Here is a 56591-nt window from a genome sequence, read left to right as displayed (position 1 = left end):
TCACGGCGTCAGAGAATGCGGCCGAAACGGCACTCTGGCCCAGGCTCGCCAAGCTGCTCCCAAAGTACCCTCAAATCAAAGTCGAGGTCACCACGCAGCCCCGCTTTACCGACATCGTTGCGGAGCGGTACGACATGGGCGTCCGGCTCGGCGCCGAAGTAGCGCGCGACATGACCGCCGTGCGTATCAGCCCTGACGTGCGCTTTGCGATCGTCGGCTCACCGGCCTATCTGGCGAAGCACCCTGCCCCCACGAAGCCGCAGGACCTGGCCGATCACGCATGCATCAATCTGCGCTTGATGAGCCACGGAGACCTTTACGCCTGGGAACTCAAGAAGGGCCGGCAGAAAGTCAACGTGCGCGTCGAGGGGCAACTCGTCTTCAACGGGACAAGACCGATCCTCCATGCGGCACTGGCTGGCTTCGGCCTCGGGTACGTGCCGCACGAGGTGGCGCGGCCTTACATCGCCAAGAGGCTGCTCAAACAGGTCCTCGATGACTGGTGTCCGACGTTCCCTGGGTACCACCTCTACTACCCGAATCGCCGGCAGTTGACTCGCGCCATGACGGTGCTGATCGAAGCGCTGCGCCATCCGGCCAAAGAGAAATGAACTGGCGGGTCCACACATGGCCATAGAGACTTTCAACGACGTCCTCGCCTTCGTGCATGTCGTGCGCGAAGGCAGCTTCACGCGGGCGGCCGCGCTCATCGGGGTGTCGCCTTCCGCGTTGAGCCATTCCATCCGGGGACTGGAAGCGCGGCTGGGTGTCCGGCTGCTGACGCGCACCACCCGCAGCGTTTCCCCGACCGAGGCGGGCGAGCGTTTGTTCAACAGCGTGGCGCCGCGGTTTGAAGACATCGATGCCGAGCTGGCCGCCGTGAAGGAACTGCGCGACAAACCTGTCGGGACGATCCGCATCACGTCGGCCGAGCACGCGGCCAACAGCATCCTGTGGCCCAAGCTGTCGAAGGTGCTGCATGAGTATCCCGACATCAACGTCGAGGTCACCGTCGACTACACGATGTCGGACATTGTGGCCCAGCGGTATGACGCAGGCGTCCGCCTGGGCGACCAGGTGGCCAAGGACATGATCGCCGTGCGCATCAGCCCGGACCTGCGCATCGCCGTCGTCGGTTCGCCGACGTACTTTGCCAAGCAGACAAAGCCCAAGACGCCCCGTGATCTGGTTCAGCATGACTGCATCAACCTCCGCCTCCCGACCCACGGGAGGCTTCTGCCGTGGGACTTTGCCAAGGACGGGCAAGAAACCAAGCTCCAGGTCACCGGACAATGGGTGTTCAACAGCAGTTCACCCATCGTGCGGGCAGCCCTGGCCAGTTATGGCCTGGCCTTCGTTCCCGAGGACATGGTGCTGGAACACATCGCCGCCAAACGACTGGTCCGGGTGCTCGACGACTGGTGCGCCCCCTATCCGGGCTACCACCTCTACTATCCGAGCCGACGCCAGTCGTCCCGTGCCCTGGCCGTCATCGTCGAGGCCCTGCGACATCGAGAGTAGTCCACAAGACTTGCCGCGATAAGGTCACGCCCGGACCTCATCGGCGGGGTCCGCGCTCGCGCATTTACTTCCATGCGGCCTTGATCCTTCCTTGGCCCTCGTGCCACCGCGGCGCGCCCATGTCCGATTCACTTATGAGTTGAGCTCAGCAGTGCATGCGGAATTATGGGCTTACTCAAAAGGGCCGCATTCCCTACGATTTCATCTCCCAAAAAGGAAGGGCAAAGGCCAGTCGTCATCCGGCTCTCATTTGCTCTCATCAACAACATGCCACTTGGCCGTGGCTTATGTGCGTGTTCGCAAGGGCACGCAATGGATGGAGCAAGTGACCCATGACCAATAGAACCCCCGACAAGTATCTCGAGACCGGTGTGCTGGCCGCCGTGTTGGCCCTGACCCTGGGACTGGCAACTGCGCCCAGCCACGCCGCTCAGGACACCGCGGCACCGCAATCCATCACCAGCACATCAGCAGGTCGGCCCACACCTGAATCATCCGGCGGCGCTGCTCGAAATGCGTCGTGCGGTCGTAGCTGCCGCCCAGTTCCTCATCGGACACGTGAGCCAAGTGCCGCTCGATCACCTCGCGATCCCACCCCAGCAGTTCCCGGATCAAGGTCCGGGCCGTGGCGCGGAAACCGTGACCGGTGATCTGCTCCTTCGTGTCATAGCCCAACGTGCGTAGCGCGCTGTTGACGGTGTTGTCGCTCATGTAGCGCGTCTTCTCGGAACGCTTCGCCATGCTGCGGAAGATCGGCCCGCTGGGGCCAGTCAGGGGATGGATGTCACGCAGGATTTCAACCGCCTGCGTCGGCAGCGGCACGAGGTGCGCCGGGGTGCGTATGTCGCGCTTCTTCCACTCCCGCAACTTCATCTTCTCGGGCGGACAACGCCACAGCGCCTGATCCAGATCCACGTCCTCCCAATGCGCCAGCCGCAACTGACCAGGCCGCTGGAACAGCAAGGGGGAGAGTTGCAGGGCCGCGCGCGTGATGACGTTGCCGTTGTAGGCACGCATGTCGCGAAGCAACTGGCCAAGTTTCTGCGGATCCGTGATGGCAGCATAGTGGCGGGCACGCGGCGGCGGCAGACCGCCCGTACGGTTGTTCACGAAGTTCCTGCTCGGGTCCAGCGCGCCCACGTCGACGGCGTACTGGAACACATGCTGCACCGCTTCGCGCACGCGCTGCGCCGTCTCCAGATTGCCGCGCTCCTTGATGCGGTGCAGACACCGGACCACCTCGGTCGGCACGATGGTTTCCATGGCCAGCGCACCGATCCACGGGAAGATGTGCAGTTCCAGGTGGCGCATCACCTTCTCGGCATAGCTGGCCGACCATGCGCGGTCCTTCTTCGCCTGGGCATGCCAGGCGCGGGCCGTCCGTTCAAAGGTATTGAGGCGGGCAACGCGATCGCGCTCCTCCTCCACTCGCCGCGCCTCGCGGGGATCGACGCCATCGGAGCGCTTTTCTGCCTCGGCACGCGCCTTCTTGCGCGCAGCCGCAAGCGTCACCACCGGATAGTGCCCGATGCTGAGCTTGGCCTCCTTGCCGTGCTGCTTGTAGCGATAGACCCACACCTTGCCGGTCGGTCGCACGCGAAGGTAGAGACCTTCGCCGTCCGCCAGCAAATATTCCTTGTCACGCGGCGCGGCCGCCTTGATCTGAAGCTCGTTGAGTTGTCCCATGGTGTACCCAAAATCGACTGCGATTGAAAAGCAGTCTGGGGTACATCGTTGGGTACACGCAAGAACAGGACTTTGTGGGATTCAACGATACCGCTTGAGCCGCCTTTTTGAGGCTAAGTCCTTGATACACAAGGACTTTTTAGCTGACTTGGGATCGCCTGAGAAAGAAAGATGGTGGCCTGGGGCGGAATCGAACCACCGACACAAGGATTTTCAATCCTCTGCTCTACCGACTGAGCTACCGGGCCTAAGCCTCAAATTATAACCAGAAAATTGGAGGCCTAAAAAACTCATGAAAAAATTAATTGCGTTTGCCGCGCCCAAGGTCTACGCCCAGTTGCCGGAGCTTGCGGTACAGGTGCGTGCGTTCGAGACCGGTTTTCTCCGCGACGCGGGTCATGGAGCCCCCTTCGCGGGCGAGGTGAAATTCAAAATAGGCTTTTTCGAATCCATCACGTGCCTCGCGCAGCGGGCGGTCTAGATCAAAACCCTGGTGCGCGTGGGGCCCCGTGTCCACGCCGGCCATCACGGCAGACACGGCAGGCAGCTGTGAGAACGTGGGATCGGCAGGCGCCGCAGCGGGCTGCGCCACAGTGGCGACGGGCGCGGCCTGGTGGGCTGCGTTGCGGGCCAGCCCCTGCTCGACCGCTTTGAGCAGCTTTTGCAGCGTGATGGGTTTTTCGAGGAATGAGAAAGCGCCAATGCGCGTGGCCTCGACAGCCGTGTCGATGGTGGCATGGCCACTCATCATGATCACGGGCATGGTGAGCACACCGGCTGTTGCCCACTCCTTGAGCAACGAGACGCCATCGGTGTCTGGCATCCAGATATCGAGCAGCACCAGGTCGTAACTATTGCCGACCCGCGCTGCGCGCGCCTGCGTCGCATTTTCTGCGAGGTCTACGCTGTGACCTTCATCGTTCAGGATTTCCGACAGCAGATCACGAATGCCGAGCTCATCGTCGACCACCAGAATATTTGCCATGTGTATTGAAGCGCCTTGGGTACTGCGGGGCGGTGTTGTTATGACGCCACCGCTGGTTCAGGGGCGAATGATAACGACACTTGTGCCCCCTGTACCACGCCGTCTTCCATGCGATTGGACAGATCGATACGGGCTCCGTGCTCATCGGCGATCTTTTTGACCACCGCCAACCCCAGGCCTGTACCGCGCGGCTTGGTGGTGACATAGGGTTCAAAGGCACGCTGAAGGATGTGCGCCGGGAACCCGCTGCCGCTGTCTGACACCGTGAGCCGTACGCGGCGTGAGGTGTCGCTCCAGCGGGTGCTGATACGCACCGGGGGGATCGGTTCGGACGCTTTGGCGCGCGCTTGTTCGGTCGAGTCTTGCGCGTTTTGCACCAGATTGTGGACCACCTGGCGCAGTTGCTGCGCGTCGCCCGCGATCAAGGGACAGCGCGGGTCCAGCTGGGCTTCTACAGGGACGGAGGCGTTTTCATCCTCGTATAAATGAAGCACATCCGCCACCAGCGCATTGAGGTCAAGGGCTTGGAGCTCGGCTGCGGGGAGCCGGGCGTAGTCGCGAAACTCGTTGACCAGCCGTTTCATCGCATCCACCTGGTCGACGATGGTTTTGACGGACTTCACGAGGATGGCGTTTTCAGGGGCTTGCAGTTTTCCGGCCAGCTTCATTTCCAGTCGCTCCGCGGACAGCTGGATGGGGGTGAGCGGGTTCTTGATTTCGTGCGCGAGCCGCCTGGCGACCTCGCCCCACGCCTGCGCACGTTGTGCAGAAACGATCTCTGAAATGTCGTCAAAAACCAACAGTCTTGTCGCATCAGGGAGCTCCGCGCCCCGCGCGACGAGGCTGGTGGCGTGCTGACCGGCCCCGCCAGACGATGCATGCAGCTCGAACGGTTGTTGCCAATGGTCTAACCCATGCCGTTCGTTGTCGCCCAGGAAGGCGTCGAAGTGGCTCTGCACCGAGGCAGCGAACTCGGCCAGCCCCGGCACTTCAGACAATGCCCGGCCTTCATAGGCAGCCATCGGGGCGCGCAGGATGCGGGTCGCCCCCGGGTTGGAAGAGCAGATAAGGCCGTTGGCATCGAGCACGATCACACCAGCCGTGAGGTTGTCCAGAATCGTCTGAAGGTTGGCGCGGCTGGCGTCCACCTCTCCCATGCTTTTTTCTACCGCTTGCCTGGCATCAGAGAGTTGCTGGGTCATGAGTGCAAACGACCGCGTCAATCCACCCAGTTCGTCCTTACCCTGCAATGCGGCTTTGGGGCTGAGGTTTCCGGCGGCGACCTCGCGCACCCCTTCGGCCAGCACCAACAACGGCCGAGCCAGCTGGTTGCCCAGCAGAACCGCGAGAAGCACGGCCCCAAAAACGGCGAGAAACAGACTGAGCGTGAGGGTGCCCACATACATGCGCCGCAGACCTCCGCGCGCCAGGGCCCGCTCCTGGTATTCACGGTTGGCCTCTTGTACCGCAATGGCGTTGGCAACCAGCGCGGGCGGCAAGGGCAAAGTGGCCTGCAAATACCGCGGCTCCACCAGCAAGCCCACACTGGGACTGCTGACCAACGCCAACACCTTGACGCGGGCGTTTTGCGCGGCGTTGGGGGCAGAGATGTCGTCCAGCCCTTCGATCTGGGAGGTGGCACGCTGCTGACGCACGGAGCGCAACAACGCAACACCAGGCCGCTCGGGGCTCAGGTCGAAACGCGACTGCCCCGCGCTCGCAACCGCTTGCCCAGCCGCATTCCAAAGCACGATATCCACAGCGCCCAACTGGTCCTGAATGCGCTCAAGCACCAGCCCGGCTGCGGCATCGGGAACCTGCGCCACCTGGGTGCTGGCGTTGCGGGTTTTGGCCGCCATGTCGGTGGCAAGGGACTCCAGCGATACGCGCGCCAGGTTCACGCCGGCGGACAACGCCCCTTCAACCTTGACGTCAAACCAGCTCTCGATGGAACGAGTGACGAATTGGTAGGACACCACATAGATCAGCACACCAGGTATCAGCCCGACCAGCGCAAAAATGGCGGCAAGCTTGACCAGCAATCGGCTGCCAAACCGTCCATTGCGCAAGCGAACCGTCAACCGCACGGCCACCCACACCAGTACGGCCAGCAGCAACACCGCCACCAACACGTTGACGCCAAAGAGCCATGCGTAGTTGCGCTCGTACATGGCGCGGTTGTTGGTCGCGAGCGTGAGCAGGAACATCAGCACCATGCCAATGGCCGACACAATGGCCACCCCGACGCCCACCGCCCACCGCACGGCGCGCGACTGGCGTGCCGTGGCGTGGGTCGACATTGAAGTGTCAGAATTCGTGGGTGAATTGCTCACTTGGCAGATTCTGCGCCCAGACGCTGGCTGCTTGAAACCAGGAGGTTCCAGCCCGTGCGACCCGCCACGCCGATCTGGAAGGGGCGGGGCAATTGGGACATGTCCAGCCTGAATCGGAAATGGACGGTGTGCATCGCATTGGAATCGATCTCGCTGCCTTCTGCGATCTTCCAGTGCGAAATGCGTTGAATGGAAGCCAATGCATCCGCATAGTTGTCAAAATTTTGCCCAAGGACCACGCCGAGGCCGCTGTTGGTGAACGGCACCGGGGAGATATTGAGGCGCCAGCGCCGTGTGAGGGGTTGGTAGCTCAGGCGGAAATAGCGCGAGGTCTCGGCCACCTGCCGGTCTGACCAATACCAGCGATCACGCAGCACCACAGCGTCGGCAACAAAGAACATGGGAATACCTTTGTACAAGGCATCCTCGGCCAACTCGGGCAAGTCGAACTGCAACGCAGCGCTGAGATAAATCCCCTCGTCCGACCGCTCCAGGCGCAACTCGCCCACTTCGGCGGTTGCAGGCTGTGTAGCCCACGCAGCGGGCGCAAGCCAACAGGTGACCGCCACCAGAACACAGGTGGCGAGCACTAACCACCGCGCCTTGAAAGATTCAATGCGTCGATTTTTGCAACAGTGCGTAAAAGAAGCCGTCGTGATCACCGCTCAGATTGTCCGGGACAGCTTCGTTCATGTCGCCTTTACCGGGAATTAAATGACCGGGGGAAGGCAGCAATTGCGCATCAGTGTTGTTTGCAAGGAACGCTTGCACCTGCCCATCGCCCTCCGCCCGGAACACGGAACACGTGCAATACAACAACCGCCCGCCTGGCCGCACCAGCGGCCACAGGGCCCGCAGCAACTGCGCCTGCAGAACGGCCAATTGGGCAATATCGGTCTCGCGCCGCAACCAGCGGACATCCGGGTGACGTCGGACGATCCCCGATGCGGTGCAGGGCGCATCTAGCAAAATGGCGTCAAACAAGGCGCCACCACCATGCTGTTGCCACCAGTCCTGGGGGCGAGCGGCGTCCGCCACTAGCACGGTCGCATGCAAGCCCAGTCGCTCAAGCGTCTCCGTGATGCGTGCGGCGCGTGTGGCATCAATCTCCAGTGCCGTGACTTCCAGCGGCGTATTGGCGCCCGCCATTTCTAGCAGATGCGCTGTTTTGCCACCAGGCGCCGCACAGGCATCGAGCACACGCAATGGCCTGGACAAGTCCAGCCCATACAGCAGCAATGGCGCAGCCTGCTGTGCAGCGCTGTCTTGCACCGACACCCAGCCGTCGGCAAAGCCGGGCAGCAGCGGCACCGGCACGGGCTGCTCCAAAGCCAACGCCATCCCTCCGAGCCCCATCGCACTCAAATTGATAGCACCTAGCGCTGACTGGTACTGCGCTACCGTGCATTTTTGCTGATTAACCCGCAGCGTCATGGGCGCATGGGCGTTGTTGGCCAGGAGAATTTGCTCCCAATTTTTGGGGTGGTCTTTGCGGAGCCGATCAATCCACCAGCGGGGGTGATTCCACCGGGCAACCGGGTCTCGGTCCGTAACCGCCACCAGCGCATCCCGCTCGCGCAGGAAACGGCGCAGGCAGCCGTTGATGAAAGAGGCCTGCGCCCGGGTTGCGGCATGGTTCTTGGCCGCCTCCACGGCCTGATTCACCAAGGTGAATGGCTCGTAGGGCGCGTCTTCGGGGTTCCAGCAGAGGGCCAGCGCCGCACACAACAAAGCGTCTGCTGCGGGCGGCGGCGTGCGTGTTGCCAGTTGGCGGCGCAGCGCCTCCGCCCTGCCCGCTTGGCGCAAAACCTGGAACAGGAGCGCCTGCACACCAGGCCGCAGAGACGAATCCACCCCGGCGAGGGCCGCCGTACCCGATTGCCCGCCCCTGATGGCCTGGAATGCAGCAGCCACGCCGGTCAACTGCTGCCACAGGGCCACGCCTTGGCTCCCTGCGTGCGCGCTTGCGCCTGAAGCCCCCAGCGCTGGCGCACCAGCACTGCGCTCATGCCCTGCGCCTCGGTCTCGGGGATATCCTGGCTTGGTGGGGGCACTGCCTGGTGACTGTTTCATCGTGTTCCTCATAGGGGGTTACAGCGCACATGCGGCCTTAAAGCCAAATACCTTGGCCAACAGGTTCGCGGGAAACTGCGCTACACCCTCGTTGTACTGCCGCACCGCGTCATTGAAGAGCTGCGTAGCCTGTTCGTTTTGGAGTGCATATTCATCCCACCGCACTTGCCAGACAGACGCTTGGTCAGCGCCCACAACCGAAGACGTCTGAGGCAACGGGACGTCGGTCGCCATGGGGGGCTCCTCCATTTTGCGGGCAGCGCTGTGCCAAGTGGCTTGCAGCACATCCCGCGCTGCCGACAATGCGGCCATCGCGCCCGGATGGAGCGGTCGCGCACGTGCAACGGCCAGCGAGGCACTCAACTGATTGGCAGCGCCCTGCAGAGCAGCCGCCTCGGCATCTTCATGGTTGGCGTCGTCTGCCACCAGACTTCCCCTTCGCGTTGCTTGGGTCGCACCAAACTCACCCAGCAAGGCCACCAGGCGCACCATGTGTGCGTCAAAGTTGCCAAACGACTGCACAACGGCCGAGCGCAACCGCATCAAGCGGTTGTAGGCCCCTAAGGCCCAGAACAGAAAGATGGCAATGGCGATCCAAAAAAGAGGTGATGACCAAAACATGCAAAACCGGGGGCTTAGGCGCGCCTCTTCACGCGCACCAGCCCGCCAAAAATCACAAAAGAAAAGATTTTCCATAAAAAACGCTCCCATCCTGCCTCGCGGCAGGATGGGAGCGTTTTGGCGAAAACCACGGCAGGGTTCAGGTCAACGCCGAACAGGCCTTTTGCGTGCAACACATCGCACAGGCGCTTGTCCAGCGTCGCCTTAGTCGGCCGCTGCGTCGGTTGCAGTGACGTTGCTGCTGGTGTCTGCGTCGGAAGTCGAGGCCTGTGCTTCCATTTCGGCAGCTTCAGCTTCGGCAATCGCGCGGCGTTCCGCATCATCCATGGCGTCCTTGGCCTTGCGCGCCTGGTGGTAGGCCATGCCGGTACCGGCAGGGATCAGGCGACCCACAATGACGTTTTCTTTCAGGCCACGCAGCTCGTCGCGCTTGCCCATGATGGCCGCCTCGGTGAGCACGCGGGTGGTTTCCTGGAAGGACGCCGCCGAGATGAACGAGTCGGTGGACAGAGAGGCCTTCGTGATACCCAGCAGCAGGTTGCTGTAGGTCGCGGGGATCTTGCCTTCAGACTGCAGAGCATCGTTGGTGTTGAGGATCTCGGAACGCTCGACCTGCTCACCAGCAATGTAGTTCGACTCGCCGACGTTCTCGACAACAATGCGGCGCAGCATCTGGCGAACGATCACCTCGATGTGCTTGTCATTGATCTTCACGCCCTGCAAACGGTACACGTCCTGCACCTCGTCAACGATGTAGCGCGACAGTTCTTCGATGCCCAGCAAACGCAGGATGTCCTGTGGATCTGCGGGTCCGTCGACGATGGACTCGCCCTTGTTGACCACCTGGCCTTCGTGCACCAGGATATTCTTTTCCTTGGGCACCAGCTCTTCCGACACACGACCTTCAGGGTCCGTGATCTGCAGCCGAACCTTGCCCTTGGTTTCCTTACCGAACGACACGGTACCGGTCATTTCAGCCAGCGTGCCCTTGTCCTTAGGCGTACGGGCTTCGAACAACTCGGCCACACGTGGCAGACCACCGGTAATGTCGCGGGTCTTCTGACCTTCGACCGGGATACGGGCCAGCACTTCGCCAGGACCCACGTCCTGCCCGTCGCGCACCTGGATCAGCGCGCCGACCTGGAAGCCAATGGTCACCGAGTGATCGGTGCCGGGGATCTTCACTTCATTGCCTTGAGCGTCGATCAGCTTCACTTGTGGACGCACCACCTTGGCGGCGCCGCGGCGCTTCGGATCAATCACCACCAGCGTGGACAGACCGGTCACTTCATCGACCTGTTTGGCCACAGTCAAACCTTCTTCGACGTTTTCGAACTTGGATTGACCAGCAAACTCGGTGATGATGGGGCGCGTGAGCGGATCCCAGTTGGCCAGGATTGTTCCTGCCTTGACTGTCTGGTCGGCCTTGACCGTCAACGTGGCGCCGTAAGGCACCTTGTGACGCTCACGCTCGCGGCCATGTTCGTCCTGGATGACGATTTCGCCTGAACGTGCAATCACCACCAGCTCGCCCTTGGTATTGCTCACATAGCGCATCGTGGCGTTGAAGCCGATCACACCGTTGGACTTGGCTTCCACGCTCGATGCGATGGCAGCGCGCGAAGCGGCACCACCGATGTGGAACGTACGCATGGTCAGCTGCGTGCCGGGCTCACCGATGGACTGGGCAGCGATCACACCCACGGCTTCGCCAAGGTTGATCAGGCCGCCGCGGCCCAAATCGCGGCCGTAGCATTTCGCGCACAAGCCATAGCGGGTTTCGCAGGTCAATGCCGTACGCACCTTCACCTCATCCACACCGGCAGCTTCGAGTTCCTCAATGAGGTCTTCCTCAAGCATGACGCCCGCTTGAACCAGCACAGAGCGGTTCTCGGGGTGCAGCACGTCTTCGGCTGCAGTGCGGCCCAGGATACGGTCACGCAGCGACTCGATGACTTCACCGCCTTCAACAATGGCGCGCATCAACGAACCATTGGAGGTGCCGCAATCTTCTTCGGTGACAACCAGATCCTGCGTCACATCTACCAGACGGCGGGTCAGGTAACCGGAGTTGGCGGTCTTGAGCGCCGTGTCGGCCAGACCCTTACGGGCACCGTGGGTGGAGATGAAGTACTCCAGCACGTTCAAGCCTTCGCGGAAGTTAGCGGTGATAGGCGTTTCGATGATCGAGCCGTCTGGCTTGGCCATCAGGCCCCGCATACCGGCCACCTGACGAATCTGCGCAGCAGAACCCCGGGCGCCCGAGTCGGCCATCATGTAGATGGAGTTGAACGACTCCTGGTCCACTTCATTGCCGTGGCGGTCGATGACCTTTTGCTTGGACAGCTGGGCCATCATGACCTTGGACACTTCGTCGCCGGCCTTGCCCCAGATGTCCACCACCTTGTTGTAGCGCTCGCCAGCAGTGACCAGACCGGACACATATTGCTGTTCGATCTCCTTCACTTCTTTCTCGGAGCGCTCGATGATGCCGGCCTTTTGTGGAGGCACCAGCATGTCATCGATAGCAATCGAGATACCAGCGCGCGTAGCCAGACGGAAGCCGTTTTGCAGCAGCTTGTCGGCAAACACCACCGTTTCCTTCAGACCGCACTTGCGGAAGGACACGTTGATGAGGCGCGAGATTTCCTTCTTCTTGAGCGCTTTGTTCATATTGGAGAACGGCAGGCCCTTGGGAAGGATTTCAGACAGCAGTGCGCGGCCTGCAGTGGTTTCCACCAGCGAGGTCGATGGCACGAATTCGCCAGTTTCCTTGTTCTTCGTCCACTCGGTCATGCGAACGGTGATCTTGGCTGCGAGTTCGACTTCGCCCGCATCCAGGGCACGTTGCACTTCACCGGTGTCCGCAAACACCAGGCCTTCGCCCTTGCCGTTGATACGGTCACGGGTCGCGTAGTACAAGCCCAGCACCACGTCCTGCGAAGGAACGATGGAGGGTTCACCCGATGCGGGGAACAACACGTTGTTAGAGGCCAGCATCAGCGTGCGGGCTTCCATTTGCGCCTCTACCGACAGCGGGATGTGCACGGCCATCTGGTCACCGTCGAAGTCGGCGTTGAATGCCGCGCAAACGAGGGGGTGCAACTGGATGGCCTTGCCTTCGATCAGGATGGGCTCAAAGGCCTGGATACCCAACCGGTGCAGCGTAGGCGCACGGTTCAGCATCACGGGGTGTTCCTTGATGACCTCTTCCAGGATGTCCCACACCACTGGCGTGCCGGATTCGACTTCTTTCTTGGCCGCCTTGATCGTCGTCGCGATGCCCATGGCTTCGAGGCGCGAGAAGATAAAGGGCTTGAACAGTTCCAGAGCCATCAGCTTGGGCAGGCCGCACTGGTGCAGCTTGAGCGTTGGGCCCACGGTAATCACGGAACGACCGGAGTAGTCCACGCGCTTGCCCAGCAAGTTCTGGCGGAAGCGACCCGACTTGCCCTTGATCATGTCGGCCAGCGATTTCAGAGCACGCTTGTTGGCGCCTGTCATGGCCTTGCCACGGCGACCGTTGTCCAGCAGCGAGTCAACGGCTTCCTGCAGCATCCGCTTTTCGTTGCGGGCGATGATTTCAGGGGCCTTCAGCTCCAGCAGGCGGCGCAGACGCGAGTTGCGGTTGATGACGCGGCGGTACAGGTCGTTCAGGTCGGAGGTCGCGAAGCGGCCGCCATCCAGCGGCACCAGCGGACGCAGGTCCGGGGGCAGCACGGGCAGCACTTCCAGCACCATCCACTCGGGCTTGATGCCAGACTTTTTGAACGCTTCGAGCACCTTCAGGCGCTTGGCGTTCTTCTTGACCTTGACTTCGGAGCCTGTCAAGTCGCCACGCAAGCGCTCAATCGACATATCGATATCGATGGATTCCAGCAGGTCCTTGATACCTTCGGCGCCCATCTTGGCGATGAATTCGTCGCCGTATTCCTTGCGTTTGGCGTCGTAGTCGTCCTCGCTCATGATGCTGAACTTCTTCAGCGGGGTCATGCCGGGGTCGGTCACCACGTAGGCTTCAAAGTACAGCACGCGTTCGATGTCACGCAGCGTCATGTCGAGCACCAGGCCCAGACGCGACGGCAGCGACTTCAGGAACCAGATATGCGCGCAAGGGGCGGCCAGATCGATGTGGCCCATGCGCTCGCGGCGCACCTTGGTCTGCGTGACTTCAACGCCGCACTTCTCGCAGATCACACCGCGGTGCTTGAGGCGCTTGTACTTGCCGCACAAACATTCGTAGTCCTTGATAGGACCAAAAATCTTGGCGCAAAACAGACCGTCACGCTCGGGCTTGAATGTGCGGTAGTTGATGGTTTCAGGCTTCTTCACTTCACCGAAAGACCACGAACGGATCTTTTCGGGCGAAGCCATGCCGATGCGAATGGCATCGAAGTGCTCATCCGGCGTGAATTGCTTGAACAGGTCGAGTAGTGATTTCATAATGACTCTTTCCTTTTCTGCTTAGGAGCGTTCCAGCTCGATGTCCAGGCCCAGCGAACGGATTTCCTTGACCAGCACGTTGAACGATTCCGGCATGCCGGCTTCGATGGCGTGTTCGCCCTTGACAATGGACTCGTACACCTTGGTACGGCCCACCACGTCGTCGGACTTCACGGTCAGCATTTCCTGCAGCACGTAGGCGGCGCCGTAAGCTTCCAGCGCCCACACTTCCATTTCCCCGAAACGCTGGCCACCGAACTGCGCCTTACCACCCAGCGGCTGCTGCGTGACGAGCGAGTAAGGACCGGTCGAGCGGGCGTGCATCTTGTCGTCCACCAGATGGTGCAGCTTCAGGTAATGCATGTAGCCGATCGTGGTGGGACGCTCGAAGCGATCACCCGTGCGGCCGTCAAACAGATAGGCCTGTGTACGCTCGGGGGTCAACCCCTTGCGCTCCGCCAGATCGTCGGGATAGGCCAGCTTCAGCATGGCCTTGATTTCGTCTTCCGACGCGCCATCGAACACTGGCGTGGCGTATGGCACGCCATTGGTCAGGTTCTCTGCCATGGCGATCAGGTCGGCATCACTCAGTTGCGACAGGTCTTCAGTGCGGCCGCGCGAGTTGTAGACCTCCTCGAGGAACTTGCGCACTTCAGACGCTTTAGCTTCCTGCTGCAGCATGTCACCAATGCGCTGCCCAATGCCCTTGCCGGCCCAGCCCAGGTGAACTTCCAGCACCTGACCGATGTTCATCCGCGAGGGCACGCCCAGCGGGTTCAGAACGATGTCAGCAGGCGTCCCATCGGCCATGTAAGGCATGTCTTCGACCGGCACGATCTTGGACACCACACCCTTGTTACCGTGGCGGCCAGCCATCTTGTCACCAGGCTGCAGGCGGCGCTTAACGGCCAGATAGACCTTGACCATCTTGAGCACACCGGCAGGCAGTTCGTCGCCCTGCGTGAGCTTCTTGCGCTTTTCTTCAAAAGCCAGGTCGAAGCTGTGGCGCGTTTGCTCCAGCGAGTTCTTGATGGACTCGAGCTGCGTGGCCACTTCGTCTTCCGCAGGACGGATGTCGAACCAATGGAACTTCTCGACCGACGCCAGATAGGCCTTGTCGATCTTGGTTCCCTTCGCCAGCTTCTGAGGTCCGCCATTGGCCACACGCCCATTCAGCAGCTTTTCGATACGGTCAAACGCATCAGCCTCCACAATGCGTAGCTGATCGTTCAGGTCCAGCCGGAAGCGCTTGAGTTCATCGTCGATGATCTGCTGGGCGCGCTTGTCACGCTGGATACCTTCACGGGTGAACACCTGCACGTCAATCACAGTGCCTTGCGAGCCCTGATCCACGCGCAGCGACGTGTCCTTCACGTCGGAGGCCTTCTCGCCGAAGATCGCGCGCAGCAGCTTCTCTTCAGGCGTCAGCGTGGTTTCACCCTTCGGTGTCACCTTGCCCACCAGCGTATCGCCGGGCATGACTTCCGCACCCACGTAGATGATGCCGGACTCATCCAGGCGGTTCAGTTGCTGCTCCGACAGATTCGGAATATCGCGCGTGATTTCTTCTGCGCCCAGCTTGGTATCGCGCGCCATGACGACCAATTCCTCGATATGGATCGAGGTGTAACGGTCTTCTGACACCACACGTTCGGAGATCAGGATCGAATCTTCGAAGTTGTAGCCGTTCCATGGCATGAAGGCGATCAACATGTTCTGGCCAATGGCGATTTCGCCGAAGTCCGTCGATGCACCATCGGCAATCACATCACCCTTGACCAGCTGGTCACCCTTTTGGACAATGGGCCGCTGGTGGATGTTGGTGTTCTGGTTCGAACGCTGGTACTTGATGAGGTTGTAGATATCCACACCCACTTCACCGGCCACAGCTTCAGCATCATTCACTCGCACCACGATGCGCGTGGCATCCACGTAGTCCACGATGCCGCCGCGCGTTGCAGTGACCACAGTGCCGGAGTCCACAGCAGCCACACGCTCGATGCCCGTGCCGACCAAGGGCTTTTCAGGACGCAGTACAGGCACGGCCTGGCGCGACATGTTGGCGCCCATCAGCGCGCGGTTCGCGTCATCGTGCTCCAGGAACGGAACCAACGAGGCCGCCACAGACACAATCTGCGCGGGTGACACGTCCATGTACTGCACGCGATCTGCGCCGCACAGAATGGATTCACCCTTCTCCCGGGCAGACACCAACTCACCCGTCAGGCGGTTATCTTTGTCCAGCACAGCGTTCGCCTGGGCGATCACATACTTGCCTTCTTCAATGGCCGACAGATAGTCAATTTCGCTGGTAACTTGGCCATCCACCACACGACGGTACGGCGTTTCAATGAAACCGTACTCGTTCAGGCGGGCGTACAGGGCCAACGAGTTGATCAGGCCGATGTTCGGGCCTTCAGGCGTTTCGATAGGGCAGACGCGACCGTAGTGGGTCACGTGCACGTCACGCACTTCGAAGCCTGCGCGCTCACGGGTCAAACCGCCTGGGCCCAGAGCGGACACACGGCGCTTGTGCGTGATTTCCGCCAACGGGTTGGTCTGGTCCATGAACTGCGACAGCTGCGAAGCACCGAAGAACTCCTTGAGCGCCGCTGAGATGGGCTTGGAGTTGATCAGGTCGTGGGGCATCAGTGGCTCTTGCTCGGCCTGACCCAGACGCTCCTTCACAGCCTTTTCGATACGTGCCAATCCGGTGCGGTACTGGTTTTCGGCCAGTTCGCCCACGCAACGCACGCGGCGGTTGCCCAGGTGATCGATGTCATCGACTTCGCCGTTGCCGTTGCGCAGATCCACCAGGATCTTGACCACGGCCAGGATGTCTTCGTTGGACAGCACCATGGGGCCGGTGGATTCGTCGCGGCCGATCTTGGCGTTGAACTTCATGCGGCCCACGCGCGACAGGTCATACGTGTCGGGGTTGTAGAACAGGCGTTGGAACAGGGCCTGCACCGCGTCTTCGGTGGGCGGCTCGCCGGGGCGCATCATGCGGTAGATAGCCACCCGCGCAGCGAACTCGTCCACCGTTTCGTCGATGCGCAGGGTCTGCGACATGTATGCGCCCTGGTCGAGCTCATTGGTGTAGATGCACTGGACATCTTGCACACCAGCGGAGCGCAGCTTCTTGAGCAGCGCTTCGGTCAGCTCTTCATTCGCCTTCGCGATGATTTCACCGGTATCCGCGTCCACAACGTTACGAGCCACAACGCGCCCGATCAGAAAGTCTTCGGGGACACTGATGTGCGTCGTGCCGGATTGCTCCAGTTCGCGCGTGTGCCGCGCGGTGACACGCTTGTCCTTGGCCACGACGACCTTGCCGGACTTGTCGGTGATATCGAAACGGGCCACTTCACCGCGCAGACGCTCGGACACAAATTCCATTTGTGCACCGCTGTCCATCAGGCGGAAGTTGTCGTTGACGAAGAAGTTCGCCAAGATAGATTCTGGATTCAGGCCGATGGCCTTGAGCAGAATCGTGACTGGCATCTTGCGACGACGGTCGACGCGGAAGTACAGGATGTCCTTTGGATCGAACTCGAAGTCGAGCCAGGAACCACGGTAAGGAATGATCCGAGCCGAGAAAAGCAGCTTGCCCGAGCTGTGCGTCTTACCCTTGTCGTGCTCGAAGAACACGCCAGGCGAACGGTGCAGCTGCGAGACGATCACGCGCTCGGTACCGTTGATGATGAACGAGCCCTTATCCGTCATGAGCGGAACTTCGCCCATGTAGACCTCTTGCTCCTTCACTTCCTTGACCACCTTGGACTGCGAAGTCGAGGACTCGCGGTCATAAATGATCAGCTGCACCTTCGCCCGCACGGCCGAAGCAAAGGTCAGACCACGCGTCTGACACTCGCGCACATCGAATGCGGGCTTGGCCAAGTTGTATTCGATGAACTTCATCTCCACAAAACCGTTGTGTGAGACGATAGGAAAAGCTGCGTCAAATGCAGCTTGAAGGCCTTCGATTGTTCGCTTTTGAGGAGCTTTATCAGCCTGCAGGAATGCGGTGTATGCGTCCTTCTGCATCTGCAGCAAATAGGGAACTTCGAGCACGCTGTCGCGGGTGCCGAAACTTTTGCGAATTCGCTTGCGTTCGGTGTAGGAATAGGCCATGAGATCTCCGGGCAAAGACATGAGTCCTGGGTCTGCGACGACTGACCCGCAAGGGAAAGAAACCTTACAGGCTTGGCGGTTGGCCACTACCAACCATGGCGGACGGTGATGCATTGCACATCACCCGAACCAAGGCGTCTTCTGCTGTCGGGGTTGTCAGAAAACACTCGGAAGTCTCGTTTACAACGAGGCTTGCGGGTGCACTCTGAAAGCACCAAAGGCTGGAGGCCCTTGCGGAGCACTCCAGCCCTTGATCAAGACCGAATTACTTGAGTTCGGCCTTAGCGCCAGCTTCCACCAGCTTCTTGACGGCTGCTTCGGCGTCGGCCTTGGCAATGCCTTCCTTGACGTTCTTTGGAGCGCCGTCCACCAGGTCCTTGGCTTCCTTGAGGCCCAGGCCGGTGATTTCGCGCACAGCCTTGATCACGGACACCTTGTTGGCGCCAGCTTCGGTCAGCACCACGTTGAATTCCGTCTTTTCTTCAGCCGCAGCAGCAGCGCCGCCACCGGCGGCAGCAGGAGCAGTCATGGCTGCAGCGCTCACGCCAAACTTCTCTTCAATGGCCTTCACCAGGTCATTGAGTTCCAGAACCGTCATGCTGTCCAGAGCGGTCAAAAATGCGTCTTTATCGAATGCCATTTTTATTTCCTAACAATTTTGTTGGTTATCTGCCGGGCCATCAAGCCGCAACAGGTTCGGCGGCCGTCTCGGCAGCGCCTTCGCCTTTTTTGGCCGCCAGCGCGCCCAGCACAACGGCTGTACGCGAGATGGGGGACATAAGCAAGCCACAAATCTGAGCCAACAGAACTTCCTTGGAAGGAATGTTAGCCAGTTGCTTAACGCCGTTGACATCCAGGGCTTTGCCACCGAAAGCGCCACCACGAATCACCAACTTGTCGTTGGTCTTCGCGAAATCGGCCACCACCTTGGCGGCGGCCACAGCGTCTTCGGAGAAGCCATAGATCAGCGGACCAGTCATCTGGTCGGCCATCACGTCAAATGCGCTGCCAGCTACAGCACGGCGAGCCAAAGTGTTCTTCAGAACACTCAGGGTCACGCCCTTGCTGCGAGCATCAACACGCAGTTTGGTCATGTCGGCGACCGTGATGCCACGGTATTCCGCGATCACAAGCGTTTGAGCTTTAGCGGCGAGGCTGGTCACTTCACTGATGACCGCTTCTTTCTCACTGCGATTAAGACTCAAGGTCTACTCCTTAAAATGCGCACTCGGCGGATGCCTCATGCGCGCTCTTGTTGCAGCGACCAACTGTTCAGGAAAAATTCCATCAGCAGCGGGATCGCCATCTGCGTTGGCGTCTCTGTGTCTTTAAGCGCGACTGGATCACGCACCAACGGTCTTGGATGGCCTGCGACTACCGAAGCAGTCCCAGCCCACCACATCGGGCCCGCCCGAAGGCAGATCCGAAGATTTCTTGCAATTACGCTGCAGCGATGGTCTGCGTATCCACCCGAACACCCAGGCCCATCGTGGAGGAAACAGCCACCTTGCGCAGGTATACACCCTTGCTGGTTGCAGGCTTGGCCTTGGTCAGCGCCTCGATCAGTGCAGCCAAGTTGCCTTGCAGCTTGTCGTTGTCAAACGAGCGGCGACCGATGGTGCTGTGCACGATGCCTGCCTTGTCAACACGGAACTGCACTTGACCAGCCTTGGCGTTCTTAACAGCCGTGGCAACGTCAGGCGTCACAGTGCCCACCTTAGGGTTAGGCATCAGGCCGCGTGGACCCAGGATCTGGCCGAGCGTACCGACAACGCGCATTGCGTCAGGGGCGGCGATCACCACGTCGAAAGGCATGTCACCGGCCTTGACCATGGCGGCCAAGTCGTCCATACCCACGATGTCGGCGCCAGCCGCTTTGGCTTCTTCGGCCTTGGCGCCTTGGGCGAACACAGCTACGCGAGTCGTCTTGCCGGTCCCGTTGGGCAGCACCACGGCGCCGCGAACCACTTGGTCGGACTTCTTGGCATCGATGCCAAGCTGAACAGCCACGTCGATGGATTCGTCGAACTTGGCCGTAGCGGCGTCCTTAACGATCACAACAGCTTCAGCGAATGCATACAGCTTGTTGCTGTCTACCTTGCCTTGCAGGGCTTTTTGCTTCTTAGTCAGCTTGGCCATGTTACAAACCCTCCACCGTCACGCCCATCGAGCGTGCAGAACCAGCCAACGTGCGCACAGCGGCAGCGACGTTGGCAGCATTCATGTCCTTCATCTTGGTCTTGGCGATCTCTTCGAGCTGTTCGCGCGTGATTTTGCCGACCTTGGTCTTCAGCGGGTTCGCAGAACCCTTGTCGAGCTTGATGGCCTTCTTGATCAGAGTCGTCGCTGGCGGCGTCTTGATGATGAAGGTGAAGCTCTTGTCTGCAAATGCCGTGATGACCACGGGCAGTGGCAGCCCTGGCTCAACGCCCTGGGTCTGCGCATTGAATGCCTTGCAGAACTCCATGATGTTGAGACCACGCTGACCCAGTGCAGGGCCGATTGGTGGAGAGGGATTGGCCTTACCAGCTGGAACTTGCAGCTTGATAAAACCTACGATTTTTTTCGCCATGTTTTATTCCTTACGGGTCATAACGCCTATGCCACACCATGCAGCAATCGGCTCCCCGGGGTTAACGACTCATCATCACAATGACGGCACCGAGTCGGAAAGTGCGCCATCAAATCTTAGAAATTCCTGGACTACCCAAGAATCAGGTTTTCTCAACCTGTCCAAATTCCAGCTCGACTGGCGTTGAGCGTCCGAAAATCATCACCGACACACGCACGCGACTCTTTTCGTAATTGACCTCTTCCACCGAGCCGTTGAAATCCGTGAACGGACCTTCTTTGACTCGAATGAGTTCGCCCACCATGAATTCGACCTTATGGCGCGGCTTGTCCGTGCCTTCCTGCATCTGGCTGACGATCTTCTGAACCTCTTCTTCAGAAATAGGAGCGGGCCGATTTTTTGCCCCCCCCACAAAGCCCGTCACTTTATTGGTGTGTTTCACCAAGTGCCAAGTATCGTCATCCATGACCATTTCGACGAACACGTAACCAGGAAACAAGCGACGTTCCGTCGTCTTACGCTGGCCATTTTTCATCTCCACCACCTCTTCGGTGGGAACAAGTATGCGATTGAACTTGGCTTGCATCCCTGCACGAGCAATACGCTCCTGGATATTCCGCTCAACAGCCTTTTCCATACCTGAATAGGCATGCACGATGTACCAACGCAAATCCGGGTTTACCGAAACAGATGCGCCTGCAGGAGCTTCTGCTCCAGTGTTCTCTGCAACGGTCGTCATGACTTTCTCCACCCCAAAATCAAATCGTACAAAACCCATTCAAGCGTTTTATCCGTCATCCAAAGAAACAAGGCCATGATCACCACAAAGGCAAACACGTATGCCGTCATCTGGAGAGTTTCTTTGCGCGTTGGCCAAACAACCTTTTTCACCTCGCGCCAGGCATCCCGCGCAAAAGCCACAAACTGCCGACCAGATTCCGACAGCAAGAAAACGCCGACAGCCACCACCAAACCAACGATCAGTACCGCCCATTGAGCAAAAACACCTTGTTTACCCAACAAATAGAAGCCCACGACCGAGGCAATGACCAAAGCCACTACCAACGCGAGCTTGGCCTTGTCGGCGCCTGTGTTAACAGTTTCAACCTGTGAAGTGGCCATCTTTGAGTATTCCTGCTTCCGATTTTTTGCGTCAATCAAGACGCCGAAGCCCGCCAGGTACTGGCGGGCTTTTTTTGAGCCACATTCAAGTGGCAGGGGCAGTAGGAATCGAACCTACAACCTTCGGTTTTGGAGACCGACGCTCTGCCAATTGAGCTATACCCCTGTGTATGCCTTATTAAGCAATGATCTTTGCCACGACGCCGGCGCCGACGGTACGACCGCCTTCACGGATGGCGAAGCGCAGACCTTCTTCCATGGCGATGGGGTTGATCAGCTTCACAGTGATCGACACGTTGTCGCCAGGCATGACCATTTCCTTGTCGGCTGGCAGCTCGATGGCACCAGTCACGTCGGTCGTGCGGAAGTAGAACTGAGGACGGTAGTTGTTGAAGAAGGGCGTGTGACGGCCACCTTCGTCCTTGGACAGAACGTACACCTCAGCGGTGAAGTGCGTGTGGGGCTTGATCGAGCCGGGCTTGCACAGCACTTGGCCGCGTTCCACGTCTTCACGCTTGGTGCCGCGCAGCAGCAAGCCAACGTTGTCGCCTGCTTGACCTTGGTCCAGCAGCTTGCGGAACATTTCCACGCCGGTGCAAGTGGTCTTGACGGTGTCTTTGATGCCGACGATTTCGATTTCTTCGCCGACCTTGACGACGCCGCGCTCGATACGACCGGTCACGACGGTGCCGCGGCCAGAGATCGAGAACACGTCTTCCACAGGCATCAGGAAGGCACCGTCCACAGCGCGCTCAGGCGTGGGGATGTAGGTGTCCAGCGCTTCGGCCAGCTTCATGATGGCTTCTTCGCCCAGAGGACCCTTGTCGCCTTCCAGGGCGAGCTTGGCGGAACCACGGATGATCGGGGTGTCGTCGCCAGGGAAGTTGTATTTGTCCAGGAGTTCGCGCACTTCCATTTCGACGAGTTCGAGCAGCTCTTCGTCGTCCACCATGTCGCACTTGTTCAGGAACACGATGATGTAAGGCACGCCCACTTGGCGAGCCAGCAGGATGTGCTCGCGGGTCTGGGGCATGGGGCCGTCAGCGGCCGAGCACACCAGGATGGCGCCGTCCATCTGGGCAGCGCCGGTGATCATGTTCTTCACATAGTCGGCGTGGCCTGGGCAGTCCACGTGGGCGTAGTGGCGGTTGGCCGTTTCGTATTCCACGTGAGCGGTGTTGATCGTGATGCCGCGGGCCTTTTCTTCTGGAGCCGCGTCGATCTGGTCGTAAGCCTTGGCTTCACCGCCGAACTTGGCCGACAGCACCGTGGCGATGGCCGCCGTCAGTGTCGTCTTGCCATGGTCCACGTGACCGATCGTGCCCACGTTGACGTGGGGCTTGGTACGTTCGAACTTACCTTTTGCCATTTTTCCGACTCCGAAAAAAATCTAGACCAACACAACAGTATTTAGGCGCAACCAAAACTGAAAGCACCAGAAAGTGGTGCCCATGGCGGGAATCGGACCCGCGACCTCTCCCTTACCAAGGGAGTGCTCTACCACTGAGCCACATGGGCAGCTTGACGCCGCTTGCACAACATCAAAATCTCTAACTCACACAACCCAACCAACGAGTAACAGCAATGGAGCGGGAGACGGGAATCGAACCCGCGTCATTAGCTTGGAAGGCTAGGGTTCTACCATTGAACTACTCCCGCATCGGCAAACCGCCTTTGCAAGCCCATCTCTTCTTAGAAAAAGCCGGGCCACATCCATCACAACTCATTAACTGGTGGAGGGGACTGGATTCGAACCAGTGTAGGCGTAAGCCAACAGATTTACAGTCTGCCCCCTTTAGCCACTCGGGCACCCCTCCGGAGAATTTCGAATTATATCACTAAATTTTCAACGGCCGAAAAATTCATCCACTTTTGCGCGCCAAGCAAGACCTCTTTTCGGCGCAAACATCATGATTGGTGCGGCTGGCGGGGATCGAACCCACGACCCTTGGCTTCGGAGGCCAATACTCTATCCACTGAGCTACAGCCGCAGTTCTCAAAACTAATAGCCGACAATTATCGCACGTTGAGAGGCTGCAACGCAGCGCACCAAGCATCCACCCAACACACTCAGTCGGGCAGCCTCTCCTCTGGCAACGGCAACCCAAGCCCCACCAGGAAGGCGTCGGTACTCGCGCCCCCCACCCTCAGAAGGTCGAAGCCGCCCTCGCCAAGAATCCACCCACGGATCAATCCGTCAAACAGAGCGTGCAGGCCAATGGCCGCCTCCATCGGAGTCACCCGCAAAGGTACATCATGCAAATTCGCCGCCATTTCAAAATCGCGCGCCAACTGGCGTGTGAAAGTTTCGGCGGCAACCAGATGACGCTCCCGCAACCCCATCAAATCACTCACATACTCCACCTTATAGAGCGCTATCTCAAACACCCTTCGGGTCCGCTCATCCGACGCCACGCTGCGCAGCACCATTGCCATGACGGATCTCAGCCGCTGCACCGGGTCCGAACAAGCGCTCGACTCAAACCCACCAAAACCCTGCTCGAGCGGCAGCGTGACCCGATCCATCATTGCGCCAAACAGATCCACCTTGTCTTTGAAGTGCCAGTAAATGGCACCCCGGGTCGCGCCCGCTGCATGAGCAATGTCACTCAATGATGCGCGGGACACCCCCTTCTCACGGAAAACACGCTCGGCCGCGTCAATAAGGCCGTTCCGCGTAGCAATGGCATCCTCTTTCGTCCGACGGGCCATGGCGAAAAACCTCCCTTGGTTCGCAATAACAATCCGCCCAAAACATGAGCTTCCTGTAATTATACATTCATGATTGTATGTATAATTTTATGTCATCCCATTCAAAATCCAGCTAGAACGCCTCCCTGCGAAGCTTGCGCTGACTGAACCTCAATTTCTTGATGCATATCAAAAGGACTCCTATGCCCTCACTGCGTAACGCATCCGGCGACACACCCCGTCGCACACCCACCGCCTCTGGAACATTGGCATTGGTGACCTTTGGCTTGGCTACAGCCTTGTTGGTTTCCGCGTGCGGGAAGGGTGGCGAACCAGCCGCGCCAGCGGGCGGTCAGAAAATGCCCCCGGTAGAAGTCGGCGTTGTCACCGCGACCCCCGGAGACGTGGGGCTCATCACGGAGTTGCCGGGGCGCGTAGAGGCCTCGCGAGTCGCGCAAGTGCGCGCCCGTGCAGCAGGCATCCTCCAACAACGTGTTTTCAAGGAGGGCAGTGACGTCAAGGCGGGGCAAACACTCTTCCTCATTGATCCCGCGCCTTATGCCGCAGCCTCGGAAAGCGCGCGCGCCAGTCTCGCCAAAGCAAACGCCAATCTTGCACAAGCCAGCGCCCAGCTTGACCGCTATCGGCCGCTTGTCGCAGCCAATGCGATCAGCAAACAAGACTACGTCAATGCCGAAGCCGCCGAGAAACAGGCACAGGCAGACGTTGCCTCTGCCAAAGCACAGGTTCGCACTGCAGACATCAATCTAGGCTATGCCCGCGTGACATCTCCGATCTCCGGCCGCATCGGCCGTGCATTGGTCACCGAAGGCGCTTTGGTCGGTCAAGGTGAAGCCACCGCCCTGGCCGTGGTGCAGCAGATTAATCCTGTGTACGTGAACTTCACGCAATCCGCCAGCGACGTATTTCAGCTGCGCCGGGCCATGGAAAGCGGTCAACTCAAGCGTGCAGGCAACACCGAAGCGGCAAGCATCAAGCTCATGCTGGGCGATGGTTCCGAATATTCACAGCCCGGCAAATTGCTGTTCACCGATTTGTCGGTTGATGCGACTACGGGCCAAGTCACCTTGCGTGCCGAGGTTCCCAACCCCAAGGGCGAGTTGTTGCCCGGCTTGTATCTGCGTGTCTTGATCGAGCAGGCACAGGCCAGCAATGCCATCACACTGCCGCAACAGGCTGTGACACGCACCCAGCAAGGCGACACGGTCAGCGTAGTGGGCGAAGACGGCAAGGTATCGCAACGCACCATCAAAATCAGCGCCGCCCAAAACAATCGTTGGGTTGTACTGGACGGCCTCAAGGCTGGTGAGAAGGTCATGGTGGACGGATTTCAGAAGCTCCAGATGCTGCCTCCTGGCACGCCGGTAAAGCCTGTCCCGTGGCAGGCTCCGGGTACGTCAGCGGCCCCCGCTGCAGCTGCCGCTCCCGCCTCCGCTGCATCAAAGCCATAAGAGGCAATCCAGCATGGCCAAATTTTTTATCGACCGCCCCATCTTTGCATGGGTGATTGCACTGTTCATCATGGTGATGGGCGGCGTGGCAATTACGCAGCTGCCTATTGCCCAATACCCGCCGGTCGCGCCGCCGTCGATTGTCATCAACGCGTCGTACCCAGGGGCCTCAGCCCAAACACTGGAAGACAGCGTTCTGTCCGTCATTGAGCGCGAAATGAACGGTTCGCCCGGCCTGATCTACATGGAGTCCGTGGCGCAGGCAGACGGATCGGGCAGCATCACGCTGAGTTTCCAGACCGGAACGAACGCTGATCTGGCGCAGGTGGACGTACAGAACCGTTTGTCCCGTGCCACACCGAGGCTGCCGTCGGCGGTCACACAACAAGGTGTGCGAGTGGACAAATCGCGCTCCAACTTCTTGCTGTTCACGATGCTTTCTTCGACCAACCCGACCACTGATCCGGTCGCGCTGGGCGACTACGCATCCCGCAACGTTGTTCCAGAGCTGCAGCGCATCCCCGGCATCGGACAGGCGCAACTGTTCGGCACGGAGCGCGCCATGCGCATCTGGATCGACCCGGCAAAGATGGTGAGTTTCAACATCTCTGCAGCCGAAATCACGGCAGCTATCCGCGCGCAGAACGCGCAGGTTGCCAGCGGCACCATCGGTGACCTGCCAAACATCGCTGGCCAAGGGATTGCAGCCACGGTGGTCGTGAATGGGCAACTTTCCACGGTCGAGCAGTTTGGCAACGTCGTGCTACGCGCTAACAATGACGGCTCCACGGTGCGCATCAAAGACGTTGCGCGGGTAGAGCTGGGTGGCCAAGCCTATGCCACCCTGGCGCGTCTCAACGGAAAACCTGCTGTCGGTATCGGCGTGCAACTTTCGCCAAGTGGCAACGCCCTGGAGGCGGCCAAGGCTGTGCGGACACGGATGGATGAGCTCTCCCGCTACTTCCCTGAAGGCATGAGCTGGAGCATTCCCTACGACAGTTCCCGCTTCGTGAGCATCTCCATCCGGCAAGTGGCAGAGACGCTCCTGGAGGCCGTGGCCCTGGTATTTCTGGTGATGTTCCTGTTCTTGCAGAACTGGCGGTACACCATCATTCCGACCATTGTTGTCCCCATCGCCTTGCTGGGCACCTTCGCCACGCTGCTGGCACTCGGTTTGTCCATCAACGTGCTCACCATGTTCGGCATGGTTCTGGTGATCGGCATCGTGGTGGACGACGCCATTGTGGTGGTGGAAAACGTTGAGCGCATCATGAGCGAGGAAGGTCTCTCTCCGCTCGAAGCCACGCGCAAAGCCATGCGCCAGATCTCCGGCGCCATCATTGGTGTGACGGTGGTGCTGATCTCGGTGTTTGTACCGCTGGCATTTTTTGCGGGTTCGACCGGCAACATCTATCGCCAGTTCTCGGCCGTGATGGTTGCCTCCATCGGATTCTCCGCATTCATGGCGCTATCGCTGACCCCCGCGCTGTGCGCGACGCTTCTCAAACCCGTCGAAGCGGGCCATCACCACGAAAAAGGCGGCTTCTTCGGCTGGTTCAATCGCCGATTTGCACGCACCGCCAAGGGCTATGAAAGCATGGTGGCGCGCATGCTCAAGCGCGCAGCCCGCTACCTGATCATCTACGTTGCCATTGTCGGCGCCGTGGCCGTCGTCTACATGCGACTGCCCACATCGTTCCTTCCCGGCGAAGACCAGGGCAACATCATCGTCAATGTGCAATTGCCCCCAGGAGCTACACAGCAACGCACTCTGGCGGTCATGGAGCAGGTGGAAGACTTCATTCTCAAACAGCCCGAAGTCCAGAGCATGGTCGGCGTGGTGGGGTTCAGTTTCTCCGGCCAGGGGCAAAACGCCGCACTGGCATTCGTGACCTTAAAAGACTGGTCAGAACGCCACGGCAAAGGCCAGTCAGCACAAGACCTGGCGGGCCGCGCATTTGGCGCTTTGTCAGGCATTCGCGATGCGTTTATTTTCCCGTTGAGCCCTCCGCCTATTCCAGAACTGGGCAATGCCAGCGGCTTCACCTTCCGCCTGCAAGACCGGGGCGGCGCAGGCCACACAGCACTCGTGAATGCGCGCAACCAATTATTGGGAATGGCATCGCAAAGCAAGGTACTGACCCAGGTTCGTCCTGACGGACTGGAAGACGCTCCACAGCTGCAAATCGACATTGACCGCGACAAGGCCAATGCGCTGGGGGTGCCGTTTGACGCCATCAACGCCGCACTCTCAACGTCACTAGGCTCCAGCTACGTCAACGACTTCCCGAACCAAGGTCGTCTGCAACGCGTTGTGGTGCAAGCAGATGCGCCCGCCCGCATGCAGCCTGACGATCTGCTGAGCATTAATGCCACCAACAGTCTCGGCAAGCCGGTGCCGTTGTCGGCATTTGCCACCACACGGTGGGTGAAGGGGGCGCAACAGACGGCTCGCTACAACGGCTACCCCGCCATGCGCATCTCAGGGTCTCCCGCCGCTGGCTACAGCACAGGAGCAGCCATGGCTGAGATGGAAAAACTGGCAGCTCAGTTGCCCGCAGGCTTTGGCTTTGAGTGGACCGGTCAATCGCGCGAGGAAAAGCTTGCAGGCTCCCAATCGCTGATCCTTTACAGCTTCGCTATTTTGGCGGTGTTCCTGTGTCTGGCGGCTCTATACGAGAGCTGGTCGATTCCGCTTGCCGTCATTCTGGTGGTGCCGCTTGGTGTGCTGGGTGTCTTGCTTGCCACCTTGTTACGCGGCTACGCGAACGATGTGTACTTCCAGGTCGGACTGATCACCATCATCGGCCTGTCTGCGAAAAACGCCATTTTGATCATCGAGTTCGCCAAGGACCTGCAGGCCCAGGGCAAGGGCGTGGTCGAATCTGCACTGGCTGCGGCTCACCTGCGATTCCGCCCGATCGTCATGACGTCGATGGCCTTCGGCCTGGGCGTGCTCCCGCTGGCAATTGCCTCGGGTGCAGGCTCTGCCAGCCAGCGCGCCATCGGCACTGGCGTGTTGGGCGGCATGCTCACCGGCACGGCACTCGCCGTGTTTTTCGTCCCCGTGTTCTTCGTCGTGGTTCGTGGCCTGTTCAAAGGTAGCGCTCGGCAACAGGAAATGAACCGCCGCCATGCAGAAGAAGCAGGAGTAGGAAACCATGATTAAACGCAGCACCCCTATCGCTCTGGCAGCCGCCGCGCTGCTGGCTGGCTGCTCGCTCATTCCCACCTACGAACGCCCCGTGGCGCCCGTGCCTGCGAACTACGCGTTTCCGTCAGCAAGCTCCCCGCAAGCCGAACCAGGGGCGGCCAGCACCGCCCCCTGGCAGGACTATTTTGCGGATCCACGGTTGCGCCGGTTGATAGAGACGGCGCTCGAAAACAACCGCGACTTGCGTATTGCAGTGCTGAACATCGAACAGGCTCGCGCGACCTACCAGGTGCGGCGTGCAGATCTATACCCCGGTGTGGGCCTCGCCGCCAGCGCCAGCCGCGCACCCGCAACAGGAACGGGCACACAGACCAATTCGTTCGCCGTCGGGTTGGCCATTTCGGCCTGGGAAATTGATTTTTTTGGCCGGATCGCCAGCCTCAAGGAACAGGCACTGGCCCAATACCTTGCCACCGAAGAGGGCCGCAACGGTGCACAGGTCAGCCTCGTGGCGGCTGTAGCCAACGGCTGGCTGACATTGCTTGCCGACGAAGAACTGCTCGACCTTTCGCGCCAGACCCTTGCATCCCGCGACGAATCGGTGCGCCTGACCAAAATGCGCCTGGACGCTGGCGTGGCATCGGAGCTGGACTACCGCCAGGCGGAATCACTCACGCAGGCGGCCCGGGCCACACTTGCACAACAGCAACGCCAACGCGCCCTTGATGAAAACGCGCTGGTGCTGCTGCTGGGCCAGGCCTTGCCCGACGATGTACGCAGCAGCGTAACGGGCAGCAAGCTGGCCGATGCCCCAACCATGACACCGTTGCCCGCGGGTTTGCCGTCCGAACTGCTCACGCGGCGCCCCGACATTCGGCAGGCCGAGCAGCAACTGATCGCGGCCAACGCCAGCATCGGCGCGGCCAGGGCAGCGTTCTTCCCACGGATCTCCCTGACGACCCAGGCTGGCACCGCCAGCGGTGAATTGTCGGGGCTGTTCAAAAGCGGTTCATGGGGATTCACCGTGGCGCCATCCTTGTTGTTGCCGCTATTCGATGCGGGTCGCAACCAGGCCAACCTGGACATATCGAAAGCCGGGCGGGGCATTGCCGTTGCGCAGTACGAAAAGGCCATTCAAACGGCATTCCGGGAAGTGTCCGACGCCCTCACGGGCCAAGCCACCCTCGAAGCGCAGGCGCAAGCGCAGCAGCAGCAGGCGCAGTCCGAAGCAGCCCGGCTGAAGCTGGCCGACCTGCGTTATCGCAATGGCGTGGCGAGCTACCTGGATCTGCTGGACGCGCAGCGCTCACTGTTCACGACCCAACAGGCGGTGGTGCAGGTGCGACTGGCGCAACTGCAAAACCAGGTGTTGTTGTACAAGGCGCTGGGCGGAGGCGCCCCAGAAACGGACACCAGGCAGCCGTCCTGAGGAACGAGCCCGCAGGCCACGCGCTTCGCGCGCGGCTTCTGCGGCGCCTCGCCTTCTTGGGTGTGGCCTGCGCCGCTGATTCAGCGGGGCGGGCCAGCCCGGCAGATATACTTTAGGGTTGATTACATCAAAGCCCCCGATACACCAGAGGACGTCATGAGCGACAACCACCACGAAGAAGCCCATACCGGCCCGATCAAAAACCCAAAGCAGTTGCTGATCGCGGTAATTTTCTCGTTTGTGATCCCGATCTTTGCCATCATTGGCTTGGTCCTGTACGTCACTTCGGCCGACAAGCCTGCAGCGGGTGCTGCCAACCCCGAGAAAGCCATTGCAGAGCGCATTCAGAAGATTGGCATGGTCGAAGTCCGTGACGCCAATCGGCCTCTGCGCAGCGGCGAAGACGTGTTCAAGGGACAGTGTTCGGCGTGTCACGCCACCGGCGCTGCGGGTTCTCCCAAGTTTGGTGATGCGGCCGCCTGGTCTGCCCGTATCAAAACGGGCCTGGAAGCTCTGGTGCATTCGGCCCTGACCGGCAAGGGCGCCATGGCACCCCAAGGCGGCGGCGACTTCAACGACACCGAAATTGCCCGCGCGGTGGTCTACATGGCCAATGCAGCGGGTGCCAAGTTTGCGGAGCCCGCCGCAGGCGCTGCGCCTGCTGCCGACGGTTCCTCCGCGCCAGCATCTGCGGCCCCAGCCCCCGCTGCCGAACAGCCCGTAGCTGCAGCGGCTGCTGAAGCCGCACCAGCGGTTGCCGCCGCTCCGGCAGCGGGTGGAGCGGGTGCAGGCGAGGCACTGTACAAACAGACGTGCCAGGTGTGCCACGCAGCAGGTGTTGCTGGCGCTCCCAAGCTGGGTGACAAGGCAGCGTGGGCGCCTCGGTTGGCCGCAGGGCTGGAGGCTCTGTACAGCAACGCCGCCAAGGGCAAGGGTGCCATGCCACCACGTGGTGGCTCACAGGCATCGGATGCTGACCTGCGGGCAGCAGTCGAATTCATGGCGGCAGCCGCGAAATAACCGCCCCGCCCTCGCGCAGGCCTGGGCGCAATGCCCGGGGTGCCCCCCAAAAAACCGGCCTCGAAGGCCGGTTTTTTTATGGGTGCAAACCACACACTCCGCCGGCAGGATGATCCTGCTTATGCGGCCGCCGAGCCCAGGCTATCTGGTGGTCCATCGCTAACCGCTGCAGATGCCGCCTGGGGGCGCAAGACATAGCCATAGGTCGCCGGGAGGCTTGCTGCCGTCACGTCCCGCGCGATCCACTGGCCCGCCTCCAACGCCTGCGCGACGAGCCCCACGTCTTGGGTATGCACCAGGCCGAGTCCAATGTCAGTGCCCAGATAGACTAGGCCCTGCGCGTCCACCAGGCACTCATGCACCACGGCTTTGCGTCCCGTATGGCTTGTCACTGCAAAATCCGTGGCCTGCACGCGCCATATCCAGGGCGTGATCTCCAGCTCCACGTACACCCGTTGGGGGCCGTTTTGAAAAAACCACTGCCCCCGCGCGTCGGCCTCGTAATTGCGTTCGATGAACGCAATGAGCTTGTCGTGCTGTAGCAATGCCCCCCGGCTGTGCGCGAACCCGCCCACGGCCTGGGTCGCGTCATCGCGCAGGTACCAACGCCCCCGGGCGTCCAGGCCCAACCAGCCATAACAATCGGGCACATTGGGCCACTTGGCCAGCGCCTGTTTGACGATGTCATCCATGCGCAGATTGTGCCTTCTCGCGCCGTGGCATCGCCCCGTGTGCGGCCAGCCACTCCGTCACAGCGGCGGGCATGGCCCGTACATCTCCCGGAGGTCTACTCCCTTGGGGAAATCCCACATGCCCGCCCTGCGGTGGCTGCCAGAGCGTGACAAACGGGCCGACTTCGCCTGCACGGGGCAAGCTCGCGGCCGGCACAAATGGGTCGTTGCCTGCGTTGAGCACCAGCGCGGGAATGCGGATGTGAGCGAGCAGAGGTTTGGCCGACGCACGTTGCCAGTAATCCTCGGTGTTCTTGAAGCCATGCAATGGGGCCGTGAACACATTGTCGAAGTCATACAGGTCACGCGCCCGCAGCAATGCCTGGCGATCAAACAGCCCTGGGTACTGGGCCAGCTTGTCCAGGGCTTTGGGCACCAGCGTCTTCATGAACATGCGCGTATAGAGGTGCCGGTTGAAGCCGCGCCCGATCGCGCGCGCCCCTGCAGCCAGATCCGTGGGTGCGCAGACCGCAGCAACGGCATCGACGCTGATTGCTGCGTCAGTGCCCACTTCCGCAGCCCAGCGCAGCAGCACGTTGCCCCCCAGCGATACACCGACCGCGAACAGCGGGCCCCGGTGGGCGGCGCGCAGACGCTGCAATACCCATCCGATTTCGGCGTGGTCGCCTGAGTGATAGGCACGTGGCGCGCGGTTGATCTCACCACTGCAACCCCGAAAGTGCGGCAACACACACGCCCAGCCGCGTTCGCGCGCCAGCCCCGCGAAGGCTTGCCCGTAGTGGCTGCGCGACGAGCCCTCCAGGCCATGGAAGACCACCAGCAAAGGGGGCGGTGCACTGCGGGCGGCCGTTGCCACGGCGGTGTCGTGTTCGCTCCTCAAAAAATCCACATCGACAAAATCGCCGTCGGGCGTTTCCCAGCGCTCGCGCCGGTAAAGGGGCTGCGGGCCCACAACGCGACGCGAATACAGCGCGGGCCAGATAGTTTGAAGCTGTCCCCCAGGCAGCCAGAACGGCGCTACATATTTCATAGCTACTAGCGATTGCCTTGATTAGGCGCAGTTGCAAAAACGCTTGAACATCGTTGCTCCACAGCTCAATGGAGCACCGGCCGCTGCCCGGGCTCGCATGGTGCGCCACCATACGCCATCCCTCGGGGGTCTTGTGATAGACGTTGGTGGTCAGCACCACGGCTTGGTGCAAGCCATCGGGCAGCATCACCTCCACCTGCTCCACCACGCTGTGCACGGCGCTTGCCAAAGCCACCACACGGCGCACCTGCACGGGCCGCGCGCGCACGGTTCCCTGTGAGAACATGGCCTCAAACGCCGAGCGGATGGCCTGAGCCCCCATCAGACGGGGCCCTCCGGGATGAACACAAACGATGTCGTCCTCGTGCGCCCAGCACGACATCAACTGCTCGATATCTCCGCGCTGCAGCGCTTCGTAAAAAGCCGCTTCGATGTCGTCGGATGTACCATCGTGGGCGGCTGCGCTGGATCGGGCTCGGGGCATGGTGGTGTGCAAATAGAGGCGTAATGGAAATTGCGGAAGTTGCCTGCAATGGGCCGCCTTGCGCCCGCTGCAGCCCTATTGTGCGTGCAGTGCCCAAGCACCACTCGCGGTGTGGTGGGCGCCAATGCCCTGCGCTTTAGCGCCACCAGTTTCCCGCACGCCCTGGTTTCTGGCACATTCAGCCTATTCCTACTTTCGTCGGACAAGCCATGACCCACCGTTTTCTCGCATACCTGACCTTGTTAATCGCCGCGCTCACGCTGACTGGGTGTGGATACAACGACTTTCAGCGCTTGGACGAGCAATCCAAGGCCGCCTGGAGCGAAGTGCTCAACCAGTACCAACGGCGCGCCGACCTGGTGCCCAATATCGTGGCCACGGTCAAAGGTGAAGCGAGTTTTGAGCAAGACACACTGACCCGAGTGATCGAGGCACGGGCCAAAGCCACCTCTATCCAGGTCACGCCCGAGACACTGAACAACCCCGAGGCGTTCAGCAAGTTCCAGGCCGCGCAGGGCGAATTGTCGGGCGCACTGTCGCGCCTCATGGTGGTGTCCGAGCGCTACCCCACGCTGCAGGCCAACCAAGGGTTTCGTGACCTGCGCGTCACGCTGGAAGGCACCGAAAACCGCATCACCGTGGCCCGCAATCGGTACATCGAGACGGTGCAGGCGTACAACGTGCTCGCGCGCAGCTTCCCCACCAACCTGACCGCCAAGGTGTTCAGCTATGCGCCCAAGCCCAGCCTTGCGGTCGCCAACGAAGCCCAGATATCCACCCCGCCCACCGTGGATTTCTCCGCACCGAAGACCAAGCCTTGATGCACGCCACGGCTTGGCTGAACGCTCAAGGTGAAATATGCCTCTAGTGCTTATTCGGCATGCGCTAACAGCTATTTTATTTATAGCAATGGCGCTGCCGTGGACCGTGGCTCGGGGTGCGGTGCAGGCCGTGCCCACACTCACGGCCCACGTCATGGACCAGACGGGCACGCTCAACGCGCCGGACACACAAGCACTGGAGTCCCAGTTACGCACGCTGGAGCAGACACACGGTTCTCAGGTGGTGGTGCTGATGGTGCAGACCACCGCCCCCGAGGACATTGCCGCCTATGCCAACCGCGTCGCCAACCAATGGAAGATTGGCCGGGCTGACGTAGGCGACGGCGTGCTGGTGGTGGTGGCCAAGGCAGATCGCAAGATGCGCATCGAAGTGGCCAAGTCGCTGGAGGGCGCCATCCCCGATATTGCGGCGGCCCAGATCATCGACACCGCAATGAAGCCCCGCTTCCAGCAAAACGATTATGCCGGCGGGCTCAGCGCTGCAGCCACACAACTGAGCGCCCGCATTGCGGGGGAAGCACTCCCCCCGCCCACCCCCACCTCGTCGGAGCGAGGCAGGGACCGTAGCCACGGCAACGGTTTCGACTGGACCGACCTTGCCATCTTCCTTTTCTTCGGCGTGATGGTGGCCGGGCCGCTGGTACGCCGCCTGTTTGGCGCAGGGCTGGGCGGGCTGCTGATGGGCGGCGGCGTGGGCGTGCTGGCTTTTCTTCTGACGTCCAGTCTGCTGTTGTCCGGCGGCGCTGGCGTGCTGGCATTGCTGTACACCTGGTTTTTTGGGGGGCGCATGGGGCCTGTGCTGCATGGTGGCGGAGACCTTGGCGGCGGATGGGGTGGTGGCGGCGGAAGCAGTGGCGGCGGATTCAGCTCGGGCGGTGGTGGCAATTTTGGCGGCGGCGGCGCGTCGGGAGACTGGTAATGAAAACACCGACCCAACCGCACCAACCGGTGATCAACCCCATCGGCCCCGTGATCAACCCTTTTTGGCGCCTGCTGCGCCATCGCTGGAGCGACATTCATCCACACAACGCACTGACTCAAGAAGCCATACAGCGCCTGGGTGAGCGGGTCACTGCGAGTGAACACTTGCATACGGGTCAGATCCGCATCGTGACCGAAGGGGGTCTACCCTGGAGCTATCTGTGGCGCAATGCCAGCGCCCGTGAGCGCGCCATCATGCTTTTCAGTAAATACCGCGTGTGGGACACCGCGCACAACAACGGCGTGCTCATCTATCTCTTGATGCCCGAGCATGCGATCGAAATCGTTGCAGATCGAGGCCTCGCGCAGCACGTATCCCCTGACGAGTGGCGCGCGGTGGTCGCGCAAATGTCCGGCCACTTTCAAAAGCGCAACTATGAAGCGGGTTTGGCGCTGGCGCTGGACGCAGTGACCGCCTGTCTGGCCGAACACTTCCCGCGCAGGGCCGATTCACCCACGGGCAATGAACTGCCCGATGCGCCGGTCATCATCGCGTAGACCGATTAAACGCCCGCCGCACAGGCATAAAAAAACCCGGCAGCGCCGGGTTTTTTCTGAGTGAGCCCTCAACCGGCTCAGCCGGCGCAACCGTTCAAACGACTGAGCGAGGCATGGGGCGAATCACTTCGCCTTATTTTTTCTGGCGAAACTTGCGCAGCGCGGCGATCTGAGCTGCCATCACGGTCAACTCGGATTGGGCCTTGGCCAGATCGAGTTCGCTCTTAGCGTTCTTCAACGCGTCTTCGGCGGCTGCCTTGGCCTTGTTGGCCTTTTCGTCGTCCAGATCCTTGCCCCGGATGGCCGTGTCGGACAGCACAGTGACGCAGTCAGGTTGCACTTCCAGAATGCCACCGGCCACGAAAACGAACTCTTCGCCACCGTCTGCCATCTCGATGCGCACCGAGCCCGGTTTGATGCGGGTGATCAGCGGGGTGTGGCGGGGATAGATACCGAGTTCACCGGATTCGCCGGGCAGCGAGACAAAACGCGCTTCACCGGAAAAAATGGACTCTTCGGCACTGACCACATCAACGTGGATGGTGTTCATCATTGCTCCTAGAAAAAGGTGGGGTGCGTGATCGCTGAGGACTGGGCAGCCATGCGCCTGTGGCATGGCGGCTCAGCCGTCGGGCTATCAGGCCACCTTTTTCGCCTTTTCAAAGGCTTCGTCGATGGTTCCCACCATGTAGAACGCCTGTTCTGGCAGGTGATCGCACTCACCGGCAACGATCATCTTGAAACCACGGATGGTTTCAGACAGAGGAACGTACTTGCCTGGAGAACCTGTGAACACTTCAGCCACGTGGAAAGGCTGCGACAGGAAACGCTGGATCTTGCGAGCGCGGGCCACGGCCAGCTTGTCTTCAGGCGCCAGTTCGTCCATACCCAGAATGGCGATGATGTCGCGCAGTTCCTTGTAGCGCTGCAGCGTGCCTTGCACCGCACGGGCCGTAGCGTAGTGGTCTTCGCCCACCACGTTGGGGTCCAACTGGCGGCTGGTGGAGTCCAGCGGGTCCACGGCGGGGTAAATCCCCAGCGAAGCGATGTCACGCGACAGCACCACGGTGGAATCCAAGTGGGCGAAGGTCGTGGCAGGCGATGGGTCGGTCAAGTCATCAGCGGGCACGTACACGGCCTGGATGGAAGTGATCGAACCGACCTTGGTGGACGTAATACGCTCTTGCAGGCGGCCCATTTCTTCGGCCAGCGTAGGCTGGTAACCCACGGCGGAAGGCATACGGCCCAGCAGAGCGGATACTTCGGTACCGGCCAGCGTATAGCGGTAGATGTTGTCCACGAAGAACAGCACGTCACGGCCTTCATCACGGAACGACTCGGCGATGGTCAGGCCGGTCAGCGCCACGCGCAGACGGTTGCCTGGAGGTTCGTTCATCTGACCGTACACCATGGCAACCTTCGAGTCTTCGAGCTTCTCGAGGTTCACCACGCCGGAGTCGGCCATTTCATGATAGAAGTCGTTCCCTTCGCGGGTACGCTCGCCCACACCAGCGAACACCGACAGACCGCTGTGGGCCTTGGCGATGTTGTTGATGAGTTCCATCATGTTCACGGTCTTGCCCACACCGGCGCCGCCGAACAGACCCACCTTGCCGCCCTTGGCGAACGGGCAAACCAAGTCGATCACCTTGATGCCGGTTTCGAGCAATTCTTGCGAAGGCGACAGTTCGTCGTACGCAGGGGCCTTGCGGTGGATGGATGCGGTCAGTTCCTGGCTCACGGGGCCACGTTCGTCGATGGGCGCGCCCAGCACGTCCATGATGCGACCCAGCGTCGCCTTGCCCACAGGCACGGTGATGGGGTTGCCGGTGTTGGTCACCATGATGCCGCGGCGCAGACCATCCGACGAACCCAGCGCAATGGTACGCACCACGCCGTCGCCCAGCTGCTGCTGGACTTCCAGCGTCAGTGCAGAGCCATCGAGCTTCAGCGCGTCATAGATCTTCGGCATCTGGTCACGCGGAAATTCCACGTCCACCACGGCGCCGATACATTGAACAATTTTTCCTTGGGCTTGAGCCATTTTTTGCTCCAATTAGTTTGATTCTTGCAGAGGCGACCGGTGATCAGCCGCTGATGGCCGCAGCCCCAGATACGATCTCCGACAATTCCTTGGTGATCGCTGCCTGGCGGGTCTTGTTATAGACCAGCTTCAGTTCACCAATCACATTGCCGGCGTTGTCGGTAGCAGCCTTCATGGCCACCATGCGCGCGGAATGCTCAGACGCCATGTTCTCGGCCAAGGCCTGGTAGATCAGCGACTCGACGTAACGCACCAGCAGCTCATCGATCACACTTTGTGCATCGGGCTCATAGATGTAATCCCAGCTGTGCTGGCCGGCGTCGGACTTGATGGCCTCTGCCCTGAGGGGCAGCAGCTGTTCGACCACAGGCTCTTGCTTTACCGTGTTGATGAACTTGGTGTACGACAGGTACACCGCGTTGATCCGGCCTTCGGCGTAAGCGTCCAGCAGCACCTTGACTGGCCCGATGAGCTTGTCGAGATGAGGACGGTCGCCCAGCTGCGTCACGTGCGACACCACCTTGGCGCCGACGCGGTTGAGAAAACCCAGGCCCTTGTTGCCAATGGCCACGGCTTCCACAGAAACGCCCTGCCCCTGCAGTTCGCGCAGCTTCATGGTCACACTGCGCAGTACGTTGGTGTTCAAGCCACCGCACAACCCTTTGTCGGTGGTGACCACAATGAGTCCGGCCGTCTTGGAGTCGTTCAACTTCATGAACGGATGCACGTACTCTGGGTTGGCCTGTCCGAGATGGGCTGCAATATTGCGGATCTTGTCGCTATAAGGGCGGGCCGCGCGCATGCGCTCCTGCGCCTTGCGCATCTTGGACACGGAAACCATTTCCATGGCCTTCGTGATCTTCTTCGTATTTTCGAAGCTCTTGATCTGGCCGCGTATTTCCTTGCCTGTTGCCATAGTTGATTCCTTGTGTCGTCAGATCCGGTCGTCCAAGTCGTCAGGCGAAAGACTTCTTGAAAGCGGCGATGGCGCTGGTCAACTCGGCTTCGGCATCCTTGTCCAGGGCCTTGCTCTGTTCGATCTTGTCGAGCAGGGCGGCGTGGCTGGTCTTGAGGAATTGGTGCAGACCGTGTTCAAAAGGCAAAACCTTCTTCACTTCGAGGTCGTCCAGGAAACCCTTATTGACGGCAAACAGCGTGGCACCCATCAACGAGATGGACAACGGGCTGTACTGGGCCTGCTTGAGCAGTTCTGTCACGCGGGCACCGCGGTCAAGCTGCTTGCGGGTTGCTTCGTCCAGATCAGAGGCGAACTGCGCAAAAGCCGCCAGTTCACGGTACTGCGCCAAGTCGGTACGGATACCGCCGGACTGTCCCTTGATGATCTTGGTCTGCGCTGCAGAACCCACACGCGACACCGAGATACCCGCGTTGATAGCAGGACGGATACCGGCGTTGAACAGGCTGGTTTCCAGGAAGATCTGGCCGTCGGTGATCGAAATCACATTGGTTGGCACGAAAGCGGACACGTCGCCGGCTTGCGTTTCGATGATGGGCAGAGCCGTCAGCGAACCGGTCTTGCCCTTGACTGCACCCTTGGTGAAAGCTTCGACATAGTCGGCATTCACGCGGGCTGCGCGTTCGAGCAGGCGGCTGTGGAGATAGAACACATCGCCGGGATAGGCTTCGCGGCCTGGTGGGCGGCGCAGCAGCAGCGAGACCTGACGGTAGGCCACGGCCTGCTTGGACAGGTCGTCATACACGATCAGCGCGTCTTCACCGCGATCGCGGAAGTATTCACCCATGGTGCAGCCAGAGTAGGCCGACACATACTGCATGGCAGCCGATTCGGAAGCCGAAGCAGCGACCACGATGGTGTAGTCCATGGCGCCGGCTTGTTCCAGCGAGCGGACCACGTTCTTGATCGACGATGCCTTCTGACCGATGGCAACGTAGATACAGGTCACGCCTTGCCCCTTCTGGGCAATGATCGCGTCGATGGCGACGGCCGTCTTTCCGGTCTGGCGGTCACCAATGATCAGCTCGCGCTGACCACGGCCCACAGGCACCATGGAGTCGATGGATTTCAGACCGGTTTGCAGCGGCTGGTCCACGGACTTGCGTGCGATCACGCCAGGAGCAACCTTTTCGATCACATCCGTCATCTTGGCATTGATCGGGCCTTTGCCATCGATAGGCTGACCCAGGGCATTCACCACGCGGCCAATGAGTTCGGGGCCCACGGGCACTTCCAGAATGCGCCCCGTGCACTTGACGGTGTTGCCTTCGGAGATGTGCTCGTATTCACCCAGAATCACGGCGCCGACGGAGTCGCGCTCCAGATTCAGCGCCAGGCCGTAGGAGGGAACGCCCTCTGCATTCGCGGGGAACTCCAGCATTTCGCCCTGCATCACGTCCGACAGGCCGTGAACGCGCACGATACCGTCAGACACGGACACCACGGTGCCCTGATTGCGGATATCGCTGCTGGCAGCCAGACCTTCGATGCGGCTCTTGATGAGTTCAGAAATTTCTGCGGGATTGAGTTGCATGACTCTTTCCTTCCTTCTTTGGTTCGCTGTCCTCGTCGCGCATTACGCGATGAGGGCCGCTTTCATTTGTTCAAGACGGGCCTTGACCGAAGTGTCCAGCACCTCGTCACCCACCACTACGCGAATGCCACCGATCAGGGAGTTGTCCTGCTGAACGGAGAGATTGAGCTTGCGGTCAAAGCGTTTTTCAAGCGCAGAGCCCACCTCAGCCAATGCAGCGGCGTCCATCGGAAAGGCGCTGTACACCACGGCATCCGATGAGCCATTGCGGCGATTCACGAGGGCACGAAACTGCACAGCGACTTCCGGCAGCGCGTTGAGGCGCCCATTGTCGATAACCGTGCGCAGGAAGTTCTTGGCCGTGTCGGACTGCGCCAAACGCGCAACACCCGTGACAACAGCAAACACCTGGTCTGCTGTCACCTTGGGATTGTCCGCCAGCTGACGCAACTGGGGGTTGGCAGCAATAGCCGCCAGTTCATCGACCCAGGCAGCAGTGCTGGCCAGGTCCATGCCCGCACCCGCAGTTGCGGCCTTGAACAGGGCATCGGCGTAAGGGCGGGCAATGGTGGCGAGTTCAGCCATGAGTGTCCCCTTACAGCTCGGTCTTCAGGCGGTTGAGCAGGTCGGCGTGAACGCCGGCATTGACTTCCTTGCGGAGAATCTGCTCAGCACCCTTGACGGCCAGCGCAGCCACCTGCTCACGCAGTGCTTCGCGGGCTTGCACCGTTTGCTGTTCGGCTTCGGCACGTGCGGAGGCAACAATCTTATTGCCCTCTTCCGTGGCCCGTGCCTTGGCTTCTTCGATGATGGCCTGGGCGCGTCGGTCGGCATCAGCCAGACGGGACGTTGTCTCGTTGCGCGCTTGTGACAGTTCCTTTTCGACGCGCTGGTTGGCAGCGGTCAATTCGGATTTGGCACGGTCGGCGGCAGCGAGGCCATCGGCGATTTTCTGGGCTCGTTCATCCAACGCCTTCGCGATCGGCGGCCACACGAATTTCATCGTGAACCACACCAGGATCAGGAAGACGATGGCCTGAATGAACAGGGTCGCGTTGATACTCACGGCAACACCTTTCTAGAGTGGCGTTGAACGGGAATTACTTGGGCATGTTGACCAAGAAAGACGACAGGAAGGGGTTAGCGAAGGCAAACAACAGAGCGATAGCCACGCCAATCAGGAACGCAGCATCGATCAGACCAGCCAAGATGAACATCTTGGTTTGCAATTCGTTGATCAGTTCAGGCTGACGTGCCGACGATTCGAGGAACTTGCCACCCATCAGCGCGATACCGATGGAAGCGCCAATAGCGCCCAGACCAACGATCAGACCACAAGCCAGAGCGACGAGACCGAGAATGTTTTCCATGATGACTCCTGAGTTAAAAAAAGTGAAGGAAAGAAAAAAACGAAAGGGAAACTTAGTGCGCGTTGTGCGCCTGACCAAGGTAGATCAGCGCCAGCATCATGAAAATGAACGCTTGCAGCGAAATCACCAGGATGTGGAAAAGCGTCCAGATGGTGCCAGCAATCACGTGCCCCACCGGCAGCAACACGCCAGAGATCGACATCGCTGCGGCGCCGCCCATCAAAGCGATCAGCATGAACACCAACTCACCCGCATACATGTTGCCGAACAACCGCATGCCATGCGAGACCGTGTTGGCGACGTATTCGATGACCTGCATCAGCAGATTCACCACACCAAGAATCACCGCAAAAATGGGGTTCTTGCTGGTACCAAAGGGTGCAGAGACCAGTTCATGCGCCCAGCCACCAGCGCCCTTGATCTTGACGCTATACCAAAACCGCAGTGCAAGAATGGCGACCGCCAACCCCAGGGTCGTGGACAGGTCAGCGGTGGGCACGACACGCAGGTAGGCATGCGCAGTGTCATGGCCTGCGGCGCCATAAATCTGACCCCAGACCGCTGGCAACAAGTCCACCGGCAACATATCCATGAAGTTCATCAGGAAGATCCAGACGAACACCGTGAGACCCAGAGGGGCAATGAACTTGCGACTTTCGGCGCTGGGAATATTGGCCTTGGCCTGGTTATCAACCATCTCCACCAGCATCTCCACAGCCGCCTGGAAGCGACCTGGCACACCAGAGGTTGCCTTACGGGCGGCTGACCACAGGACCAAAAGCGTGAGAACACCCAGAACCAAACCCACAATGATGGAGTCGTAGTTGATGACGGTGAAGTCAACAATCTTGGTCTGGTTGATGTTTTGAAGATGCTGCAGGTGGTGAACGATGTATTCACTTGCAGTCGGAGCGTGCGCTTCTGCGGCCATCGGACAACTCTTCTCTCTATCAATCGGTTTTTCGGACACTAGGTCGCACCAAAAGCGCCGCCCAGTACGTTTTCATTGTGATCACCATGCCTACCAGCAAAGCCATCCAGCTCAGACCTGGCACCAACCTAGGTGCCGCCGCAAGCAGCGCCACCGTCAAAACAATCTTCACGATCTCCCAGCCAAAGAACCCCAGCATGGCGGCCCGCGGATTGGAAGATGCCTTGTGACGAGAAACCCCGCGTGCAAACAAGGCCGCCGGAACCACCACCGCCAAAGCACCGTAGGCCGCCGACCACCCCACCACCGCCCTGCCCGTCAACGCCCAGGCCACCAAAGCCACCAGCACGCCAACCAGCGCTTGACCCACTACCACCCTCACCACCGAAATGGGAGGATTTTTGCGTCGCCACAATGCTGCCTCTTGGGCAGTCAGGGGCTTGAAGTCAGGTTCTTCAGCCTCAGCTTCAGTCTCAGGGGCGATTGTTTTCATGCTTGAATGACACCCGCGTTACTGACTGCAACTTTCACAAAGCCTCTAATTATAAGTAAAAACCCGTGGCGCACGACAAAAATCCGCCGACCTGCGTGTAACGGGTGCTTAGTCTTGCCCCGTTGTGGTGATGTGCCAACGACCTTCGCCATGCCCCGACCACCCGCCAGCACCAATTTGGAGCATGCCATGCACACACATCTCATCGAGACAATCCGCCCATAGCGCTTGCCAGCAAAGCGCTTAAAGCTATCAAATCAGAAGCAATTCGACAAAGGCCTTCCGCATGACCTCCTCCACCCCAGCGCCTGAAAACGAGTCCAGCCTACAGAGTAGCGATGCGAGCAAAGACTCCCTGATCGAATACCCCTCCCAGTTTCCGATCAAGGTCATGGGCGCCAAGGTAGACGGGTTTGTGCACGCAGTCACCGAAGTGGCGCGCCAGTTCGACCCGACCTTTGACGCAGCGTCCATTGAACTGCGCGACAGCCGCGCGGGCAACTACCTCGGCGTCACCATCACCATCACGGCCACCAGCCGCGAACAACTGGACAACCTATACCGTCGGCTGTCGTCGCACCCCATGGTAAAGGTGGTTTTGTAGGCCTGACGGTCTGTAGGCATCGGCACACCCGCCGGCGCTCAGGCACCGAGGCTCTGGCCCGCTGACTTCTCAGGCACACCCCATGACGATCGACATTCGTACGCTGGGCCGCGTGGACTACGCCACCACGGTGCAGGCCATGCAGGATTTCACCGCGGCCCGCACGCAAGAAACGACCGACACCCTGTGGTTGTGCGAGCACGCCCCACTCTACACCCAGGGGATCGCAGGCAAAAGCGATCACGTGCTGAACCCGGGGACGATCCCCGTGGTCGCCACCAACCGTGGGGGGCAGGTCACCTATCACGGCCCTGGCCAGGTGGTGGCCTACCCGTTGATCGACCTGCAACGCACGGGCTACTTCGTCAAAGAGTATGTCTACCGCGTGGAAGAGGCGGTGATCCGCACACTGGCGCACTTTGGAGTGACAGGCCACCGCGTCGGTGGTGCGCCGGGCATCTACGTCCGGCTGGATGACCCACACAGCCATGCCATGCTGCCCCAGCGCCCCCAAAAACACGTCAACGTGGAAGCCTCGCCCCCCGACTTTGACGGGCTGGGCAAGATTGCCGCGCTGGGTATCAAGGTCAGTCGGCACAGCACTTACCACGGCGTGGCGCTCAACGTGGCGATGGATCTCGAACCCTATGGCCGCATCAACCCTTGCGGTTACGCAGGATTGAAAACGGTGGACCTTTCTACAATCGGGGTCCACACCACCTGGGAAGAAGCCGCGCAGGTGCTGGGCCTGCAGCTCAGCATCCGGTTGGCGCCCTGAACTCTGCCTACAGCCATGAGCACCCCTGAAGTCGTCCGCGAAGCGCAATCCACCGAAGCCTACAACCCCTTGGCCAAGCAGAAGGCGGCCGCCAAGTTGTCGCGCATTCCCATCAAGGTGGAACAAGGCGAGGTGCTCAAGAAGCCCGACTGGATTCGCGTGAAGGCCGGCAGCCCCACCACGCGCTTCTACGAGATCAAGGACATCTTGCGCGAGCACAAGCTGCACACCGTGTGCGAAGAAGCCTCGTGCCCCAACATCGGCGAGTGCTTTGGCAAGGGCACGGCCACCTTCATGATCATGGGCGACAAGTGCACGCGCCGCTGCCCGTTCTGCGACGTGGGCCATGGCCGTCCCGACCCGCTGGACAAGGACGAGCCCCTGAACCTGGCCAAGACCATTGCCGCGCTCAAGCTCAAGTATGTGGTGATCACCAGCGTGGACCGCGACGACCTGCGCGACGGCGGCAGCGGCCACTTCGTGGAATGCATCCAGAACATCCGCGAGCTATCGCCCCAAACCCAAATTGAAATCCTGGTGCCCGACTTCCGTGGCCGCGACGACCGCGCGCTCGAAATCCTGAAGGCTGCGCCACCGGACGTGATGAACCACAACCTGGAAACCGCGCCGCGTCTGTACAAGGAAGCGCGCCCCGGCTCCGATTACCAGTTCAGCCTGAACCTGCTGAAAAAGTTCAAGGCCCTGCACCCCAAGGTGCCCACCAAGAGCGGCATCATGGTCGGCCTGGGCGAAACGGATGAAGAGATCCTGCAGGTGATGCGCGACATGCGCGAGCACCACATCGACATGCTGACCATCGGCCAGTACCTGTCGCCCAGCAACAGCCACCTGCCCGTGCGCCGCTACGTGCACCCCGACACGTTCAAGATGTTCGAGGAAGAGGCCTACAAGATGGGATTCAGCCACGCCGCCGTGGGCGCCATGGTGCGCAGCAGCTACCACGCCGACCAGCAGGCGCACGCGGCGGGCGTGTAAGCCTGGCGCCGAGCAAGGCCGCAGAGCGCATATGGGTCCGGCTGGCTTGCTCTCTTTGCGACGCTACGGCGCATCCCCGGGCAGCCACAGCCACGACCACTTCCAGATCCTGCTGGGCCTGTTCGGCGCTTTGGATCTGGAGATTGCCGGACGTGGCGTGCGCGTGGCACCCGGCAGCGGCTGCGTGATTGCGCCGGGGGATCGCCACGACTTTGAATCGTCTCGCGGCAGCGTGTGCCTGGTGCTCGACAGTGCACACCCCGACTGGGCACGGTGCGCCAGCCCCCACGGCACGACCACGCCGCCCGCTGATGCACTGCCGCTTGCACACTACCTGGCCAGCGCATTGCAACAGGGTCGCCCCCTCGCACAGACCCACGGCCCGGCCCTGCTGCTGGAGGCATGGCTAGGCGACGGCAGCTCGCGCACTGCAGCGCCCGGTACGGCACGCAGACGAGCCATCGATTGGTCTGCGCTGCAGCAATGGGCCGCCGGGCAGTGGCACCGCGAACTCACCGTGGCCGACCTGGCCGCCCAGGTGCATCTGAGCCCCAGCCAGTTTGCCGCCCGCTGCCACGAAGACCAGGGCATGGGTGCCATGGCCTGGCTGCGCAGCCACCGCCTAGCGCAGGCGCGGCTGCTGCGCGGCGCGGGCATGGCCGTGGCCGAGGTGGCGCGGCGCACGGGCTACCGCTCGCCCTCGGCCCTCACGGCCGCGCTGCGCCGCACCGACAATCACCGTTGACACGCGACGATGCGCCCCCGTTGCGCGACGATGCGGGCGCGTAAGCTCGGCGCCATGCAAGCCAATCTGTACGCCCTGGGTGCCATCGCGCTGTGGGCCTCTCTCGCCTCGCTGGGCGTCTCGCTCACCCACATTCCGCCGTTCCTGCTCACGGGCATTGCCCTCATCATCGGCAGCGTGCCCGCCTGGCCGTTTGTGCTGCGTGACCCGTCGCAGTGGCGCATTCCGCTGCGCACGCTGGCGCTCGGTGTGTATGGCCTGTTTGCTTACCACTTCCTGCTGTTCATTGCGCTGCGCCATGCGCCGCCGGTAGAGGCCAACCTCGTCAACTACCTGTGGCCGCTGCTCATCGTGGTGCTCTCGCCCGTGGTGCTGCCCGGCGTGGCGCTGCGCCTGCCGCATGTGCTGGCCGCGCTGCTGGGTTTCGCGGGTGCGGCCATCGCCATGGCGGGCGGGCGTGAGCTGAGCGGCACGCTGGCCTGGGGCTATCTGCCCGCGCTGGCGGCGGCCTTCATCTGGGCCACCTACTCGTTGCTGACCAAACGCGTGGCGGCCTTCCCGACCACGGCCATTGGGCTGTTCGGCTTGGTGTCGGGCGTGTTGTCGCTGCTATGCCATGTGGCGCTGGAACCCACCGTGGCGCTGCAACCGCGCGACTGGGGGCTGCTGGCGGTGCTGGGCCTGGGGCCGCTGGGGGCGTCGTTTTTCATGTGGGACAAGGCGCTCAAGCTCGGGGATGCGCGGCACATCGGCATCCTGAGCTACATCACGCCGCTGGCGTCCACCGCGCTGCTGATCCTGGTGAGCGGCCGCACATTCACCTGGAGCATCGCCTTGGCCACGGTGATGATCATCAGCGCGGCAGTGATGGGGATGCGGGCGCGCTAACCGATGAGCTTTTAATCCGACAGGCCTCTAGCGCTTATCCATCAAGCGCAAATAGCTACCAATTTTATAGCAACTCACATGAACCGGCCCGCTGGCACTTCATTGCCCTTGGCGGCCCGCCCTGCGGTAAAACCAGGGCTGCACACGCACGCAGCCTTGCCGCATGACCACCCATACAACCAATATCACCAAGACGCCCTCCATTCCCGGCACTGCGGGATATGGCCCCATGCCGCCGCCCTGGCGACGCAGTATGAAAGCATCACGTTTGCCGACGTGCACCGCGACGTTCTCCACCTGTTTCCGCAGCGTCCCGGCCGGGTGCTCGATATCGGCGCTGGCTCGGGACGGGACGCGGCGGCGCTGACCCGAGCGGGTCACCAGGTGGTGGCCGTGGAGCCCACGGCCGCGCTGCGGCAGGAAGGCCAGCGGATTCACGCTGCGCTGCCCATCGAGTGGATTGACGACCATCTGCCGGAGCTTGCGGTGCTGCGCGGCAGCGGTCGCCGCTTCGACCTGGTCCTGCTGACCGCCGTGTGGATGCACCTGGATGCCCCAGAGCGCGAGACCGCGATGCGCAGCGCCGCAGCATTGGTCTCGCCGGGCGGGCGCATGGTGATGTCGTTGCGGCACGGGCCCGTGCCGCACGGGCGTCGCATGTTCGATGTGTCCGCACAGGCCACGGCCGAACAGGGGGCACGCCACGGGCTGGCCGTGGTCTACAGCGGCCGCCGCGACGACACGCAGGGCCGCGCCGATGTGCACTGGAGCGTGTTGGCGCTGGAGCGGCCCATCGAGCGGGTCGACACAAAAATCATGGCAAATCGACCTGTAGCGCTTTATCCATAAGCGCTAGTAGCTACCAAATCAGTAGCAATTTGGTGATCACGACGCCAGCAGCGCCGCTGGCTCTTCACCTTCGAGGACCTGCTGCGCCCACGGCGCAAGCTTGCGCGTGTCGGCGCGCAGCACCTCCTGCTTGACCGCAAGGATCTGCGCGGGGTGCATCGAAAAGCTGCGCAGGCCCAGGCCCAGCAGCAGGCGTGTCATGGTCACGTCGCCTGCGGTTTCTCCACACACACAGATTTCTTTGCCCTGGCGCGCGCCCTCGGCGATCACGTCGGCCACCAGGCGCAGCACGGCCGGGTGCAGCGGGTCGTACAGGTGGGCCACGGCCTCGTCGGCGCGGTCGATGGCCAGGGTGTATTGGATCAGGTCGTTGGTGCCGATCGAGAGGAAGTCGAAATACTTGAGGAAGGTGCGCACCATGAGCGCAGCGGCGGGCACCTCGATCATCGCGCCGAGTTGCACAGGTCCATGCGGCACGCCACGCGCATCCAGCTCGGCACGCGCCAGGTCGACCTGGGCCAGCGTCTGCTGGATCTCGTGGGTGTGCGCCAGCATGGGGAACAACAGGTTCACCTTGCCATGCGCCGCCGCACGCAGCACGGCGCGCAACTGGGTGCGGAACATGGCCGGATCGGCCAGGCTCCAGCGGATGGCGCGCAGACCCAGCGCGGGGTTCAGGTAGCTGTCCTTGTGGCCCTTGTCCAGGGGCTTGTCGGCGCCCACGTCGATGGTGCGGATGGTGACGGGCAGCCCCTTCATGCCGTCAATGGCTTCGCAATACGCACGGTATTGCTCGTCCTCGCCAGGCATGTTGCCGGACTTGCCCATGAAGAGGAATTCGCTGCGAAACAGCCCCACCCCCACCGCCCCGGCGAGCACGGCAGCCGCGGCATCGCCGGGTTGTTCGATGTTGGCCAGCAGTGTGATCTTGTGGCCGTCCATGGTGATGGCCGGCGTGTGGCGCAGGCGCGCCAGGCGCTCGCGCTCCAGCTCCACCTGGCGCTGGCGAAAACCATATTCGGCCAGGATGATGGGCGATGGGTCCACGATGATCACGCCCGCATCGCCGTCGATGATGACCCAGTCGTCCTGGCGCACCAGTTGGCTGGCGGCGCGCGCGCCCACCACGGCCGGAATGTCCATGCTGCGCGCCACGATGGCGGTGTGCGATGTTTTGCCGCCCACGTCGGTCACAAAACCGGCAAACACACTGCGCTTGAATTGCAGCATGTCGGCCGGCGACAAGTCATGCGCCACCAGCACCAGAGGCACGTCCACCGTGTCATCGAGCAGCAAGTCCTGCTGCGTCTTGCGGCGCTGGCTGCTCGCAGGGGGCGCCACGGGGCCTGCAACGCCTTTCATGTAGCGCAGCACGCGCTCCACCACCTGCTCCAAGTCCGCCTTGCGTTCGCGCAGGTATTCGTCCTCCATCTCGTCAAACTGGCGCGCAATGACTTCAAGCTGGGTGGTCAACGCCCACTCGGCGTTGTACAGGCGTTCCGTGATCCAGTGCTTGACGCCGCCCGTGAGGGCCTCGTCCTGCAGCAGCATGAGGTGCACATCCAACAGCGCGGCCAACTCGTGGGGCGCATCGGTGGGCATGTCGGCCTGCAGGCGCTGCAACTCTTCGACCACGGCATTGCGCCCACGGCGCACACGCTCGATCTCGTCCTGCACCTGGTGGGGTTCCACAAAATAGTGCGCCACATCCACGCGGCTCGACGCCACCAGAACGGCGCGCCCAATCGCGATGCCACGGGCGACTGCCAGGCCGGGGACGGAGAAGGTCATGGTGTTATCGTCGGCCCACCCGGACCGACCCATTCGTTTTTGGTGGAGTCAATAGCCATGCGATTCGCGTTCACGGGCGCCATTCCAGCAGTCCTCCCTGCCGCCCCAAAGCGGATTGTTCCCCCTCGGGTGGCTGAAAGCGGCAGGCAGTGCGCAACCGTGGGGGCCATGTTCACTCACCCTCGCCAAACTTGTCGGCGATCAGCGCCAGGAGCGCCTCCATGGCCTCCTGCTCGCGCTCGCCATTGGTTTCGATCTCGACTTCCGAACCCAAACCGGCGGCCAGCATCATCACGCCCATGATGCTTTTGGCGTTGATGCGGCGCTCGCCACGGCTCATGAAGACATCGCACGGAAAACTGCCCGCCAGCTTGGTGAGTTTGGCGGACGCTCGGGCGTGCAGGCCCAGTTTATTGCTGATGGTCGTACGTGTCTTGATCATGTCGGTTGCGGCGGTTCTGGTTTTGTGGCGCGGAGATGGCCACTTGCATGACCCCTTGGGTGCCCCCCACCACGGCGCGGTTGACCACGGAGTCGAGCGACTCGGTGCGGTAGCTCACGGCCCGCAGCAGCATGGGCAGGTTGATACCCGTCACCAGGCGCGAATGGACGCCATCCACCAGCCGCTGCGCAACGTTGCATGGCGTGGCGCCAAACACGTCGGTCAGCACCAGCGTAGTGTCGGTGCCCAACTGTTCGAGCAGGATGCGGGCCTGTGCCAGCGACTCTTCGGGCGGCTGGTTCGGCTGCACATCCAGCGCTGCCACGGCGTCTGCGCAATCGGAAAACACATGCAGCGCGCATTCGCGCATTGCATGGGCCAGCGGTGCGTGGGCAATGATGAGGATGCTGGTGGGGCTCATGGGGTCAGGGTTTGAAGCACATTATGGCGCCGCCCCTGCAGCAGAAACCACGCATACGCGCCTGCGTTGCACGCCAGGTACACCGCCATGGCGGCCTGAAAAGACGCCACGGTAGAAAAGCCGGCGGCGGCAAAGGCATCCACGGCCAGGCCGATCCCCCACTGCACCACAAAAACGCCCGCAAAGATCACCAGGTTGTAGGCCGACAAGGCACGCCCCACCAGCGCCTGCGGAAACTCCATGGCCATGGCCGGTTGCGAAAGCGAGACAAAGGTACATGACACACAAAACAGCGCCCATGCAACGCTCCCGGCGCTCTCCGCAGCCTGGATGATGCCGGCCAGCACCAGCAAGCTCAGCGGCAACCCCAACGCCATCAAACGATTGGCATCAAAACCTTTGCGCAGCAACCACGGGCTGACCATGCCCCAGGCCCAGAACGTGCAGAGCATTGAGGCATTGATCCAGAACAGCCCGGTGGCAGCCTCCAACGGCGAATAACCCGCCACGCGCTGCATCCACGGGCCCGCCCACAAGGTTTGCATAGCCACCATGCCGCCGTAACAAAAGAAACCCAGTGGCGCGAGGCGGCGAAAGTAGGGATGGCGCCACACCACGGAATACCCCGGGGATGCGGCGGCAACAGGCGCCGTACCCGTACCAGGGGCGGTATCGCCTGCTGCCATGCCCGATCGGCCCCACGCCGGCACCCAACGGACAATCACCGCCATTGCCACCGCAATCAGTATCGCCAGGCCCCAGAACAATGGCCGCCACCCAACCACCGGCAACGCCCACTGCACCGGCAGCGTTGAGGCCACCATGCCCAACGAACCTGTCATCAGCATCCACGAGTTGGCCCGCAGCTGAGCGGTGGGCTCCAGCCAGCGGCGAAAGCCGGTGAGCGGCGCCATCAGGCATGCGCTGACACCGGCACCACAGAGCACTCGCCCCGCAAAAAGCCCCGAAAACCCCGTGGCCACCGAAAACACCAGGCAGCCCAGCACCGCGGCCCCCATGAATCCGAGCGCCACTTTTTTCGAGCCATAGCGATCCAGCCACGCGCCCAATGGCAATTGCGTGGCGGCGAACCCCAGAAAGAATCCACCGGCCAAGAGCCCCAGATCCCGCGCATGCAGCGAAAACTCCAGCGCCAGCGTGGGCGCCAGTGTCGCAGTGACCGCCCGCAACAAGGCCGACAAAAAATAGGCGAACGCAAACGCCAGAAACACCACAATGGCCGCGCGCCGAGGCAGCAAGTGGGCTGGCGCACTCATGGCAGCACCAACCCTTCAAAAAACTGGTCGGCCAATTCGGGCCGAGGTTTGGCGGTGTAAACAACCGCGTGGTAAAGACGTATTTGCGGGCCCGACGCCCGTGCAAACCACACCGCCTGGGCCGTGACCGCGCTGCCGTCGGGTCGCCGACCCTGGACCACCGTGCGCACCGATTGCGGCAACACCAGGGCGCCACGCGGCGTAAAGGGGGTGTCGGTGGCCGCAGCGGAGGCCGCGGCTGCGGTCTGCGCCCCCAGATTCGCCACCACCGCAGCACGCCAATGTGCGAGCGCCTTGCCCACCAAGGCAGGGTCGGCCATGGCTGTGTGCGACACGGCAAACACCGCGCCGTCGGCTTCGCAGCCCACCATGGCCAGCTCAGCGGGCGCCCCCGCCAGTTCCACTGTGCGGTGTGCGGCGTCCGGTTTACAGGGAAGGGTGACCGTGAGGTCCGCCTCCGGGACCGGCACGCTGCGCCAATTCAAGGCCGGGCTGCAGGCGGCCAGCGTGAGCGTCAGTGCAAGCGTTAGCGCAAGAGCCACCACGGGGGCCGAAGCCGCCCGCATCCGCAGTATTGGGTTCATGGGTTGATTATCGGCAGCCCTGCACTGGTTTTCCGCCGCGCCAGCAAACGGCGGTCGTCGCGCCTGCGCGTGGCAGCCAACGACGCTGGCAATCCCCATCTGGCAGAACTTTTGCCGAAGGGCAAACTCACAGTCAGAACGGCATTTGAAAATACCGAGAGTCCCCACACGCCAGCGCCAGGAGGCGGTGTCCGGCACAATACCCGAACGGGCCCAGTGCCCCCAGTTTTTACGGATGGATGGTGTAGTCATGGCAATCAAGCATTGGGCTGCGGGTGTGGCGGTCGCCGCGTTTGCTGCGGTAGGCGCCTATGTGTATCTCGACACAGGCCGCTCTGCTGCGCCCGAATCGACCTTCGTGTTACTGGATGGCTCCAGCAAGTCCACCGCGGATCTGAAAGGCAAGGTCACTCTGGTCAACTTCTGGGCCACGAGCTGCACCACCTGCGTCGCTGAAATGCCCGAGATCGTGGCCACCTACAACAAATACAACCGCCAGGGTTTTGACACGCTGGCCGTGGCCATGAGTTACGACCCTCCGAGCTATGTGGTCAACTTCGCCGAAACCCGCAAGCTGCCCTTTCAGGTAGCCATCGACAACACCGGCAAGGTGGCACAAGCCTGGGGCGATGTGCGGCTGACGCCTTCCACCTTTCTCGTCAACAAGCGCGGCGAGATCGTGAAGACGTTTGTGGGAGCACCCAACTTCCCCGAGCTGCACCAACTCATCGAAAAGCTGCTGGCCGAAACCTGACCCACGCCCCTTGCTGCGGGGGCTTTCCCCCGCGAGAGTCTCGCTCCAACAAACAAAGGCCAATTTCATATGAAATTGGCCTTTTGTGCTGATGGGCCAAGCGTCAACAGCTACAAAATATGTAGCAACAGCGAAGAGCCTGAGCCCGATTCTTGAATCACTTCGCGCGGAAGCTGTCGTGGCAGGCTTTGCAGCTGGCCGCTGTGGCGCCAAATGCCGTCTTCAAATTGTCGAGATTGCCCGTTTTAGCCGCTGCCGCGAGCTTGACGGACTCTGCCTCCAGTTTGGTGGCATGGTCCTTGAATTTGGCTTGCTCGGTCCAGATGTCGGGCAGCGCCTTGGTCTGCGCACCCTTGTCGGTGCCGGCACCAAAACCTGCCCACGGCAACTTGGCCATTTCTGCCACGATATCGGCGTTGTCCTGAGCCACTTTGGCGTCAAACGGCGCGCGGCCATTGGCCATCGCACCGATACGGCCAAAATGCTGGCCCATCACAAACAGCGCACTCTGGCGGTATTTGATGGCGTCTTCGGGTTTGGCAAACTGCGCCGAAGCGGGCGCACAAAGGGTCAGGGCCGTGGCGGCCAAGGTCAACGCTACAAGTGCCTTCATGGGTGTTTCCTTTTGTGGGGAGGGGACAATGCAAACGGAATCCGGACAACGACGGGAGTATGCCGTCTTGACCACGGTCACGCTTGGTCCGCCCGCTTTTTGCCCCCCGCGCTCCAGCACAATGGCGGTATCCGTCCCGCCCGCCGCCGCCCGCCACCGTCCGCCACAGCGCATCTCCTTCACCCACCACCATGACGCCACACACTTCGGTTCGCATCTGGGATCTTCCCACTCGCCTCTTTCACTGGGCCTTGGCCGCCTGCGTGATCGCCCTGGTCATCACCGCCAAGGTCGGCGGCAATGCGATGGAATGGCATTTTCGCTTCGGTTATTGCGTGCTGGCGCTGCTGGTTTTTCGAATCGTCTGGGGGCTGGCCGGGGGCTATTGGTCACGGTTCCACGTGTTTTTGTTTTCACCGGCACGGGTGTTCCGCTACCTGCACGGCAATACCCACCCCGATGACAACATCGGCCATAGCCCACTGGGCGCACTGTCGGTCTTTGTGCTGCTGGCCGTGCTGGTGGCCCAAGTCGCCAGCGGCCTGCTTAGCGACGATGAAATCGCCTTTGCGGGCCCGCTCGCGCATTTTGTCTCCAACGCCACGGTCGGGCTGGCCACGGGCTACCACACGGAGATCGGTCAGTTCCTGGTGTTAGGCCTGGTGGGATTGCACCTTCTGGCCATCGCCTTTTATGTGGGCGTGCGCAAGCAGCGGCTGGTCAGACCCATGGTGAACGGCAACAAGGCGCTGCCTGCATCCACAAAACCATCGCGTGACGATGCCGCCAGCCGCATGGCTGCGTTGGTTGTACTGGCTGTGAGCGCCGGGCTGTCCTGGTGGGTGTCATCGCTGGCTGCAACAGCTTTTTGAGCGGACTCGTTACACTGCGGATTCCGTCGTTTTAGCCCTCGCGTTTTGGACAAACCTTCCGTCACCCTGCGGATCCCCTCCTCGCCCGCCGATATGGACGCTGTTCGCGACATTTTTCGCGAATACGCCGATGCCCTGGGGGTGGATCTTTGTTTTCAGAATTTTGAGACCGAGCTGGCGCAATTGCCTGGCGACTATGCAGCGCCCCGAGGTGCCTTGCTACTGGCCGAAGTGGAAGGCGCCGTTGCTGGCTGCTGCGCCCTGCGGCCGCTGGATGCCGCCGACTATCCGAATGCCAGCGAAATGAAGCGCCTGTATGTGCGCAAGGCATTTCGCGGTTTCGGCTTGGGACGAGAGTTGGCAGAAGCCATGCTCGACCTGGCTCGCCAGGCAGGATATGCCTGCGTTCTGCTGGATACGCTGGACGAGATGGAGTCGGCGCGAGCGCTCTACACCGACCTGGGCTTTGAAGAAATCCCGCCCTACTATCACAACCCCATTCCCGGCGCCCACTACCTCAAGGTAGAGGTTTTTTGACGTTTCAGGCCTCCAGCGCTTGACGGTAAAGCGCCAGCAGCTATCAACTTAGAAGCAAATAGGCCGACGATCAAGCCTTGGCCTGCGCCAGCAGCGTGTCGGCACCACTGACTTCAAACTTGCCCGGGGCTTCCACATTGAGTGTGACAACCTTGCCATCGCGCACCAGCATCGAGTAGCGGTTGCTGCGCAAGCCCAAGCCTTTGCCATTCAGGTCCAGCGTCAGGCCGGTGGCCTTGGTGAACGTGGCATCGCCATCGCCCAGCATGCGAACCTTGCCCTCGGTTTTCTGGTCACGCGCCCAGGCACCCATCACGAACGCATCGTTCACGCTCACGCACCAGATCTCATCCACACCGGCGGCCTTGAACTCAGCGGCCTTCTCCATATAGCCTGGCACATGCTGGGCAGAGCAGGTGGGCGTGAAGGCGCCGGGCAATGCAAACAAGGCAATCGTCTTGCCAGCGGTAGCCTTGTCCACAGGAACGGCATTCGGGCCAATGCTGCAGCCTTCGCCGGCCACTTCCGAATACTCCATCAGCGTGCTCGCGGGCAGGGTGTCTCCGACTTTGATCATGGTTAACTCCTTGGTATAGATGGGTGAATGAATAGAAACGGCTGCGCTTGAACGCACCCGACTGCGACACGCACAACGGCGGCGCCACAAAGCAAAACGACCCACATTGTGGGTCGTTTTGAAGGGCTTTGCTGCCCGGGGTTATGCCCCGGACATCAATACACGGCGGCTTACAGCAGGCCGGCCTTTTGCACCAAGCGGGTAGCCACCCAGTTCTTGGTTTTCGAGAGCGGACGGCTCTCGGTGATTTCGATCGTATCGCCCAGCTTGTACTCGCCCTTTTCGTCATGGGCGTGGTACTTGCTCGACTTGCCTACGATCTTGCCGTAGAGCTCGTGCTTCACACGGCGCTCGATCAGCACGGTCACAGTCTTTTGACGCTTGTCGCTGACCACCTTGCCAACCAAGGTGCGCTTGAGGGATTTTTTAGGTTCCGTCATGTTGGGCTCCTTACTTGGCGGCTTGCTTTTCAGCAAGAATGGTCTTGGCACGTGCGATATCACGGCGGGTGGTGCGCAGCGTGTTGGTGTTAGCCAATTGCTGCGTAGCCTTTTGCATGCGAAGGCCGAAGTGGGCTTTCTGCAAAGCCTTGATTTCGGTTTCGATGCCGGCGACGTCTTTTTGGCGCAGTTCAGTAGTCTTCATTGCTTGTTCTCCTGAATTACGCGCCGATCAGGCGGCTGACGAACGTGGTGCGCAGCGGCAGCTTGGCAGCAGCCAGGCGGAACGCTT

General features: G+C 61.0%; 55 protein-coding genes, 6 tRNA genes and 1 pseudogene (2 of these 62 running past the window's edge). 18 read left to right on the top strand and 44 right to left on the bottom strand.

The features are described from left to right. Both KI609_RS02095 and KI609_RS02090 read left to right on the top strand, forming a co-directional pair. Positions 1–611, top strand: partial view of a LysR family transcriptional regulator gene (locus KI609_RS02095; protein WP_226446602.1) — the 3' portion only. Its footprint begins 292 nt before the window's first position; 611 of the gene's 903 nt are visible here — the last part of the coding sequence; its start codon lies off the left edge, out of view; its stop codon occupies positions 609–611. Between the two features lie 16 nt (positions 612–627). Then, positions 628–1521 carry a LysR family transcriptional regulator gene (locus tag KI609_RS02090; protein ID WP_226446600.1) on the top strand — a complete coding sequence of 298 codons (894 nt, stop codon included), beginning with the start codon at positions 628–630 and terminating at the stop codon, positions 1519–1521. Between the two features lie 456 nt (positions 1522–1977). Here KI609_RS02090 and KI609_RS02085 read toward each other — a convergent pair whose 3' ends face one another. The 22 genes from KI609_RS02085 to KI609_RS01980 all read right to left on the bottom strand — a co-directional run bounded on the left by KI609_RS02085 (position 1978) and on the right by KI609_RS01980 (position 24202). Further along, positions 1978–3207, bottom strand: coding sequence for a tyrosine-type recombinase/integrase (locus KI609_RS02085; protein ID WP_226446598.1), 1230 nt, complete (start codon positions 3205–3207; stop codon positions 1978–1980). A 172-nt stretch (positions 3208–3379) separates the two neighbouring features. Continuing rightward, positions 3380–3455, bottom strand: a tRNA-Phe gene (locus tag KI609_RS02080). 53 nt (positions 3456–3508) lie between these two features. Beyond that, complete coding sequence (locus KI609_RS02075) at positions 3509–4192, bottom strand: response regulator (protein WP_226446596.1); 684 nt, start codon at positions 4190–4192, stop codon at positions 3509–3511. A gap of 38 nt (positions 4193–4230) precedes the next feature. Then, positions 4231–6492: a sensor histidine kinase gene (locus tag KI609_RS02070; RefSeq protein ID WP_226446594.1), complete on the bottom strand. Its 2262-nt coding sequence runs from the start codon at positions 6490–6492 to the stop codon at positions 4231–4233. 29 nt (positions 6493–6521) lie between these two features. Continuing rightward, positions 6522–7094 (bottom strand): DUF4390 domain-containing protein, encoded by a 573-nt coding sequence (locus tag KI609_RS02065; RefSeq protein ID WP_226446592.1) that lies wholly within the window; start codon positions 7092–7094, stop codon positions 6522–6524. 43 nt (positions 7095–7137) lie between these two features. After that, entirely contained in the window at positions 7138–8466 is a 1329-nt protein-coding gene (gene rsmB / locus KI609_RS02060) for a 16S rRNA (cytosine(967)-C(5))-methyltransferase RsmB (RefSeq protein ID WP_226450132.1), read from the bottom strand. A 150-nt stretch (positions 8467–8616) separates the two neighbouring features. Further along, positions 8617–9219 (bottom strand): LemA family protein, encoded by a 603-nt coding sequence (locus tag KI609_RS02055; RefSeq protein ID WP_226446590.1) that lies wholly within the window; start codon positions 9217–9219, stop codon positions 8617–8619. Between the two features lie 204 nt (positions 9220–9423). Then, on the bottom strand, positions 9424–13662 hold the full coding sequence (gene rpoC / locus KI609_RS02050; RefSeq protein ID WP_226446588.1) for a DNA-directed RNA polymerase subunit beta': 4239 nt from the start codon (positions 13660–13662) through the stop codon (positions 9424–9426). 21 nt (positions 13663–13683) lie between these two features. Further along, positions 13684–17796 (bottom strand): DNA-directed RNA polymerase subunit beta, encoded by a 4113-nt coding sequence (rpoB, locus tag KI609_RS02045; protein ID WP_226446586.1) that lies wholly within the window; start codon positions 17794–17796, stop codon positions 13684–13686. Between the two features lie 265 nt (positions 17797–18061). Further along, on the bottom strand, positions 18062–18436 hold the full coding sequence (gene rplL, locus KI609_RS02040) for a 50S ribosomal protein L7/L12 (protein WP_226446584.1): 375 nt from the start codon (positions 18434–18436) through the stop codon (positions 18062–18064). Between the two features lie 40 nt (positions 18437–18476). Continuing rightward, complete coding sequence (gene rplJ, locus KI609_RS02035) at positions 18477–19001, bottom strand: 50S ribosomal protein L10 (protein ID WP_226446582.1); 525 nt, start codon at positions 18999–19001, stop codon at positions 18477–18479. 235 nt (positions 19002–19236) lie between these two features. Next, positions 19237–19935 (bottom strand): 50S ribosomal protein L1, encoded by a 699-nt coding sequence (rplA, locus tag KI609_RS02030; protein WP_226446580.1) that lies wholly within the window; start codon positions 19933–19935, stop codon positions 19237–19239. A 1-nt stretch (position 19936) separates the two neighbouring features. After that, positions 19937–20368: a 50S ribosomal protein L11 gene (gene rplK, locus KI609_RS02025; RefSeq protein ID WP_057199791.1), complete on the bottom strand. Its 432-nt coding sequence runs from the start codon at positions 20366–20368 to the stop codon at positions 19937–19939. A gap of 142 nt (positions 20369–20510) precedes the next feature. After that, the gene (gene nusG, locus KI609_RS02020; RefSeq protein WP_226446578.1) at positions 20511–21107 is read right to left on the bottom strand and encodes a transcription termination/antitermination protein NusG; all 597 of its coding nucleotides are present in this window, start codon (positions 21105–21107) and stop codon (positions 20511–20513) included. Further along, on the bottom strand, positions 21104–21490 hold the full coding sequence (gene secE, locus KI609_RS02015) for a preprotein translocase subunit SecE (RefSeq protein WP_226446576.1): 387 nt from the start codon (positions 21488–21490) through the stop codon (positions 21104–21106). Before secE ends, nusG begins: the two co-directional genes overlap by 4 nt. Before the next feature lie 90 nt (positions 21491–21580). Next, a tRNA-Trp gene (locus KI609_RS02010) sits at positions 21581–21656 on the bottom strand. Positions 21657–21668: 12 nt separating this feature from the next. Further along, positions 21669–22859 carry an elongation factor Tu gene (gene tuf, locus KI609_RS02005; RefSeq protein WP_226446513.1) on the bottom strand — a complete coding sequence of 397 codons (1191 nt, stop codon included), beginning with the start codon at positions 22857–22859 and terminating at the stop codon, positions 21669–21671. Between the two features lie 74 nt (positions 22860–22933). After that, positions 22934–23008: transfer RNA gene (locus KI609_RS02000), tRNA-Thr, on the bottom strand. A 67-nt stretch (positions 23009–23075) separates the two neighbouring features. Next, positions 23076–23149, bottom strand: a tRNA-Gly gene (locus KI609_RS01995). A gap of 72 nt (positions 23150–23221) precedes the next feature. Further along, positions 23222–23307 (bottom strand) — tRNA-Tyr (locus KI609_RS01990). Between the two features lie 98 nt (positions 23308–23405). After that, positions 23406–23481, bottom strand: a tRNA-Arg gene (locus KI609_RS01985). 79 nt (positions 23482–23560) lie between these two features. Beyond that, positions 23561–24202: a TetR family transcriptional regulator gene (locus KI609_RS01980; RefSeq protein ID WP_226446574.1), complete on the bottom strand. Its 642-nt coding sequence runs from the start codon at positions 24200–24202 to the stop codon at positions 23561–23563. A gap of 182 nt (positions 24203–24384) precedes the next feature. Between KI609_RS01980 and KI609_RS01975 the strand changes: the two genes are divergently transcribed. The 4 genes from KI609_RS01975 to KI609_RS01960 all read left to right on the top strand — a co-directional run bounded on the left by KI609_RS01975 (position 24385) and on the right by KI609_RS01960 (position 31256). After that, on the top strand, positions 24385–25653 hold the full coding sequence (locus tag KI609_RS01975) for an efflux RND transporter periplasmic adaptor subunit (protein ID WP_413463364.1): 1269 nt from the start codon (positions 24385–24387) through the stop codon (positions 25651–25653). Between the two features lie 13 nt (positions 25654–25666). Next, a complete protein-coding gene (locus KI609_RS01970; protein WP_226446572.1) occupies positions 25667–28822 on the top strand; it encodes an efflux RND transporter permease subunit in 3156 nt (1051 codons plus the stop codon). After that, positions 28815–30236 (top strand): efflux transporter outer membrane subunit, encoded by a 1422-nt coding sequence (locus tag KI609_RS01965; protein WP_226446570.1) that lies wholly within the window; start codon positions 28815–28817, stop codon positions 30234–30236. Before KI609_RS01970 ends, KI609_RS01965 begins: the two co-directional genes overlap by 8 nt. Positions 30237–30392: 156 nt before the next feature. Beyond that, positions 30393–31256, top strand: a complete 864-nt coding sequence (locus KI609_RS01960; RefSeq protein WP_226446568.1) for a c-type cytochrome — start codon at positions 30393–30395, stop codon at positions 31254–31256. A gap of 119 nt (positions 31257–31375) precedes the next feature. Here KI609_RS01960 and KI609_RS01955 read toward each other — a convergent pair whose 3' ends face one another. The 3 genes and pseudogenes from KI609_RS01955 to KI609_RS01945 all read right to left on the bottom strand — a co-directional run. Then, on the bottom strand, positions 31376–31948 hold the full coding sequence (locus KI609_RS01955) for a DUF2946 family protein (protein ID WP_226446566.1): 573 nt from the start codon (positions 31946–31948) through the stop codon (positions 31376–31378). Then, a complete protein-coding gene (locus tag KI609_RS01950; RefSeq protein WP_226446564.1) occupies positions 31941–32978 on the bottom strand; it encodes a YheT family hydrolase in 1038 nt (345 codons plus the stop codon). Before KI609_RS01950 ends, KI609_RS01955 begins: the two co-directional genes overlap by 8 nt. A gap of 82 nt (positions 32979–33060) precedes the next feature. Continuing rightward, a pseudogene (locus KI609_RS01945) lies at positions 33061–33462 on the bottom strand (YybH family protein); the annotation flags it as partial. 209 nt (positions 33463–33671) lie between these two features. Between KI609_RS01945 and KI609_RS01940 the strand changes: the two are divergent. From KI609_RS01940 to KI609_RS01930, 3 genes are read left to right on the top strand one after another with little or no spacing between them, the layout of a single operon-like run. After that, entirely contained in the window at positions 33672–34283 is a 612-nt protein-coding gene (locus tag KI609_RS01940) for a LemA family protein (protein WP_226446561.1), read from the top strand. 37 nt (positions 34284–34320) lie between these two features. Further along, complete coding sequence (locus KI609_RS01935; protein WP_226446559.1) at positions 34321–35223, top strand: TPM domain-containing protein; 903 nt, start codon at positions 34321–34323, stop codon at positions 35221–35223. Next, positions 35223–35783: a TPM domain-containing protein gene (locus tag KI609_RS01930; protein ID WP_226446557.1), complete on the top strand. Its 561-nt coding sequence runs from the start codon at positions 35223–35225 to the stop codon at positions 35781–35783. Before KI609_RS01935 ends, KI609_RS01930 begins: the two co-directional genes overlap by 1 nt. 133 nt (positions 35784–35916) lie before the next feature. On the opposite strand, the gene KI609_RS01925 is transcribed toward KI609_RS01930, so the two are convergent. The 9 genes from KI609_RS01925 to KI609_RS01885 form a co-directional block, all read right to left on the bottom strand. Next, on the bottom strand, positions 35917–36333 hold the full coding sequence (locus tag KI609_RS01925) for a F0F1 ATP synthase subunit epsilon (RefSeq protein ID WP_226446555.1): 417 nt from the start codon (positions 36331–36333) through the stop codon (positions 35917–35919). 87 nt (positions 36334–36420) lie between these two features. After that, on the bottom strand, positions 36421–37827 hold the full coding sequence (gene atpD, locus KI609_RS01920) for a F0F1 ATP synthase subunit beta (RefSeq protein WP_226446553.1): 1407 nt from the start codon (positions 37825–37827) through the stop codon (positions 36421–36423). A 43-nt stretch (positions 37828–37870) separates the two neighbouring features. Then, positions 37871–38743 (bottom strand): F0F1 ATP synthase subunit gamma, encoded by an 873-nt coding sequence (atpG, locus tag KI609_RS01915; RefSeq protein WP_226446551.1) that lies wholly within the window; start codon positions 38741–38743, stop codon positions 37871–37873. 40 nt (positions 38744–38783) lie between these two features. Beyond that, positions 38784–40337, bottom strand: a complete 1554-nt coding sequence (atpA, locus tag KI609_RS01910; RefSeq protein WP_226446549.1) for a F0F1 ATP synthase subunit alpha — start codon at positions 40335–40337, stop codon at positions 38784–38786. Between the two features lie 42 nt (positions 40338–40379). Beyond that, entirely contained in the window at positions 40380–40922 is a 543-nt protein-coding gene (locus KI609_RS01905) for a F0F1 ATP synthase subunit delta (RefSeq protein WP_226446547.1), read from the bottom strand. 10 nt (positions 40923–40932) lie between these two features. After that, complete coding sequence (locus tag KI609_RS01900) at positions 40933–41403, bottom strand: F0F1 ATP synthase subunit B (RefSeq protein ID WP_226446546.1); 471 nt, start codon at positions 41401–41403, stop codon at positions 40933–40935. A 34-nt stretch (positions 41404–41437) separates the two neighbouring features. Then, positions 41438–41707 (bottom strand): F0F1 ATP synthase subunit C, encoded by a 270-nt coding sequence (gene atpE, locus KI609_RS01895; protein ID WP_226446545.1) that lies wholly within the window; start codon positions 41705–41707, stop codon positions 41438–41440. 52 nt (positions 41708–41759) lie between these two features. Continuing rightward, complete coding sequence (gene atpB / locus KI609_RS01890) at positions 41760–42638, bottom strand: F0F1 ATP synthase subunit A (RefSeq protein WP_226446544.1); 879 nt, start codon at positions 42636–42638, stop codon at positions 41760–41762. Between the two features lie 19 nt (positions 42639–42657). After that, positions 42658–43131, bottom strand: a complete 474-nt coding sequence (locus KI609_RS01885; protein WP_226446543.1) for an ATP synthase subunit I — start codon at positions 43129–43131, stop codon at positions 42658–42660. 286 nt (positions 43132–43417) lie between these two features. On the opposite strand from KI609_RS01885, the gene KI609_RS01880 reads away from it, so the two are divergent. The 6 genes from KI609_RS01880 (at position 43418) to KI609_RS01855 (ending at position 47991) form a co-directional block, all read left to right on the top strand. After that, positions 43418–43735, top strand: a complete 318-nt coding sequence (locus tag KI609_RS01880; RefSeq protein WP_226446542.1) for a YbeD family protein — start codon at positions 43418–43420, stop codon at positions 43733–43735. Positions 43736–43817: 82 nt separating this feature from the next. Further along, entirely contained in the window at positions 43818–44513 is a 696-nt protein-coding gene (gene lipB / locus KI609_RS01875; protein ID WP_226446541.1) for a lipoyl(octanoyl) transferase LipB, read from the top strand. Positions 44514–44528: 15 nt separating this feature from the next. Next, entirely contained in the window at positions 44529–45509 is a 981-nt protein-coding gene (lipA, locus tag KI609_RS01870) for a lipoyl synthase (RefSeq protein ID WP_226446540.1), read from the top strand. A 31-nt stretch (positions 45510–45540) separates the two neighbouring features. Further along, entirely contained in the window at positions 45541–46254 is a 714-nt protein-coding gene (locus KI609_RS01865; protein ID WP_226446539.1) for an AraC family transcriptional regulator, read from the top strand. Positions 46255–46308: 54 nt separating this feature from the next. Beyond that, on the top strand, positions 46309–47142 hold the full coding sequence (locus tag KI609_RS01860) for a DMT family transporter (RefSeq protein ID WP_226446537.1): 834 nt from the start codon (positions 46309–46311) through the stop codon (positions 47140–47142). Positions 47143–47220: 78 nt separating this feature from the next. After that, a complete protein-coding gene (locus KI609_RS01855) occupies positions 47221–47991 on the top strand; it encodes a class I SAM-dependent methyltransferase (protein WP_413463363.1) in 771 nt (256 codons plus the stop codon). 36 nt (positions 47992–48027) lie between these two features. Here the strand turns inward: KI609_RS01855 and ptsP are convergent, their stop codons facing one another. The 5 genes from ptsP to KI609_RS01830 form a co-directional block, all read right to left on the bottom strand. Further along, on the bottom strand, positions 48028–49782 hold the full coding sequence (gene ptsP / locus KI609_RS01850; protein WP_226446536.1) for a phosphoenolpyruvate--protein phosphotransferase: 1755 nt from the start codon (positions 49780–49782) through the stop codon (positions 48028–48030). A 172-nt stretch (positions 49783–49954) separates the two neighbouring features. Continuing rightward, positions 49955–50224, bottom strand: a complete 270-nt coding sequence (locus KI609_RS01845; protein WP_226446535.1) for an HPr family phosphocarrier protein — start codon at positions 50222–50224, stop codon at positions 49955–49957. Further along, positions 50193–50645, bottom strand: a complete 453-nt coding sequence (locus KI609_RS01840; protein WP_226446534.1) for a PTS sugar transporter subunit IIA — start codon at positions 50643–50645, stop codon at positions 50193–50195. Before KI609_RS01840 ends, KI609_RS01845 begins: the two co-directional genes overlap by 32 nt. Then, positions 50642–51922 carry an MFS transporter gene (locus tag KI609_RS01835; RefSeq protein WP_226446533.1) on the bottom strand — a complete coding sequence of 427 codons (1281 nt, stop codon included), beginning with the start codon at positions 51920–51922 and terminating at the stop codon, positions 50642–50644. Before KI609_RS01835 ends, KI609_RS01840 begins: the two co-directional genes overlap by 4 nt. Further along, on the bottom strand, positions 51919–52506 hold the full coding sequence (locus tag KI609_RS01830; RefSeq protein ID WP_413463362.1) for a hypothetical protein: 588 nt from the start codon (positions 52504–52506) through the stop codon (positions 51919–51921). Before KI609_RS01830 ends, KI609_RS01835 begins: the two co-directional genes overlap by 4 nt. Before the next feature lie 250 nt (positions 52507–52756). Between KI609_RS01830 and KI609_RS01825 the strand changes: the two genes are divergently transcribed. After that, a complete protein-coding gene (locus KI609_RS01825; RefSeq protein WP_226446531.1) occupies positions 52757–53260 on the top strand; it encodes a TlpA family protein disulfide reductase in 504 nt (167 codons plus the stop codon). A 157-nt stretch (positions 53261–53417) separates the two neighbouring features. Here the strand turns inward: KI609_RS01825 and KI609_RS01820 are convergent, their stop codons facing one another. Next, positions 53418–53873, bottom strand: a complete 456-nt coding sequence (locus tag KI609_RS01820; protein ID WP_226446529.1) for a c-type cytochrome — start codon at positions 53871–53873, stop codon at positions 53418–53420. A 191-nt stretch (positions 53874–54064) separates the two neighbouring features. Here KI609_RS01820 and KI609_RS01815 point away from each other — a divergent pair, with 191 nt between their 5' ends. Together KI609_RS01815 and KI609_RS01810 are read left to right on the top strand one after the other, a co-directional pair. Further along, positions 54065–54745: a cytochrome b/b6 domain-containing protein gene (locus KI609_RS01815; RefSeq protein ID WP_226446527.1), complete on the top strand. Its 681-nt coding sequence runs from the start codon at positions 54065–54067 to the stop codon at positions 54743–54745. A gap of 45 nt (positions 54746–54790) precedes the next feature. After that, positions 54791–55282, top strand: coding sequence for a GNAT family N-acetyltransferase (locus KI609_RS01810; protein WP_226446525.1), 492 nt, complete (start codon positions 54791–54793; stop codon positions 55280–55282). A 70-nt stretch (positions 55283–55352) separates the two neighbouring features. Here KI609_RS01810 and KI609_RS01805 read toward each other — a convergent pair whose 3' ends face one another. The 4 genes from KI609_RS01805 to rplP form a co-directional block, all read right to left on the bottom strand. After that, the gene (locus tag KI609_RS01805; protein ID WP_226446523.1) at positions 55353–55859 is read right to left on the bottom strand and encodes a peroxiredoxin; all 507 of its coding nucleotides are present in this window, start codon (positions 55857–55859) and stop codon (positions 55353–55355) included. A gap of 170 nt (positions 55860–56029) precedes the next feature. Then, entirely contained in the window at positions 56030–56299 is a 270-nt protein-coding gene (gene rpsQ / locus KI609_RS01800) for a 30S ribosomal protein S17 (protein WP_226446521.1), read from the bottom strand. 10 nt (positions 56300–56309) lie between these two features. Further along, positions 56310–56504: a 50S ribosomal protein L29 gene (rpmC, locus tag KI609_RS01795; protein ID WP_226446519.1), complete on the bottom strand. Its 195-nt coding sequence runs from the start codon at positions 56502–56504 to the stop codon at positions 56310–56312. Positions 56505–56520: 16 nt separating this feature from the next. Continuing rightward, positions 56521–56591, bottom strand: the 3' portion of a protein-coding gene (gene rplP, locus KI609_RS01790) for a 50S ribosomal protein L16 (protein WP_010467180.1). It continues 346 nt past the right edge of the window; 71 of the gene's 417 nt are visible here — the last part of the coding sequence; the start codon falls outside the window, past its right edge — the gene reads right to left on this strand; the stop codon is at positions 56521–56523.

The organism is Acidovorax radicis (assembly GCF_020510705.1).
Lineage (GTDB): Bacteria > Pseudomonadota > Gammaproteobacteria > Burkholderiales > Burkholderiaceae_C > Acidovorax > Acidovorax radicis_A.
This window is presented reverse-complemented; position numbering and strand designations above follow the sequence as displayed.

Bases quoted from the DNA above. Each gene is read 5' to 3' on its own strand.
- KI609_RS01980 (WP_226446574.1), bottom strand. From the start codon at position 24,202: ATGGCCCGTCGGACGAAAGAGGATGCCATTGCTACGCGGAACGGCCTT.
- KI609_RS02055 (WP_226446590.1), bottom strand. From the start codon at position 9,219: ATGTTTTGGTCATCACCTCTTTTTTGGATCGCCATTGCCATCTTTCTG.
- KI609_RS01935 (WP_226446559.1), top strand. From the start codon at position 34,321: ATGCCTCTAGTGCTTATTCGGCATGCGCTAACAGCTATTTTATTTATA.
- KI609_RS01880 (WP_226446542.1), top strand. From the start codon at position 43,418: ATGACCTCCTCCACCCCAGCGCCTGAAAACGAGTCCAGCCTACAGAGT.
- KI609_RS01885 (WP_226446543.1), bottom strand. From the start codon at position 43,131: ATGAAAACAATCGCCCCTGAGACTGAAGCTGAGGCTGAAGAACCTGAC.
- rplK (WP_057199791.1), bottom strand. From the start codon at position 20,368: ATGGCGAAAAAAATCGTAGGTTTTATCAAGCTGCAAGTTCCAGCTGGT.
- KI609_RS01965 (WP_226446570.1), top strand. From the start codon at position 28,815: ATGATTAAACGCAGCACCCCTATCGCTCTGGCAGCCGCCGCGCTGCTG.
- KI609_RS01840 (WP_226446534.1), bottom strand. From the start codon at position 50,645: ATGAGCCCCACCAGCATCCTCATCATTGCCCACGCACCGCTGGCCCAT.
- KI609_RS01975 (WP_413463364.1), top strand. From the start codon at position 24,385: ATGCCCTCACTGCGTAACGCATCCGGCGACACACCCCGTCGCACACCC.
- lipB (WP_226446541.1), top strand. From the start codon at position 43,818: ATGACGATCGACATTCGTACGCTGGGCCGCGTGGACTACGCCACCACG.
- KI609_RS02090 (WP_226446600.1), top strand. From the start codon at position 628: ATGGCCATAGAGACTTTCAACGACGTCCTCGCCTTCGTGCATGTCGTG.
- KI609_RS01925 (WP_226446555.1), bottom strand. From the start codon at position 36,333: ATGAACACCATCCACGTTGATGTGGTCAGTGCCGAAGAGTCCATTTTT.
- atpG (WP_226446551.1), bottom strand. From the start codon at position 38,743: ATGGCAACAGGCAAGGAAATACGCGGCCAGATCAAGAGCTTCGAAAAT.
- KI609_RS01860 (WP_226446537.1), top strand. From the start codon at position 46,309: ATGCAAGCCAATCTGTACGCCCTGGGTGCCATCGCGCTGTGGGCCTCT.
- KI609_RS01845 (WP_226446535.1), bottom strand. From the start codon at position 50,224: ATGATCAAGACACGTACGACCATCAGCAATAAACTGGGCCTGCACGCC.
- rpsQ (WP_226446521.1), bottom strand. From the start codon at position 56,299: ATGACGGAACCTAAAAAATCCCTCAAGCGCACCTTGGTTGGCAAGGTG.
- lipA (WP_226446540.1), top strand. From the start codon at position 44,529: ATGAGCACCCCTGAAGTCGTCCGCGAAGCGCAATCCACCGAAGCCTAC.
- KI609_RS02085 (WP_226446598.1), bottom strand. From the start codon at position 3,207: ATGGGACAACTCAACGAGCTTCAGATCAAGGCGGCCGCGCCGCGTGAC.
- secE (WP_226446576.1), bottom strand. From the start codon at position 21,490: ATGGCCACTTCACAGGTTGAAACTGTTAACACAGGCGCCGACAAGGCC.
- rpoB (WP_226446586.1), bottom strand. From the start codon at position 17,796: ATGGCCTATTCCTACACCGAACGCAAGCGAATTCGCAAAAGTTTCGGC.
- KI609_RS01960 (WP_226446568.1), top strand. From the start codon at position 30,393: ATGAGCGACAACCACCACGAAGAAGCCCATACCGGCCCGATCAAAAAC.
- KI609_RS01865 (WP_226446539.1), top strand. From the start codon at position 45,541: ATGGGTCCGGCTGGCTTGCTCTCTTTGCGACGCTACGGCGCATCCCCG.
- KI609_RS01835 (WP_226446533.1), bottom strand. From the start codon at position 51,922: ATGAGTGCGCCAGCCCACTTGCTGCCTCGGCGCGCGGCCATTGTGGTG.
- rpmC (WP_226446519.1), bottom strand. From the start codon at position 56,504: ATGAAGACTACTGAACTGCGCCAAAAAGACGTCGCCGGCATCGAAACC.
- KI609_RS01820 (WP_226446529.1), bottom strand. From the start codon at position 53,873: ATGAAGGCACTTGTAGCGTTGACCTTGGCCGCCACGGCCCTGACCCTT.
- KI609_RS01855 (WP_413463363.1), top strand. From the start codon at position 47,221: ATGAACCGGCCCGCTGGCACTTCATTGCCCTTGGCGGCCCGCCCTGCG.
- KI609_RS02075 (WP_226446596.1), bottom strand. From the start codon at position 4,192: ATGGCAAATATTCTGGTGGTCGACGATGAGCTCGGCATTCGTGATCTG.
- KI609_RS01950 (WP_226446564.1), bottom strand. From the start codon at position 32,978: ATGAAATATGTAGCGCCGTTCTGGCTGCCTGGGGGACAGCTTCAAACT.
- KI609_RS01930 (WP_226446557.1), top strand. From the start codon at position 35,223: ATGAAAACACCGACCCAACCGCACCAACCGGTGATCAACCCCATCGGC.
- KI609_RS01815 (WP_226446527.1), top strand. From the start codon at position 54,065: ATGACGCCACACACTTCGGTTCGCATCTGGGATCTTCCCACTCGCCTC.
- KI609_RS01830 (WP_413463362.1), bottom strand. From the start codon at position 52,506: ATGAACCCAATACTGCGGATGCGGGCGGCTTCGGCCCCCGTGGTGGCT.
- nusG (WP_226446578.1), bottom strand. From the start codon at position 21,107: ATGACGACCGTTGCAGAGAACACTGGAGCAGAAGCTCCTGCAGGCGCA.
- rplA (WP_226446580.1), bottom strand. From the start codon at position 19,935: ATGGCCAAGCTGACTAAGAAGCAAAAAGCCCTGCAAGGCAAGGTAGAC.
- atpD (WP_226446553.1), bottom strand. From the start codon at position 37,827: ATGGCTCAAGCCCAAGGAAAAATTGTTCAATGTATCGGCGCCGTGGTG.
- KI609_RS01805 (WP_226446523.1), bottom strand. From the start codon at position 55,859: ATGATCAAAGTCGGAGACACCCTGCCCGCGAGCACGCTGATGGAGTAT.
- KI609_RS01825 (WP_226446531.1), top strand. From the start codon at position 52,757: ATGGCAATCAAGCATTGGGCTGCGGGTGTGGCGGTCGCCGCGTTTGCT.
- atpE (WP_226446545.1), bottom strand. From the start codon at position 41,707: ATGGAAAACATTCTCGGTCTCGTCGCTCTGGCTTGTGGTCTGATCGTT.
- KI609_RS01905 (WP_226446547.1), bottom strand. From the start codon at position 40,922: ATGGCTGAACTCGCCACCATTGCCCGCCCTTACGCCGATGCCCTGTTC.
- atpA (WP_226446549.1), bottom strand. From the start codon at position 40,337: ATGCAACTCAATCCCGCAGAAATTTCTGAACTCATCAAGAGCCGCATC.
- KI609_RS01970 (WP_226446572.1), top strand. From the start codon at position 25,667: ATGGCCAAATTTTTTATCGACCGCCCCATCTTTGCATGGGTGATTGCA.
- atpB (WP_226446544.1), bottom strand. From the start codon at position 42,638: ATGGCCGCAGAAGCGCACGCTCCGACTGCAAGTGAATACATCGTTCAC.
- tuf (WP_226446513.1), bottom strand. From the start codon at position 22,859: ATGGCAAAAGGTAAGTTCGAACGTACCAAGCCCCACGTCAACGTGGGC.
- KI609_RS01955 (WP_226446566.1), bottom strand. From the start codon at position 31,948: ATGGATGACATCGTCAAACAGGCGCTGGCCAAGTGGCCCAATGTGCCC.
- ptsP (WP_226446536.1), bottom strand. From the start codon at position 49,782: ATGACCTTCTCCGTCCCCGGCCTGGCAGTCGCCCGTGGCATCGCGATT.
- rplL (WP_226446584.1), bottom strand. From the start codon at position 18,436: ATGGCATTCGATAAAGACGCATTTTTGACCGCTCTGGACAGCATGACG.
- KI609_RS02070 (WP_226446594.1), bottom strand. From the start codon at position 6,492: ATGTCGACCCACGCCACGGCACGCCAGTCGCGCGCCGTGCGGTGGGCG.
- rpoC (WP_226446588.1), bottom strand. From the start codon at position 13,662: ATGAAATCACTACTCGACCTGTTCAAGCAATTCACGCCGGATGAGCAC.
- KI609_RS01940 (WP_226446561.1), top strand. From the start codon at position 33,672: ATGACCCACCGTTTTCTCGCATACCTGACCTTGTTAATCGCCGCGCTC.